50 protein-coding genes, 2 tRNA genes and 3 rRNA genes (2 of these 55 cut by a window edge) are annotated in these 57,468 nt (G+C 52.0%); 33 read left to right on the top strand and 22 right to left on the bottom strand.

The features are described 5' to 3' along the window. On the bottom strand, positions 1 to 1,003 hold the 5' portion of the coding sequence (locus ACU6TU_RS10430) for a permease (RefSeq protein WP_447141360.1). The gene continues 8 nt to the left of window position 1, outside the view; the window shows 1,003 of its 1,011 coding nt (coding positions 1-1,003); the start codon lies at positions 1,001 to 1,003; its stop codon lies beyond the left edge, outside the window. A 169-nt stretch (positions 1,004 to 1,172) separates the two neighbouring features. Here ACU6TU_RS10430 and ACU6TU_RS10425 point away from each other — a divergent pair, with 169 nt between their 5' ends. Both ACU6TU_RS10425 and arsB read left to right on the top strand, forming a co-directional pair. Next, entirely contained in the window at positions 1,173 to 1,565 is a 393-nt protein-coding gene (locus ACU6TU_RS10425) for an ArsR/SmtB family transcription factor (protein ID WP_447141359.1), read from the top strand. 127 nt (positions 1,566 to 1,692) lie between these two features. Next, positions 1,693 to 2,775, top strand: a complete 1,083-nt coding sequence (arsB, locus tag ACU6TU_RS10420) for an ACR3 family arsenite efflux transporter (RefSeq protein ID WP_447141358.1) — start codon at positions 1,693 to 1,695, stop codon at positions 2,773 to 2,775. 64 nt (positions 2,776 to 2,839) lie between these two features. Here the strand turns inward: arsB and ACU6TU_RS10415 are convergent, their stop codons facing one another. Both ACU6TU_RS10415 and ACU6TU_RS10410 read right to left on the bottom strand, forming a co-directional pair. Continuing rightward, on the bottom strand, positions 2,840 to 3,391 hold the full coding sequence (locus tag ACU6TU_RS10415; protein WP_447141357.1) for an RNA polymerase sigma factor: 552 nt from the start codon (positions 3,389 to 3,391) through the stop codon (positions 2,840 to 2,842). 21 nt (positions 3,392 to 3,412) lie between these two features. Further along, positions 3,413 to 4,078: an NADPH-dependent FMN reductase gene (locus ACU6TU_RS10410; RefSeq protein ID WP_447141356.1), complete on the bottom strand. Its 666-nt coding sequence runs from the start codon at positions 4,076 to 4,078 to the stop codon at positions 3,413 to 3,415. A 198-nt stretch (positions 4,079 to 4,276) separates the two neighbouring features. On the opposite strand from ACU6TU_RS10410, the gene ACU6TU_RS10405 reads away from it, so the two are divergent. Further along, a complete protein-coding gene (locus ACU6TU_RS10405) occupies positions 4,277 to 4,687 on the top strand; it encodes an arsenate reductase ArsC (protein WP_447141355.1) in 411 nt (136 codons plus the stop codon). Positions 4,688 to 4,754: 67 nt separating this feature from the next. Here the strand turns inward: ACU6TU_RS10405 and ACU6TU_RS10400 are convergent, their stop codons facing one another. Beyond that, positions 4,755 to 5,942: an acetyl-CoA C-acyltransferase gene (locus ACU6TU_RS10400; protein WP_447141354.1), complete on the bottom strand. Its 1,188-nt coding sequence runs from the start codon at positions 5,940 to 5,942 to the stop codon at positions 4,755 to 4,757. Between the two features lie 124 nt (positions 5,943 to 6,066). Between ACU6TU_RS10400 and ACU6TU_RS10395 the strand changes: the two genes are divergently transcribed. The 9 genes from ACU6TU_RS10395 (at position 6,067) to rrf (ending at position 17,223) form a co-directional block, all read left to right on the top strand. Then, the gene (locus ACU6TU_RS10395) at positions 6,067 to 6,636 is read left to right on the top strand and encodes a TetR/AcrR family transcriptional regulator (protein WP_447144227.1); all 570 of its coding nucleotides are present in this window, start codon (positions 6,067 to 6,069) and stop codon (positions 6,634 to 6,636) included. A 223-nt stretch (positions 6,637 to 6,859) separates the two neighbouring features. Further along, positions 6,860 to 8,527, top strand: coding sequence for an AMP-binding protein (locus ACU6TU_RS10390; RefSeq protein ID WP_447141353.1), 1,668 nt, complete (start codon positions 6,860 to 6,862; stop codon positions 8,525 to 8,527). A gap of 27 nt (positions 8,528 to 8,554) precedes the next feature. Next, the gene (locus ACU6TU_RS10385; protein WP_447141352.1) at positions 8,555 to 9,322 is read left to right on the top strand and encodes an SDR family NAD(P)-dependent oxidoreductase; all 768 of its coding nucleotides are present in this window, start codon (positions 8,555 to 8,557) and stop codon (positions 9,320 to 9,322) included. A 164-nt stretch (positions 9,323 to 9,486) separates the two neighbouring features. After that, complete coding sequence (locus tag ACU6TU_RS10380) at positions 9,487 to 11,292, top strand: acyl-CoA dehydrogenase C-terminal domain-containing protein (protein WP_447141351.1); 1,806 nt, start codon at positions 9,487 to 9,489, stop codon at positions 11,290 to 11,292. A gap of 598 nt (positions 11,293 to 11,890) precedes the next feature. Next, positions 11,891 to 13,423 (top strand): 16S ribosomal RNA (locus ACU6TU_RS10375). A gap of 86 nt (positions 13,424 to 13,509) precedes the next feature. Further along, a tRNA-Ile gene (locus ACU6TU_RS10370) sits at positions 13,510 to 13,586 on the top strand. A gap of 110 nt (positions 13,587 to 13,696) precedes the next feature. Further along, positions 13,697 to 13,772, top strand: a tRNA-Ala gene (locus ACU6TU_RS10365). Positions 13,773 to 14,051: 279 nt separating this feature from the next. After that, positions 14,052 to 16,942 (top strand): 23S ribosomal RNA (locus ACU6TU_RS10360). A gap of 165 nt (positions 16,943 to 17,107) precedes the next feature. Continuing rightward, positions 17,108 to 17,223, top strand: a 5S ribosomal RNA gene (gene rrf, locus ACU6TU_RS10355). Together the 16S, 23S and 5S rRNA genes with 2 tRNA genes alongside form the textbook arrangement of a ribosomal RNA operon. A gap of 114 nt (positions 17,224 to 17,337) precedes the next feature. Here the strand turns inward: rrf and rnk are convergent. Beyond that, on the bottom strand, positions 17,338 to 17,751 hold the full coding sequence (gene rnk / locus ACU6TU_RS10350) for a nucleoside diphosphate kinase regulator (RefSeq protein ID WP_447141350.1): 414 nt from the start codon (positions 17,749 to 17,751) through the stop codon (positions 17,338 to 17,340). 313 nt (positions 17,752 to 18,064) lie between these two features. On the opposite strand from rnk, the gene rlmM reads away from it, so the two are divergent. Continuing rightward, entirely contained in the window at positions 18,065 to 19,132 is a 1,068-nt protein-coding gene (rlmM, locus tag ACU6TU_RS10345) for a 23S rRNA (cytidine(2498)-2'-O)-methyltransferase RlmM (protein ID WP_447141349.1), read from the top strand. A gap of 15 nt (positions 19,133 to 19,147) precedes the next feature. Here rlmM and ACU6TU_RS10340 read toward each other — a convergent pair whose 3' ends face one another. Continuing rightward, a complete protein-coding gene (locus tag ACU6TU_RS10340) occupies positions 19,148 to 19,435 on the bottom strand; it encodes an antibiotic biosynthesis monooxygenase family protein (RefSeq protein WP_447141348.1) in 288 nt (95 codons plus the stop codon). A gap of 29 nt (positions 19,436 to 19,464) precedes the next feature. On the opposite strand from ACU6TU_RS10340, the gene tusA reads away from it, so the two are divergent. After that, on the top strand, positions 19,465 to 19,719 hold the full coding sequence (tusA, locus tag ACU6TU_RS10335) for a sulfurtransferase TusA (RefSeq protein ID WP_447141347.1): 255 nt from the start codon (positions 19,465 to 19,467) through the stop codon (positions 19,717 to 19,719). 59 nt (positions 19,720 to 19,778) lie between these two features. On the opposite strand, the gene ACU6TU_RS10330 is transcribed toward tusA, so the two are convergent. From ACU6TU_RS10330 to ACU6TU_RS10320, 3 genes are all read right to left on the bottom strand, one after another. After that, on the bottom strand, positions 19,779 to 20,477 hold the full coding sequence (locus ACU6TU_RS10330; RefSeq protein WP_447141346.1) for a hypothetical protein: 699 nt from the start codon (positions 20,475 to 20,477) through the stop codon (positions 19,779 to 19,781). Between the two features lie 149 nt (positions 20,478 to 20,626). Then, the gene (locus ACU6TU_RS10325) at positions 20,627 to 21,613 is read right to left on the bottom strand and encodes a DUF3080 family protein (RefSeq protein ID WP_447141345.1); all 987 of its coding nucleotides are present in this window, start codon (positions 21,611 to 21,613) and stop codon (positions 20,627 to 20,629) included. Between the two features lie 5 nt (positions 21,614 to 21,618). Further along, positions 21,619 to 23,034, bottom strand: coding sequence for an MATE family efflux transporter (locus tag ACU6TU_RS10320; RefSeq protein ID WP_447141344.1), 1,416 nt, complete (start codon positions 23,032 to 23,034; stop codon positions 21,619 to 21,621). 156 nt (positions 23,035 to 23,190) lie between these two features. Here ACU6TU_RS10320 and ACU6TU_RS10315 point away from each other — a divergent pair, with 156 nt between their 5' ends. Then, positions 23,191 to 23,757, top strand: a complete 567-nt coding sequence (locus ACU6TU_RS10315) for an elongation factor P hydroxylase (RefSeq protein ID WP_447141343.1) — start codon at positions 23,191 to 23,193, stop codon at positions 23,755 to 23,757. Positions 23,758 to 23,772: 15 nt separating this feature from the next. Here ACU6TU_RS10315 and ACU6TU_RS10310 read toward each other — a convergent pair whose 3' ends face one another. Both ACU6TU_RS10310 and ACU6TU_RS10305 read right to left on the bottom strand, forming a co-directional pair. Then, on the bottom strand, positions 23,773 to 24,258 hold the full coding sequence (locus ACU6TU_RS10310; RefSeq protein ID WP_447141342.1) for a hypothetical protein: 486 nt from the start codon (positions 24,256 to 24,258) through the stop codon (positions 23,773 to 23,775). A 9-nt stretch (positions 24,259 to 24,267) separates the two neighbouring features. Continuing rightward, positions 24,268 to 25,107, bottom strand: a complete 840-nt coding sequence (locus ACU6TU_RS10305) for a TatD family hydrolase (RefSeq protein WP_447144226.1) — start codon at positions 25,105 to 25,107, stop codon at positions 24,268 to 24,270. Positions 25,108 to 25,366: 259 nt separating this feature from the next. On the opposite strand from ACU6TU_RS10305, the gene ACU6TU_RS10300 reads away from it, so the two are divergent. The 5 genes from ACU6TU_RS10300 (at position 25,367) to ACU6TU_RS10280 (ending at position 32,316) form a co-directional block, all read left to right on the top strand. Then, positions 25,367 to 26,596, top strand: a complete 1,230-nt coding sequence (locus ACU6TU_RS10300) for an ABC transporter substrate-binding protein (protein WP_447141341.1) — start codon at positions 25,367 to 25,369, stop codon at positions 26,594 to 26,596. Between the two features lie 47 nt (positions 26,597 to 26,643). Continuing rightward, a complete protein-coding gene (locus ACU6TU_RS10295) occupies positions 26,644 to 28,200 on the top strand; it encodes a fatty acyl-CoA synthetase (RefSeq protein WP_447141340.1) in 1,557 nt (518 codons plus the stop codon). Between the two features lie 2 nt (positions 28,201 to 28,202). Beyond that, positions 28,203 to 29,345 carry an acyl-CoA dehydrogenase family protein gene (locus tag ACU6TU_RS10290; protein WP_447141339.1) on the top strand — a complete coding sequence of 381 codons (1,143 nt, stop codon included), beginning with the start codon at positions 28,203 to 28,205 and terminating at the stop codon, positions 29,343 to 29,345. Between the two features lie 64 nt (positions 29,346 to 29,409). After that, entirely contained in the window at positions 29,410 to 30,597 is a 1,188-nt protein-coding gene (gene bktB, locus ACU6TU_RS10285; protein ID WP_447141338.1) for a beta-ketothiolase BktB, read from the top strand. A 36-nt stretch (positions 30,598 to 30,633) separates the two neighbouring features. Continuing rightward, complete coding sequence (locus ACU6TU_RS10280; protein ID WP_447141337.1) at positions 30,634 to 32,316, top strand: fatty acid--CoA ligase; 1,683 nt, start codon at positions 30,634 to 30,636, stop codon at positions 32,314 to 32,316. Between the two features lie 3 nt (positions 32,317 to 32,319). Here ACU6TU_RS10280 and ACU6TU_RS10275 read toward each other — a convergent pair whose 3' ends face one another. Continuing rightward, positions 32,320 to 33,333, bottom strand: a complete 1,014-nt coding sequence (locus tag ACU6TU_RS10275; RefSeq protein WP_447141336.1) for an AraC family transcriptional regulator — start codon at positions 33,331 to 33,333, stop codon at positions 32,320 to 32,322. Between the two features lie 153 nt (positions 33,334 to 33,486). Here ACU6TU_RS10275 and ACU6TU_RS10270 point away from each other — a divergent pair, with 153 nt between their 5' ends. Then, the gene (locus tag ACU6TU_RS10270; protein ID WP_447141335.1) at positions 33,487 to 35,406 is read left to right on the top strand and encodes an ATP-binding cassette domain-containing protein; all 1,920 of its coding nucleotides are present in this window, start codon (positions 33,487 to 33,489) and stop codon (positions 35,404 to 35,406) included. A 92-nt stretch (positions 35,407 to 35,498) separates the two neighbouring features. On the opposite strand, the gene ACU6TU_RS10265 is transcribed toward ACU6TU_RS10270, so the two are convergent. Then, positions 35,499 to 35,951 carry a universal stress protein gene (locus tag ACU6TU_RS10265; protein ID WP_447141334.1) on the bottom strand — a complete coding sequence of 151 codons (453 nt, stop codon included), beginning with the start codon at positions 35,949 to 35,951 and terminating at the stop codon, positions 35,499 to 35,501. Between the two features lie 164 nt (positions 35,952 to 36,115). Here ACU6TU_RS10265 and ACU6TU_RS10260 point away from each other — a divergent pair, with 164 nt between their 5' ends. After that, positions 36,116 to 36,661: a preprotein translocase subunit YajC gene (locus ACU6TU_RS10260; protein WP_447141333.1), complete on the top strand. Its 546-nt coding sequence runs from the start codon at positions 36,116 to 36,118 to the stop codon at positions 36,659 to 36,661. Here ACU6TU_RS10260 and slyA read toward each other — a convergent pair. Next, entirely contained in the window at positions 36,656 to 37,117 is a 462-nt protein-coding gene (slyA, locus tag ACU6TU_RS10255) for a transcriptional regulator SlyA (protein WP_447141332.1), read from the bottom strand. The genes ACU6TU_RS10260 and slyA overlap by 6 nt on opposite strands. 188 nt (positions 37,118 to 37,305) lie before the next feature. Between slyA and fadB the strand changes: the two genes are divergently transcribed. Together fadB and fadA are read left to right on the top strand one after the other, a co-directional pair. Further along, positions 37,306 to 39,468 (top strand): fatty acid oxidation complex subunit alpha FadB, encoded by a 2,163-nt coding sequence (gene fadB, locus ACU6TU_RS10250; protein WP_447141331.1) that lies wholly within the window; start codon positions 37,306 to 37,308, stop codon positions 39,466 to 39,468. Between the two features lie 24 nt (positions 39,469 to 39,492). After that, complete coding sequence (gene fadA / locus ACU6TU_RS10245; RefSeq protein WP_447144225.1) at positions 39,493 to 40,671, top strand: acetyl-CoA C-acyltransferase FadA; 1,179 nt, start codon at positions 39,493 to 39,495, stop codon at positions 40,669 to 40,671. Positions 40,672 to 40,729: 58 nt separating this feature from the next. Here fadA and ACU6TU_RS10240 read toward each other — a convergent pair whose 3' ends face one another. After that, positions 40,730 to 41,818 carry a histone deacetylase family protein gene (locus ACU6TU_RS10240; protein WP_447141330.1) on the bottom strand — a complete coding sequence of 363 codons (1,089 nt, stop codon included), beginning with the start codon at positions 41,816 to 41,818 and terminating at the stop codon, positions 40,730 to 40,732. 120 nt (positions 41,819 to 41,938) lie between these two features. Beyond that, complete coding sequence (locus tag ACU6TU_RS10235) at positions 41,939 to 42,400, bottom strand: flavodoxin family protein (RefSeq protein WP_447144224.1); 462 nt, start codon at positions 42,398 to 42,400, stop codon at positions 41,939 to 41,941. 306 nt (positions 42,401 to 42,706) lie between these two features. On the opposite strand from ACU6TU_RS10235, the gene ACU6TU_RS10230 reads away from it, so the two are divergent. The 8 genes from ACU6TU_RS10230 to ACU6TU_RS10195 all read left to right on the top strand — a co-directional run bounded on the left by ACU6TU_RS10230 (position 42,707) and on the right by ACU6TU_RS10195 (position 50,428). Beyond that, a complete protein-coding gene (locus ACU6TU_RS10230; protein WP_447141329.1) occupies positions 42,707 to 43,183 on the top strand; it encodes a YbhB/YbcL family Raf kinase inhibitor-like protein in 477 nt (158 codons plus the stop codon). Between the two features lie 349 nt (positions 43,184 to 43,532). Further along, positions 43,533 to 43,997, top strand: a complete 465-nt coding sequence (locus ACU6TU_RS10225) for an SUF system Fe-S cluster assembly regulator (protein WP_447141328.1) — start codon at positions 43,533 to 43,535, stop codon at positions 43,995 to 43,997. Positions 43,998 to 44,063: 66 nt separating this feature from the next. Next, positions 44,064 to 45,506, top strand: coding sequence for a Fe-S cluster assembly protein SufB (gene sufB / locus ACU6TU_RS10220; protein WP_447141327.1), 1,443 nt, complete (start codon positions 44,064 to 44,066; stop codon positions 45,504 to 45,506). A 102-nt stretch (positions 45,507 to 45,608) separates the two neighbouring features. Then, the gene (gene sufC, locus ACU6TU_RS10215) at positions 45,609 to 46,361 is read left to right on the top strand and encodes a Fe-S cluster assembly ATPase SufC (protein WP_447141326.1); all 753 of its coding nucleotides are present in this window, start codon (positions 45,609 to 45,611) and stop codon (positions 46,359 to 46,361) included. Next, positions 46,358 to 47,707, top strand: coding sequence for a Fe-S cluster assembly protein SufD (gene sufD, locus ACU6TU_RS10210; protein WP_447141325.1), 1,350 nt, complete (start codon positions 46,358 to 46,360; stop codon positions 47,705 to 47,707). The genes sufC and sufD overlap by 4 nt, the downstream gene beginning before the upstream one ends. 83 nt (positions 47,708 to 47,790) lie before the next feature. After that, entirely contained in the window at positions 47,791 to 49,053 is a 1,263-nt protein-coding gene (locus tag ACU6TU_RS10205; RefSeq protein ID WP_447141324.1) for a SufS family cysteine desulfurase, read from the top strand. 46 nt (positions 49,054 to 49,099) lie between these two features. Next, positions 49,100 to 49,669, top strand: a complete 570-nt coding sequence (gene sufT, locus ACU6TU_RS10200) for a putative Fe-S cluster assembly protein SufT (RefSeq protein WP_447141323.1) — start codon at positions 49,100 to 49,102, stop codon at positions 49,667 to 49,669. A gap of 48 nt (positions 49,670 to 49,717) precedes the next feature. After that, positions 49,718 to 50,428 (top strand): SanA/YdcF family protein, encoded by a 711-nt coding sequence (locus ACU6TU_RS10195; RefSeq protein WP_447141322.1) that lies wholly within the window; start codon positions 49,718 to 49,720, stop codon positions 50,426 to 50,428. Between the two features lie 10 nt (positions 50,429 to 50,438). Here ACU6TU_RS10195 and ACU6TU_RS10190 read toward each other — a convergent pair whose 3' ends face one another. The 4 genes from ACU6TU_RS10190 to ACU6TU_RS10175 all read right to left on the bottom strand — a co-directional run bounded on the left by ACU6TU_RS10190 (position 50,439) and on the right by ACU6TU_RS10175 (position 53,421). Next, the gene (locus ACU6TU_RS10190; RefSeq protein ID WP_100820287.1) at positions 50,439 to 50,885 is read right to left on the bottom strand and encodes a hypothetical protein; all 447 of its coding nucleotides are present in this window, start codon (positions 50,883 to 50,885) and stop codon (positions 50,439 to 50,441) included. Between the two features lie 88 nt (positions 50,886 to 50,973). Next, on the bottom strand, positions 50,974 to 51,882 hold the full coding sequence (rimK, locus tag ACU6TU_RS10185) for a 30S ribosomal protein S6--L-glutamate ligase (protein WP_447141321.1): 909 nt from the start codon (positions 51,880 to 51,882) through the stop codon (positions 50,974 to 50,976). 41 nt (positions 51,883 to 51,923) lie between these two features. Further along, entirely contained in the window at positions 51,924 to 52,364 is a 441-nt protein-coding gene (locus ACU6TU_RS10180; RefSeq protein ID WP_447141320.1) for an ATP-dependent zinc protease family protein, read from the bottom strand. Positions 52,365 to 52,374: 10 nt separating this feature from the next. Continuing rightward, positions 52,375 to 53,421 (bottom strand): DUF3549 family protein, encoded by a 1,047-nt coding sequence (locus tag ACU6TU_RS10175; RefSeq protein ID WP_447141319.1) that lies wholly within the window; start codon positions 53,419 to 53,421, stop codon positions 52,375 to 52,377. A gap of 373 nt (positions 53,422 to 53,794) precedes the next feature. Between ACU6TU_RS10175 and ACU6TU_RS10170 the strand changes: the two genes are divergently transcribed. After that, the gene (locus ACU6TU_RS10170) at positions 53,795 to 54,127 is read left to right on the top strand and encodes a YqcC family protein (RefSeq protein WP_447141318.1); all 333 of its coding nucleotides are present in this window, start codon (positions 53,795 to 53,797) and stop codon (positions 54,125 to 54,127) included. A 71-nt stretch (positions 54,128 to 54,198) separates the two neighbouring features. On the opposite strand, the gene ACU6TU_RS10165 is transcribed toward ACU6TU_RS10170, so the two are convergent. Further along, positions 54,199 to 54,837, bottom strand: coding sequence for an OmpW/AlkL family protein (locus ACU6TU_RS10165; protein ID WP_447141317.1), 639 nt, complete (start codon positions 54,835 to 54,837; stop codon positions 54,199 to 54,201). A gap of 221 nt (positions 54,838 to 55,058) precedes the next feature. Further along, positions 55,059 to 57,468 carry the 3' portion of a bifunctional proline dehydrogenase/L-glutamate gamma-semialdehyde dehydrogenase PutA gene (putA, locus tag ACU6TU_RS10160; RefSeq protein WP_447141316.1) on the bottom strand. Its footprint extends 782 nt past the window's final position, so only the last 2,410 of its 3,192 coding nucleotides appear in the window; its start codon lies off the right edge, out of view — the gene reads right to left on this strand; its stop codon occupies positions 55,059 to 55,061.

Genomic DNA, 57,468 nt, shown 5'->3' with positions numbered 1-57,468 from the left:
CTCCACTGAACAGCCAAGGGCTCAGCAGGTTGATCAGCCAGCCAACCACCATAAAGTTGGCCAGCAGAATGACAAAGATAGTCGCCAGTAAACGCCACTGCATGACCTGCTTGAGCATGATAAATTCAGGGAAACTGGCCGCCACAGTGCTCATGCAAAAAGCCAACGTCGTGCCGATAGGCAAGCCTTTTAGAATCAGGCTTTCCATCACAGGAATGACAGCAGTGGCATTTGAATACAATGGTAAACCCGCTAACACGGCAACCGGTACGTTCCACCACTGACCACTGCCCAAGTGCTCAGCAAACCAGCCATCGGGTACAAAGCCGTGCAGTGCAGCGCCAAGGCCCACACCAATGATGACCCATTTCCAGATACGCCCGACAATTTCCTTGAGCTCATCACGGGCGAATTCGTGGCGGTCTTTAAGAGTTAGTTTGGGTTGTTCTGGTAAAGGCTGGTCGTTGGCCGGGTTTTCTGCAGCCTGTTGGTAGGCCTTGGCGGCGAAATCCTTCAGCCAGCGCTCACCGCGCAGGGCATCAAGTATCATGCCGCCACCAATGCCCACTGCCATGCCAATGACGACATACACCAGCGTAAACTCCCAGCCGAGAAGGCTCCATAGCATGATCACCGCCACTTCATTAATGATCGGTGAGGTAAACAGAAACGCCATGGTGATACCCAGAGGAATCCCTGCACTGGTAAAGCCCAGAAACAGCGGAATGCTGGAGCAGGAACAAAACGGCGTAATAGCGCCGAAACCCGAGCCTAATCCGTAGCCTATAAAGCGGTTTTTCTGCTGAATATAATGACGAACTCTCTCTAAATTGAGGGAGGCGCGAACCAGTGCTATCGCGTAAATCATCACAATCAGTAGTGCAAAGATCTTGGTGGTGTCTTCAATAAAAAAATGGACGGACGTTCCCAGCTTGCTGGCAGGGTCGAGTCCACCAAGATCATAGACCAGCCAATTGGCCAGCCAGGTAAACACGTCCAGCATGATATTTCTCCTGTGTATTTTATGGGGGTTATCTAGAAGACGTATCAGGCGGCAAAAGGATGCTGACACTGTGCAGATTTTTTTCCGGGTAACGGGATTCAATATTGACCGGGCAGCAATACTGGCCAGATGCATAATGAGGATCAGGTGCGTAACACAGTCAGCGCGAATGCCATTGACAGACAGTTCATATGTCCATAATATTGGACATATGGACACGAAAAACGCAATTGACAGCTTTTCAGCTCTGTCTCAGGAAACTCGCCTCAAGGCATTCCGGCTGCTGGTGAAAAACGAGCCTGACGGGCTTGCTGCGGGTGATATTGCAAAACAGCTCGATGTTCCACATAACACCATGTCAGCGCATTTGTCGGTGCTTTCTCAGGCTGGATTGGTGACTTTCAGGCGCCAGAGCCGCTCAATCATTTACCGGGCAAACATGCGTCACATGCAGGCAATGATCCAGTTTCTGGTGCATGACTGCTGTTCGGGTCACCCTGATGTTTGCGAGCCGATCATCTCATCTCTGAGCGATTTTCCGTCTTTGCATCACGATGAATGAGGTCGGTCCATCCATCACAACCCAGAGTCCGGATCCTCACGAAATAGCGTAAGGAAGACGAAGTGACCTTTCGTTATGCAACGCTGGCTCGTCAGCCAAAGGCTAATCACTTTATTGGAGACGTAAGATGAACACGCAACAGGAATCACAGACCCCAAGTGCCTCTGAAGGTATGGGGTTGTTCGAACGTTTTCTGTCACTCTGGGTGGCGTTGGCGATTGTAGCGGGAATATTGGTGGGGCAGTTCGCGCCGGTGGTTCCGGAAACGCTATCGCGCTTCGAGTATGCGCAGGTCTCGATTCCGGTGGCAGTGCTTATCTGGGCGATGATTTTCCCCATGATGGTACAGATTGACTTCACCTCAATCCTTGGCGTGCGCCGCGAGCCTAAGGGCTTGGTTATCACCACCGCAGTCAACTGGTTGATCAAGCCTTTCACCATGTTCGCTATCGCCTGGTTCTTCCTGATGGTGGTGTTTGCGCCTTTGATTCCTGCCGAGAAGGCCAGCGAGTATCTGGCTGGCGCGATTTTGCTGGGGGCAGCTCCCTGTACGGCCATGGTCTTCGTATGGAGCTATCTGACCCGTGGTGATGCGGCCTATACGCTGGTACAGGTCGCCCTGAACGATCTGATCATGCTGTTTGCATTTGCGCCGATTGTGGTCTTTCTTCTGGGTGTCTCGAACATTACGATTCCCTGGGAAACCATTATTCTGTCTGTGGTGCTGTATATCGTGATTCCGTTGGGGGCGGGTTATCTGACGCGCAAAACGGTTATCAAGCGGCGCGGCATCGAGTGGTTTGATAACGTCTTTATGAAGCGTTTGGCACCGATCACTCCTGTGGGGCTGATCATTACGCTGGTGCTACTGTTTGCCTTCCAGGGCGATGTCATTATTGCCAATCCGCTACATATCGTGCTGATCGCGATTCCGTTGATCATTCAGACGTTCCTGATTTTTTTCATTGCGTATGGCTGGGCAAAAGCCTGGAAGGTGCCGCATAACGTCGCAGCACCGGCCGGTATGATTGGTGCCAGCAATTTCTTCGAACTGGCGGTCGCCGTCGCGATTTCCCTGTTCGGCCTGCAGTCTGGGGCGGCCCTGGCAACGGTCGTCGGTGTGCTGGTGGAAGTGCCTTTGATGCTGGCGCTGGTACGCATTGCTAACAAGACACGCCACCATTTTCCGGTGGCCAGTGATCCGGCGTAATCTTTTTCACGCGCTGGTTTTCCAAGCGCATTGTACTGCATTGCGTTAAGCCGGGCTCTTGCGGTTATTCAGCAAGAGCCCGGTGACAACAAATGTTCCCGTTTTCGTCAAATGTAATCTGGCATTGTTCAATCAGGCGCTCGCGCAGGCGCAGCCTGGCACGGCGTAAGCGGGCTTTGGTGGCCGGCAGTGTCAAACAGCGTTGTTGAGCATAATCGGCTTGTTTGACGCCGTTCAAATCACATTCCCTGAGAATGTCAGCATCTTCAGGTGCGCAGTAAGGCAGCGCTCTAGCGATACAGGCGGCGAGGCTATCAACCGGGGAGTGCAAGGGGGCTTCTTCAGCCATGTCCCATGCCTCTATATTGCCTTGGGGTTTGACACGACGCTGCTCATCAATCCATTGGTGTTTGGCAACCTTGTAAAGCCATGCTCTGGGCGTTGCCAATTTGCAAAATTCAGATTGATGCGTCAATGCCTGGGTATAGACACGCTGCAGCAATTCATCTGCCGCGTCATGATCTCCGCAATGTTTCAGCAAGAAACGGCGCAGTTCAAGATGATGCGTTCGCCAGGCCGTTTCGATACAAGGAGATGGTGTCGTCGATTTTGTCACTATTATCCCCGGTTTATTTGGCTAGGTTTCATCGCCAGGCGAGTTTCTTTGTGATGGAGACGAGCCAAACGCTGGGGAAACCTTGTGCGGATCAAGCACTTTTTTGTGTTCTCTGGCAGCATCAGCCCACCAGCAAAGCTGCTGGAAGGTGCGCCCAATGTAGCCTTCCCAGCGTGGAGCGTCCTGACAAAAATTGCCCTCGGCATCAATGACCTCCTGAGCCTTGGGGATGTGGACCATGGCAGAGACTGGCAAGCACCCAAGCTCAGAAAGAAAGGTACGCATGGATACAGCCGCTCTTGCTCCACCCCATTGGCCCATCGAATAGGTCACTATTGCACTGGGTTTGAACGCAAATAAAGAGCTGCCAAAGTGGTTAAGTAAATGACTCAATGCTGGACTCATGGAGTGATTGTACTCAGGGCTTACCATCACGAAACCATCTGCTTGAGAAATCTTGTTGGCCAGTTCATCCAATGCTTCGGGCATATCAGCACGCTTGTAAGCAAAGTGTGGCTTAAAAACCTGACCCAGATCTATATCCAGCGGGTCAATAATTTCTGCTGAAATATTTTGCTGAGCATTCAGTAAACTGGCGCAGATAAGTGCCACGCGCTCACCCAGGCGAGCCGGTGAAGGTGGCGACGTGTTGCGTGTCGAACCGAGGAAAACAAGGAAATGAGACATGCGTAAATCAACCTCGCAAGAATTCAAAATAGAAAACAGCTAATGGCGGAAGGGGACGTGAGTCCATGCCTGTCATTGTGTCGCTAAAAGTCCATCTCATAATATACGAATTTTCATATATTATCTAAGTATTGCCACAGGATTGTCATGTTTGCGGCGTAGTGTTGAAGCGAAATAACCGTTAAGAGTGTAACTATTATGGCAAAACGTCGCGTTCTGTTTCTGTGTAATGCCAATTCTGCCCGCTCACTGATGGGGGAAGTATTGCTGAGCAGCATGGCAGGTGACCATTTTGAAGCCTTTAGTGCTGGCTCTGAACCTGATGAACCGCATGCTTTTACAATACAGGCACTTGAAAAACAAAGGCTTCCTGTTGCGAATCTGGAAAGTAAGTCGTTGGCGCGTTTCGATGGGCAGTCGTTTGATTACGTCATCATTCTCTGCGATAAAGCCAGGCAGGTATGCCGGGATTGGGAGGGCGATGTGGGCGAAGTGCTCTATTGGGATATTCGTGACCCACGCTTGATTGGTAAGCCTGATGCTTACGAGCAGGCATTGCAGGAAATTCGCCGCCGTCTGCAGCTATGGATTCCACTGCACTCAAGGTAAACACTAAACGCGCCTTGCTACATGGGAAAGCAAGGCGCGCAAAGTCTTAATCGCTCAGTTCAACGTCTCAATCGATCAGTTCAACCGCCACAGCGGTCGCCTCACCGCCGCCAATGCACAGGCTGGCAATGCCACGTTTGCCGCCTTGAGTGCGCAGGGCATGAATTAGAGTGGCAATAATGCGCGATCCGGTAGAGCCAATCGGATGGCCCTGCGCGCAAGCGCCGCCGTAAATATTGACTTTTTCATGGGGTAAGCCAAGATCATCCATTGCCATTAGGGTGACGACGGCAAAGGCTTCGTTGATTTCAAAAAGATCCACGTCATCGACTGTCCAGCCGACTTTTTTCAGCAGGTTTTCGATAGCCCCCACCGGCGCAATGGTGAATTCACTTGGATGCAGGGAATTGGTGCTGTGGCCAACCATGCGAGCCAGCGGTTTCAAACCTCTCTGTTCCGCCGCTGCCTGGCTGGCCAGAATCAGTGCGGAAGCACCATCGGAAATCGAGCTGGCGTTAGCTGCCGTGATGGTGCCGTCTTTGGCAAAGGCTGGGCGCAATTCGCGGATTTTATCCAGCTTGGCCTGAAAAGGCTGTTCATCGTGGGAAACCACGCTCTCGCCTTTGCGGCTTTTTACCGTGACAGGTGCCATTTCTGCATCCAGATGACCCGCATTGGTGGCCGCCATCGCTCGCTCTAAGGACGCAATGGCAAAATCATCCAGGCGTTCACGCGTATAGCCACGCTGCGAGGCAATTTCCTGAGCGAATACCCCCATCAGTTTGCCGGTTTCAGCGTCTTCCAGTCCATCCAGAAACATGTGGTCCTTGAGTTCGCCATGTCCCAGACGATATCCGCCACGCGCCTTGGTGAGTAGGTGAGGGGCATTTGACATCGACTCCATCCCCCCCGCGAGGACAATTTCACCACTGCCGGCCTTGATAATGTCATGGGCAAGCATGGCGGCTTTCATACCCGAGCCACATAGCTTGTTGATGGTGGTGGCGCCGTTGGCATCGGGAATTCCCGCCTGGCGCATGGCCTGGCGAGCAGGGCCCTGCTTGACACCGGCAGGCAGTACACAGCCCATGATACCTTCATTGATTTCCTTGCCATCAATCCCGGCCCGTTCAATGGCCGCCTGAATGGCAGTCGCCGCCAGTTCAGGTGCCGTCATGCTTGAAAGACTGCCCATCAAGCCGCCCATTGGCGTGCGTGTGGCGGAAAGAAAGACGACGTCGTCGCGTTGGCTCATGCGTTTCTCCTGCAATAAATTGATTGGCTTGTTGTGATTATCCTTGAGTCGTTGACCCCAGGACGGTGCTATGGTTTTCTGCATACTAACCAAGCAAGCGCTAGTGTGAACAACCATGAATGTAATGAATGCATCGCCTCGTCGCAAGGAATTAACCCGTCTGGCTGCACAGGTGTTTGTCCAGGAAGGTTTCGACCGAACCACCGTCAGGATGCTGGCACAGGAAATGGGCATCAAATCGGGCAGTCTGTTTCACCACTTTAAGGATAAGCAGGAAATTCTGGCTGCGGTGATAGAAGAAGGGACCCACAATGCGTTGGCGATTGCCCGCCGAGCTATTGATGAAAGCCCGCCATCGCCTGAGGCGCGCCTGCGGGCGATGGCCAGAGCGCATCTGGAAACACTGTTTACTGACCGCAACGCTCACGTGGTGGCCTTGTTTGAATGGCGTCGTCTGGATGACTCTGCCAAGGCACATTTAAGCCATTTGCGTGATGCCTATGAAGCCCTTTGGGTGCAGGTGATAGATGAATCCCTGGCGGCAGGTTTGATTCACGGTGACCGTTTTTTGATTTCGCGTTTTGTGCTGGGAGCACTGAACTGGACGGTGCGCTGGTACGATCCCGATGGGCCAAGAACGCCAGATGAACTGGCTGACGAATTGATTGGCATGATTTTGCCGTTCAATCACTAAACGCTCTTTGACTATTGTCTAGTTAATCCTCTCCTGTGAAAACTTGCGCTTACGCAAGAATCCTTTTAGCTTGTCACTAAGTTTCCGTTAACGTAAACGGCGAAATGCTTTCGTGTATTCAGTCCGTATTCCAGGCAGGTTAACTCTGTTCGGGCAGAATCACCGCTAGCGACTTGTTATGCCTTACTGCTCACCATCATAATCACAACAGAAGAGAGCCATCATGACTGCAAAAGCATTGCCAGACTATAACGACTATCTTGCAGATTTCTCTGTTGATCATGTCATCAAGCGTTTGGATGATCACGAAGACGGGCACTTTAATGCCTATGAGGCCTGCTGTGGCCGACATGTGCGCGCAGGGCGAGGCGATGTGCTTGCTCTGGTGCAAGAGGATACCCATGGGAATACCCATAAGTTGACGTATACGGAACTTGATCAGGCAAGTGCGCAGCTTGCTGGCTGGTTTCAGTCGCGCGGCCTTGGGGCAGGGGATCGTATTGCCTGCATGCTGCCACGTACGCCTCAACTGTTGATAGCCGTGGTTGCCACCTGGCGGATCGGTGCGGTGTATCAGCCCCTGTTTACCGCTTTCGGGCCGGATGCCGTGGATTATCGTCTTGGCCGTGCCGATACCAAGCTGGTGATTACCGATCATGCCAACCGCTATAAGTTTGATGGTTTGAGCCAGTGTCCGCCTGTATTGGCGCTAGGCGGCGCAACCAGCGAACATGGCGATGACCTTGATTGGCATGTGGCTACTGCACATGCAGCCATGACGGATCAGCCGCCGCGTTTAACGCCAGATCAACCGTTTCTGCAAATGTTTACCTCGGGTACCGTTGGTAAGCCGAAGGGCGTTGCTGTCCCGCTTGCCGGGATGACGGCGTTTGCGTTGTATATGGAGCTTGCTGTCGATCTGCGTGACGATGACCGCTTCTGGAACATGGCGGATCCAGGTTGGGCCTATGGTCTCTACTACGCGATTGCAGGTCCACTTCTATTGGGTGTGACGACCCACTTCTGTGAAGCAGGTTTCAGTGCCGAAGGTGCGCTGGCTTTTATGAAGCGCCACCATATTACCAATTTTGCGGCAGCGCCTACGGCCTATCGCCTGATGAAGGCTTCAGGACTTTTCGATGATGCCCATCAGACATTGGAGCTGCGTGCCGCCAGTTCTGCCGGGGAGCCTTTAAATACGGAAGTTGTCACCTGGGTTGAGAAGTCGTTGGGTTGCTCCGTGATGGATCATTATGGGCAGACAGAAACCGGAATGACCTGTAATAACCATCATGCGCTGGATCATCCCAAGCATGTAGGTGCTATGGGAGTGCCAATGCCGGGCTATAAGCTGGCGATTCTGGATGCTGAATATAAAGAACTGCCACCTGGAACGCCGGGCGTGCTGGCCGTGGATATTAAAAACTCACCGGCACACTTCTTTCAGGGATACACCTGGCAGGAAAAACACCCATTTGCTGAAGGCTATTACCTGACTGGAGACGTGGTCATCCGCAACGAAGATGGCTCCTTCCAGTTTGCCGGTCGTGATGACGACATCATTACCACCGCCGGTTACCGTGTCGGTCCTACTGATGTGGAAAATAGTGTAATGACACACCCGGCTGTCGCGGAATCTGCAGCGGTGGGGCAGCCAGACGATATTCGCGGTGAGATCATTAAATCCTACATCGTTCTGCGTGATGGTTTTGAAGCCAGCGATGATCTGGCAGAGGAAATTCGCCAGCAGGTCCGTGAGCGTCTTTCAACGCACGCGTTTCCGCGCGTCATTGAGTTTGTTGATGAGTTGCCGAAAACGCCTAGTGGCAAGATTCAGCGCTTTAAACTCCGTGCCCAGGCAGCAGAGCAGGTTCATCCAGATGCCAAGTAAGGCATTGCGTCAAACGAGGATATATTAATGCAACTTACTGATAACACCTTTCTGATTACCGGTGCGGCGTCGGGTCTTGGTGCTGCGTCTGCCCGCCGTATTGTAGAGGGAGGTGGGCGAGTGGTTTTATGTGATCTGCAGGACAGTATTGCAGACCAGGCAAAAGCTTTAGGCGACGCTGCCACCTTTTGTCGGGGGGATATCACCTCTGAAGCTGATATGCAGAAAGCGATAGATGCCTGTGTTGCTCACAGTAATGGGCAAGGTCTGGCGGGTGTTGTGCATTGCGCGGGTATTGTCAGTGTTGGAAAACTGGTTGATAGAGAAGGGAATCCAGCAAGTCTTGAAGCCTATAGCAAAACCATCAATATCAATCTGGTGGGAACGTTTAATATCATGCGGCTGGCCGCCGCAGCGATGGCCGGTAATACGCCTAAAGAAGATGGTGAGCGCGGCATTATCATCAACACCGCCTCAGTGGCGGCCTTTGATGGCCAGGTTGGGCAGTGTGCTTACAGTGCCTCTAAAGCGGGCGTTGTTGGTATGAGTTTGCCGGCGGCCAGAGAGCTTTCGCGTCATGGCATTCGTGTCATGGCTATTGCCCCCGGCGTTTTTGAAACGCCCATGATGAGTGATATCCCTGACGATGCCGTCAAGGCACTTTCAGCGGCGGTGCCATTTCCCAAACGCTTGGGTAAGCCCGAGGAATTCGCCTTGATGGTTGAGCAGATTATTATCAACACCATGCTCAACGGTGAAGTGATTCGTCTTGATGGCGGGATTCGAATGCAATAGCCCTGACGCCTGCTTTTTTTAGTTTTTAGTTTTTAAACCCGCTTTTATGCGGGTTTTTGTATTTACGCACTATCGTCTACTTGACGGAGTGAAGAATGGGATATAAATTCAAACATACGTTTGAAAGATAAAATCTTTTACATTCCCGGTTCAGGAGTTCTGCCATGCCTACTTATCAAGCGCCACTGCGTGACCTGCGTTTCGTTATGGAGGAAATGCTGGATTACCCCTCTCATTATGCGCGTTTACCGTCCGGAGAAGATGCCTCCATTGACGTTGTTAACGCCATTCTTGAAGAGGGCGCGCGTTTTAGTCGTGACGTGCTCCTGCCTCTCAACCAGAGCGGTGATGAAGAAGGCTGTTCTTTGCAAAATGGTGAGGTAGTGGCTCCCAAGGGGTTTAAAGACGCTTATCAGCAGTATGTTGATGGTGGATGGCCAAGTCTTGCAGCAGAGCCTGAGTTTGGTGGTCAGGGATTGCCGCATTCCTTATCGATGGTCTTGTCGGAAATGATCAGCTCCGCCAACCTGGCCTGGGGGATGTATCCGGGGCTTTCTAATGGCGCTGCGGATGCTTTGCGTCATCATGGTACTGATGAGCAGAAAGCAACGTACTTGACCAAGCTGGTAGAAGGGCGTTGGACAGGCACCATGTGTCTGACTGAGCCACATTGTGGTACCGACCTGGGATTGATCAAAACACGCGCAATGCCCGTTGAAAAAGACGCCTATCGGATTACCGGTACCAAGATCTTTATTTCTGCAGGTGATCATGATCTGGCAGAGAATATTGTCCATCTGGTATTGGCAAAGTTGCCTGATGCACCTGAAGGGTCCAAAGGAATTTCCCTGTTTGTCGTGCCTAAGTTTCTGCCCGATGCTGAAGGGCATCCTGGTGAGTCGAATAATGTCACCTGTGGGTCGCTCGAACACAAGATGGGTATTCATGGTAACGCCACCTGCGTCATGAACTTTGATGATGCCACCGGTTACCTGGTAGGGGCGCCTAATAAGGGGCTGGCCTGCATGTTTACCATGATGAATGCGGCGCGTCTGGGTGTCGGGATACAGGGGCTTGGGCTGATTGAAGCAAGTTTTCAGAATTCATTGAGTTACGCTCGCGACCGATTACAGATGCGTGCGCTATCAGGTGTTAAAGCGCCGGATAAGCCAGCTGATCCCATTATTGTTCACCCAGATGTTCGGCGGATGTTGATGATGCAAAAAGCGTTCGCCGAAGGTGGGCGAATGCTGGTGCTTTATACAGCGCAGATGCTGGATATTGTTGAGCAGGGTGCGGCGGATGAAGAGTTTGAGCGTGCGAATACCCTGTTAAGTCTACTGACGCCTATCGTGAAAGCGTTTCTCACTGAAGTGGGCTTCGAAAGTACCAATGAAGGGCTGCAGATTTTTGGCGGGCATGGCTTCATTAAAGAGTGGGGGATGGAGCAGTTAGTGCGTGATGCACGTATCACGCGTCTTTATGAAGGCACCACCGGCATTCAGGCGCTGGACTTGCTTGGGCGTAAAGTATTAATGACGAAGGGAGCTTCGCTAAAATCATTTACTAAAGAAATTCAGGCTTTCTGTCAGGCGGAAGCGGATAATCCTGCATTGACAGACTTTATTGAGCCGTTAGCGAAGCTGATTGCTCAGTGGGGAGAGCTTACCGCTGAAATAGGACAGAAAAACCAGCATGATCGTGATGAAGTCGGTGCCGCCAGCGTCGATTATCTGATGTATTCTGGTTATATCACATTAGCTTACATGTTTGCCTTGGCTGCCAAACGGGCATCCGAATCGTTAAATTATGACGATAAGGCGTTCTACACTGCCAAGCTTGATACCGCACGTTTCTACTATCAGCGCATTCTTCCGCGCACCAGGGCGCATGCTGCAATGATCAAGGCCGGTGCAGAGAGTATGATGGCGACCTCCAGCGAAGATATGGGGCTGGGGTTTGAGATCTGACTTGAGTAGTAGCCGACAGTAGATGATTGGTTTTGGGTGACTGGTCATGATTGGCTGTTTTAATTGATTGGATTTAAAAGCGGTGGTCGGTGAGGTCACCGCTTTTTTGAATATTTTTTACAAAACCCCTTGCATCCTCTGCGGCGAAACCGTAAAGTACGCATCCGCTGCAGGGGACGCACAGCGTTGTCCGCGGTGTAAAAAAGAAAGTTGAAGGTAAAAACCTTCGGTTTGTCAGGAAGTTAGCGAATAGTCATTGCGTTTTCTTCTCCCGCTGAAATCGGAATCAACATCGAAATCAGTGGTTGACAAACACACAGGAATGCGTAGAATATGCCTTCCTCGCTGAGGCAAGTCATTCAGGTCATCGAATGGCAGGGTTGTTAAAAGACAATGGTTTAACCGCCACCTCGCGAATGCTCTTTAATAATTTGATCAGGTAATTCATGTGGGCGCTTGCCGATGAGGGTGATAAATCACCAAATATCAAGGCAAGCGGTCATGACAATGTAAATTGAAATGAATTCGTTTGAACCTTGAGCCAAGTTTGATTCGCTTTTGTTGCTCTAGAGTGACAAGTAAGAATCACAATGATTTTAAACTGAAGAGTTTGATCATGGCTCAGATTGAACGCTGGCGGCAGGCCTAACACATGCAAGTCGAGCGGTAACAGATCTAGCTTGCTAGATGCTGACGAGCGGCGGACGGGTGAGTAATGCATAGGAATCTACCCGGTAGTGGGGGATAACCTGGGGAAACTCAGGCTAATACCGCATACGTCCTACGGGAGAAAGGGGGCTTTGGCTCCCGCTATCGGATGAGCCTATGCCGGATTAGCTGGTTGGTGAGGTAATGGCTCACCAAGGCGACGATCCGTAGCTGGTCTGAGAGGATGATCAGCCACATCGGGACTGAGACACGGCCCGAACTCCTACGGGAGGCAGCAGTGGGGAATATTGGACAATGGGGGCAACCCTGATCCAGCCATGCCGCGTGTGTGAAGAAGGCCCTCGGGTTGTAAAGCACTTTCAGCGAGGAAGAACGCCTGTCGGTTAATACCCGGCAGGAAAGACATCACTCGCAGAAGAAGCACCGGCTAACTCCGTGCCAGCAGCCGCGGTAATACGGAGGGTGCAAGCGTTAATCGGAATTACTGGGCGTAAAGCGCGCGTAGGTGGCTTGATAAGCCGGTTGTGAAAGCCCCGGGCTCAACCTGGGAACGGCATCCGGAACTGTCAAGCTAGAGTGCAGGAGAGGAAGGTAGAATTCCCGGTGTAGCGGTGAAATGCGTAGAGATCGGGAGGAATACCAGTGGCGAAGGCGGCCTTCTGGACTGACACTGACACTGAGGTGCGAAAGCGTGGGTAGCAAACAGGATTAGATACCCTGGTAGTCCACGCCGTAAACGATGTCGACCAGCCGTTGGGTGCCTAGCGCACTTTGTGGCGAAGTTAACGCGATAAGTCGACCGCCTGGGGAGTACGGCCGCAAGGTTAAAACTCAAATGAATTGACGGGGGCCCGCACAAGCGGTGGAGCATGTGGTTTAATTCGATGCAACGCGAAGAACCTTACCTACTCTTGACATCTACAGAAGCCGGAAGAGATTCTGGTGTGCCTTCGGGAACTGTAAGACAGGTGCTGCATGGCTGTCGTCAGCTCGTGTTGTGAAATGTTGGGTTAAGTCCCGTAACGAGCGCAACCCTTGTCCTTATTTGCCAGCACGTAAAGGTGGGAACTCTAAGGAGACTGCCGGTGACAAACCGGAGGAAGGTGGGGACGACGTCAAGTCATCATGGCCCTTACGAGTAGGGCTACACACGTGCTACAATGGCCGGTACAAAGGGTTGCCAACTCGCGAGAGTGAGCGAATCCCTTAAAGCCGGTCTCAGTCCGGATCGGAGTCTGCAACTCGACTCCGTGAAGTCGGAATCGCTAGTAATCGTGAATCAGAATGTCACGGTGAATACGTTCCCGGGCCTTGTACACACCGCCCGTCACACCATGGGAGTGGACTGCACCAGAAGTGGTTAGCCTAACGCAAGAGGGCGATCACCACGGTGTGGTTCATGACTGGGGTGAAGTCGTAACAAGGTAGCCGTAGGGGAACCTGCGGCTGGATCACCTCCTTAAACGATGCATCATCCTCGCGGTAAGCGCTCACAATGAATTACCTGATCAAGTAATAGAGCAAACGGAAAAGTAAGATTCCCCTCTTGGGTCTGTAGCTCAGTTGGTTAGAGCGCACCCCTGATAAGGGTGAGGTCGGCAGTTCAAGTCTGCCCAGACCCACCAAATTCCCGTGATACTGCGTTAAAATGTTCCTCGTATAGCAGGCTATACGTCGTCGCATTTTGCCTTGTCTCACAGAAATTGATGGCAAGAGGTGATGTCTGCGAAATAATGGGGCCATAGCTCAGCTGGGAGAGCGCCTGCCTTGCACGCAGGAGGTCAGCGGTTCGATCCCGCTTGGCTCCACCATCTTTTGTAGCATTAATCACCGTTTGTTGTTTTGTGACCATTGATAAGCCGAAGCATCCAGGATGCGTTGTCTTATCACTGTTCATCGAACAGTCGCTCTTTAACAATATATCAAGCTGATAAGGTTCTTTTAAGAACGCGATCCATCACCGTCTTTATGACGCTGTTGTGGATCACGAACGTGAAAGAACCATGTACGTAATAAATTGTTATGTGATACGTCTCAAGCGTATCCGGCAATCGTTGTCATTGCGAACCCCAGACTCCTTCGGGTTATAGGGTCAAGCAATGAAGCGCACACGGTGGATGCCTAGGCAGCCAGAGGCGATGAAAGACGTGGAAGCCTGCGATAAGGCTCGGCGAGGTGGCAAACAACCTGTGACCCGGGCATTTCTGAATGGGGAAACCCACTCATCACAAGATGAGTATCCTGCACTGAATCCATAGGTGACAGGAGGCGAACCAGGGGAACTGAAACATCTAAGTACCCTGAGGAAAAGAAATCAACCGAGATTCCCCTAGTAGCGGCGAGCGAACGGGGACCAGCCCTTAAGCATGTGACTGATTAGGCGAATGCGCTGGGAAGCGCGGCCATAGCGGGTGATAGCCCCGTAGTCGAAAATCTGATCATGTGAAATCGAGTAGGTCGGGGCACGAGAAACCTTGACTGAAGACGGGGGGACCATCCTCCAAGGCTAAATACTCCTGGCTGACCGATAGTGAACCAGTACCGTGAGGGAAAGGCGAAAAGAACCCCGGAGAGGGGAGTGAAATAGACCCTGAAACCGTGTGCGTACAAGCAGTCGGAGCGGACTTGTTCCGTGACGGCGTACCTTTTGTATAATGGGTCAGCGACTTATATTCTGTGGCGAGGTTAACCGTATAGGGGAGCCGTAGCGAAAGCGAGTCTTAACTGGGCGCACCAGTCGCAGGGTATAGACCCGAAACCGAGCGATCTATCCATGAGCAGGGTGAAGATTGAGTAACATCAATTGGAGGCCCGAACCAGGATCTGTTGAAAAAGATTTGGATGACTTGTGGATCGGAGTGAAAGGCTAATCAAGCTCGGAGATAGCTGGTTCTCCTCGAAAGCTATTTAGGTAGCGCCTCATGTAGCACCACCGGGGGTAGAGCACTGTTTCGGCTAGGGGGTCATCCCGACTTACCAACCCGAGGCAAACTCCGAATACCGGTGAGTGACGCGTGGGAGACACACAGCGGGTGCTAACGTCCGTTGTGAAAAGGGAAACAACCCAGACCGTCAGCTAAGGTCCCGAAATCCTGATTAAGTGGGAAACGATGTGGGAAGGCTCAGACAGCTAGGAGGTTGGCTTAGAAGCAGCCATCCTTTAAAGAAAGCGTAATAGCTCACTAGTCGAGTCGGCCTGCGCGGAAGATGTAACGGGGCTAAATCAGGTACCGAAGCTACGGGTTCATCCTCTGGATGAGCGGTAGAGGAGCGTCGTGTAAGCCAATGAAGGTGGATTGAGAAGTCTGCTGGAGGTATCACGAGTGCGAATGCTGACATGAGTAACGATAAAGGGCGTGAAAAACGCCCTCGCCGGAAGACCAAGGGTTTCTGTTCGACGCTAATCGGAGCAGAGTGAGTCGGCCCCTAAGGCGAGGCCGAAAGGCGTAGTCGATGGGAAACGGGTCAATATTCCCGTACCGGACATGATTGCGATGGGGGGACGGAGAAGGCTAGGTGAGCCAGGCGTTGGTTGTCCTGGTGAAAGTGAGTAGGCTTGTGTCCCAGGTAAATCCGGGAGACTTCAAGGCCGAGACACGAAACGAACTGACCACGGTCAGGAAGTCATTGATGCCACGCTTCCAGGAAAAGCCTCTAAGCTTCAGATCATGTGCGACCGTACCCCAAACCGACACAGGTGGTCAGGGAGAGAATCCCAAGGCGCTTGAGAGAACTCGGGTGAAGGAACTAGGCAAAATGGTGCCGTAACTTCGGGAGAAGGCACGCCGGCGTAGGGTGAAGAGACTTGCTCTCCTAGCCCGAACCGGTCGAAGATACCAGGTGGCTGCAACTGTTTAGTAAAAACACAGCACTCTGCTAACGCGCAAGCGGACGTATAGGGTGTGACGCCTGCCCGGTGCCGGAAGGTTAAGTGATGGTGTTATCTTCGGAGAAGCTCTTGATCGAAGCCCCGGTAAACGGCGGCCGTAACTATAACGGTCCTAAGGTAGCGAAATTCCTTGTCGGGTAAGTTCCGACCTGCACGAATGGCGTAATGATGGCCACGCTGTCTCCACCCGAGACTCAGTGAAATTGAAATCGCCGTGAAGATGCGGTGTACCCGCGGCTAGACGGAAAGACCCCGTGAACCTTTACTATAGCTTCACACTGGACGCTGATGTTGCCTGTGTAGGATAGCTGGGAGGCTTGGAAACCCGGACGCCAGTTCGGGCGGAGCCAACCTTGAAATACCAGCCTGGCATCATTGGCGTTCTCACTCAGGTCCGTTATCCGGATCGAGGACAGTGTGTGGTGGGTAGTTTGACTGGGGCGGTCTCCTCCCAAAGAGTAACGGAGGAGCACGAAGGTACCCTCAGCACGGTCGGACATCGTGCAATGAGTGCAAGAGCATAAGGGTGCTTGACTGCGAGACAGACACGTCGAGCAGGTGCGAAAGCAGGTTCTAGTGATCCGGTGGTTCTGTATGGAAGGGCCATCGCTCAACGGATAAAAGGTACTCCGGGGATAACAGGCTGATACCGCCCAAGAGTTCACATCGACGGCGGTGTTTGGCACCTCGATGTCGGCTCATCACATCCTGGGGCTGAAGTCGGTCCCAAGGGTATGGCTGTTCGCCATTTAAAGTGGTACGCGAGCTGGGTTTAGAACGTCGTGAGACAGTTCGGTCCCTATCTGCCGTGGGCGTTGGATGTTTGAGAAGGGCTGCTCCTAGTACGAGAGGACCGGAGTGGACGCACCTCTGGTGTTCCGGTTGTCACGCCAGTGGCATTGCCGGGTAGCTAAGTGCGGACGGGATAACCGCTGAAAGCATCTAAGCGGGAAGCCCCCTTCAAGATGAGACATCCCTGAGGCCTAGAGCCTCCTGAAGGGCCCAGCGAGACCAGCTGGTTGATAGGCACGGTGTGGAAGCGCTGCAAGGCGTTGAGCTAACGTGTACTAATGGCCCGTGAGGCTTGACCCTATAACACCCAAGGGGTCTGGTCGCAGTGACAACGATGGCTCAGTGAGCCAGCCGGATACGCAAGAGACGATCACACGCGCATAAGTAAAAGCGCGGACAATTTAAGAACACGTACAGCGCAGGTCATCAATCGCCTGCGCATCAGCTTGATATAGACCAGTTACGCCTGACGACCATAGCGAGCGGGAACCACCTGATCCCTTGCCGAACTCAGCAGTGAAACCGCTTAGCGCCGATGGTAGTGTGGGGTCTCCCCATGCGAGAGTAGGTCATCGTCAGGCACTTATACCGCAAAAAACCCAGCCACCCGGCTGGGTTTTTTGTTTTTGGGAAAATTGTTTTTGAAGACAGCTTTTGAAATGGAGATAAGAATTTGGAGAGTGGTATGTCAAACGTTAACGATGAAACTGCTTTTCTCTTTCAGGTTGCCAGATAATAGCGTCAATACGTAGTCGCACGTTTTCATCATTAGAGATTGGCCAATCTATAATATCGCCTACTTTCAAGCCGATGAGACCCGCGCCTATAGGAGCTGTAATAGACAGGGCGTCTTCAACGCTACCGATTGAATGCGGATAAACCAATGTACGAATCATTTGTTTGTCACGGGATAAGTCCGTAAATTGAACTTGGCTGTTCATGCTAACAACATCATCAGGTATGTCTTCAGGGTCTACGACTTCGCCACGAGCCAGTTCTATTTCTAATAGGTCGGCAACGGCTCTGTCCTTGTTATCGGCATTGTCTATCAGGCGTTGAAGGCGTTCAGCATCCAAGCGATTTATCAGGATAGTTGGGCGGTAACCCATCTTTTTCCCCTTTTCTGAGCCATTAAGTTAATTTCGTATTTATAAAGAAGCTTATTATATCCAATAAAAAAAGCCTTCCCATAAGAATAAGGAAAGACTGAAGATTTCTTAAGTGTACGCTAACCAAGGGATAAAAACGATCCTGTTAATGACATATCGTTGCTTTAGGCATGGATAATGTTTGACTGTCGGTTAGTCGTTATCGTGCTATGATAGATAAGCTTTGCGTCATGCTGGATTTCTGACAGCAATTGACGGCATTTCATATCTTTAGATGTTAATTGATAATCCACTGAGTCAAAAGGTGAGCTAAGTGCCACAGATTTTTCCGGCTACCTGGCTGGTTTATTGCCGTCCCGGCTTTGAAAGGGACGCATTGGCAGAGTTATTACATCATGCTCAAGAGCATGATGTAATCTGTGAAGGGGCAAGCGGTGAAGGGTGGGCAAGTGTCACTCGTAGCGATAACGAGCCTATCAATGACCTCCATCGTCAAGTTCATTTTCATTCGTTAATTTTTGCTCGCCAAACACTGATAGCATTGCCGGCACTGGAACTTGACCGGCAGGATCGTTTGACAACTCTGGTGGCTCAGGTGATGGAAGCTCGCTGGAGTTTTGAAGAAATCTGGCATGAAACGCCGGATACCAATGAAGGCAAAGCGCTTTCGCGACTTATTAAAACGTTGTCGCGCCCATTAGAAAGCCTGTTAAAGAAAAAAGCGGCATTGCGACGTAAAGCTGGCGGGCGCAGGTTGCATCTTTTCTGGACCAGCGGCTCTACTCTGCAAGTATGCTTGTCATTTCCGGGCAACCGTAGCGATGTGCCAGGTGGAATACGCAGACTTCGTGTTCCTTCTCGGGCACCAAGCCGTTCGACGCTTAAATTGGAAGAGGCCTGGCACGAGTTTATACCGCGTGACGCGTGGGATGAGCGTATTGCAAGACACATGACCGCCGCGGATTTGGGAGCCGCTCCAGGTGGCTGGACCTGGCAGCTGGTTCAAAGAGGTATGTATGTATACGCGATTGACAATGGTCCGATGGATGCTGATTTAATGGCTTCAGGACAAGTGGAGCATCTGAAAGAAGATGGCTTTATCTGGGAACCGCCACATCGGTTAGACTGGTTGGTATGTGATATCGTGGATAAGCCCGTTCGCGTCATCGCCATGGTAGAGCGTTGGTTGGTGGGACGATGGTGTCGGGAAGCTGTTTTTAATTTGAAATTGCCAATGAAAAAGCGCTGGGAAGAAGTAACAAAATGTCTTTCACATCTTCAGGATGTATTGCAGACAGCAGGTGTGAGGCACACAATCCGTTGCCGTCACCTCTACCATGATAGAGAAGAAGTGACGGTGCATATCACGTTACATCAATAAAGCGACGTTGGTAATTTAAAAACTGGGCTCGTAAAGGCGAATGGTTTCTTCCTCTGTCAGCAAAGGTAATATCTGCTGCATGACATTTGCGCGAGCCTCGCTGGTGTACCATTCTTTCCAGGCTCGTAGATCCCGCCATTTGGTTATCATCAGACGCCTGTCGGAGTGCTCCATTTCCACCAGAGTTTCACCTCCAACAAAGCCTCTTGCTCCCAGGGATACACGCATGGCTTGACGAGCAGCTTGTTCATACTCTTCTTCTAAACCAGGCATAATACGTCGTTCAATAATGATTTTGATCATACCTTACATTTCCTGAATCGAGGACCTAAATGGCTGACACTGTTGGAACTTTACCTGAGTATGACGCAGAATTGGATACCCGCGGCCTATTTTGCCCTGAACCGATTATGATGCTGCACAATCAGGTTGCGGCATTAAGTCCAGGACAGATATTGCACGTGATCGCAACGGATCCAGCAACCAAGCGAGATGTACCCAAATTCTGCCAGTTTCTAGACCACGAACTGGTTAGCCAGACCGCAACAGACGATGAGTTTCATTATTTTATCCGAATCAATGTATGAAAACGCATGGTTAGCAAATCAGTAATATGCCAACAGTATTTTACTGTTGGCATATGCGTTTAATTCGTTGAGGGAACGACCATCAGAGCCAAGGCTTCCAGGGTGGCAGGGTCTTCATCCATTATCTGGCAAGCAATATGACGCTGGAAAAAATAAACTTTGGGATGACGCGAACCTGCGTTGTAAAGGCAATCATCCTTCAGTAGCACCGGTGTCATCTTGATTTTACTTTCATCTGCTATCAGTGCGTCAGTACTGCCATCACTGTAAAGATTCCAGCCGTGTACAAGCTTCATTTGCCAAGGTTGGCGATGACTTTCCATGCATAGCGCATAGGTGCCTTGATGATCCGGGATTTGTTGAAGGAGTGTCACTTCATGAGATGCTTCATAGTCGAAGTATTCGGCTGAAGACGTCAGTTCATGCCATTTGTGTTCGGGAGGTTCTGAAAAAATCTCTTCCGTTTCCGGGTCACGATAACCAATAAAACAGCCATGCTCTTTACTGTTCAGTCGGTGGCAGGGAGTCAGCTGTTCCATCCACGGGATCAGGCCAACGACATGCCCGTCCTCACGCAACCCCCATGCTAACACTGGCATGCTATACAGGCTTTCCGAGTCAGCATCCAGCTGATATACCATTTCCAGCCCGTCCAGTTCAGGGGCTAGACGCACCAGACTTTTTCTTGCTTCTTGGCGCTGACGTGCGGTTTCCAGGTCGATAACCTGGGCAGAACGGGGTGACAAGGTGGCGCCCATGGTGTCCCTCCTGGTGCTGCATGGTTTCGACGTTGGCAAAGCAGGATACAACGTTTGCCGCATGTATCATCAATAGCACAGCTTTAGCTGAAGGTTAAGCTTGATTGATAATTTTTTATCTTAAACGATCATCGCACTTAATTAACGCTTTAAGAGGCGCACACTGAAAAGTTGTCACGAACAGCCTGGTGACGCGCTAATGCTGCCTGAAACCTATGCCAAGGTGCCTCTGTTGTTGTGGTCGATAACCATTGTTGTTGGTAGGACTGCCAGACATAGGGTGGCGTAATAGGGTGACTGCTGACTAATTCGTTTACGCTTTCAAGCCATTGCTTGGCGATAGACGCCAGATGTTGCAATTCGGCCGTTTCCCAGGGGGGAAGGCATTGCGTCGAACGGCTCTGTTGTAATGCTTGAGTGGCTTCATCAAGACGATGAGAGGCAAGTAGCAGCGCACGCAGTACTTCAGCGGTAAGAGGTCGCTGCCTGAGTGCATTGAGATGATTTTCTAAAATGCTTGAGTCCTGTTCCCACTGCCGATCAAACTGATGCAGAGTCATGCGCTGTAAATAATCGAGAGCAGCAAGGGAGTCATCGATATCCTGAGGTGTTGTACCGTAAAGAGGCGAGCTTGCCCTTGAGAAGCTATTTTGCCATTCGGTAGACTCAAACAACGCATTCCAACTGACATAGGGGAGCTGCGCTGTTTTTATCGTTGTCAATTCTAGCAGTTGTTGGCGATTTTCTTCAGAAAGCTGATCGGGGGTTTGTGTGTTCCAACAACCACTAAGGCGCTGCCAAAGCTCGCGTTCGTAAAGCCACTGCTGGCTTGGCGGCGCGACTTTGCCTAGCTGGTTGTTGCGCGCGGCTACCAGAGAGGTGATTTGGCATTCGCGCAACGCATAAACGTTCAGCATGCCAGTGCGAAACTCTTCAATGTCAAAAATCAGGCGTTGCGTATCAGGTAAAGCCCCAATGTTGTTCGGCTGAGTGTTTTCAATCAGCGGAATATCCAGCGCATTACTCAACTGCTGGTGATACTGCAGCCAGTGATCATCCAGGTCGCTATTATTGCAGCCTGGCAGTATCAGAAATGAAGCAATGGCCGTACAACGCAAAATTGACAATAACGGCATGAAGGTTACTCCGAACGGCTAATCAGGTGTAAACGCCATCCTAATAGTAGTGCGGCAGTGCTTAGCCCTGCAATCAGACCGATCCAATAACCATGTATTCCCAGTGCCTCTGAACTTCCGAACCCGGTACTACCCAACCAATGTCCGCCACCAAGGCCAACGGTCCAATAGGAAAGTACAGTGATGACCATGACCACTCGAGTGTCTTTGTAACCCCGTAAAGCGCCTGCCAGATTGGCTTGCAACGAATCTGACACCTGAAAGAAGACGGCGAGGGTTAGCAGCGATGCCGCCAGTGCCTGAACATCCGGATTCGGCGTATAAAGCGAAATGACCCAACGACCGGTTAACCAGATGAGAGAGCTGTTGATAGCGGCGGTGAACAAACTGATCGCAATGCCATTCCAGGCGACCTGACGCGCTCGCTCACGGCGCTGTTGACCAAGCGTGTTGCCTACTCTGACCGTTAACGCCATGCTTAGGGACATGGGGAGCATAAATAGGATGGTTGTGTAGCTCAGTGCTATCTGATGAGCCGCGACAGTGATTTCTCCAAAACTGGCGATAAATAAGGCGATCAAGGTAAAGAGGGTCACTTCAACAAAAATAGCCACGCCAATCGGAATACCGACGAAAAGCAGCTCTCTAATACCACTCCACTGTGGAAAAGCGATGTGTTGCCACAGGGATACGCTACGGTATGTTCGCCCGTGTTTTGTATAAACCATCATGGCCAGCGCCATGGTCCACATGGATATGGCGGTGGCGATTCCGCAACCCAGCGCCCCCAGAGCGGGAAGCTGCTGCAACGGCAATGGTATCCATAACCCGAGTAGTTCGACCAATCCATCGCCCCCATAAATCAACACATAATTGGCCGGTATATTGACACTCAAGCCGACCAGGCTGATCCACAGCGCTGGGCGAGTGTGATTCATGCCGTCGGAAAAAGCGCGTAATGCCTGAAATAACGCTATGCCTGGCATACCAAAGGCAACCGCCGCCAAATAAGCTGCCGAACTGTTAGCCACTTCGTCAGGCACATTCATCACCTGGAAAATCGGCGTCACCAGAAACCAGAGTAAACCTGCCGACAGGATGCCAAGTAGAAGCGCTATCCATAATGCTTGATGGACCGCCGGACGAATGGCATGTTGCCGTTGCCCGCCAAGCATATGCGCCACAATGGGCGTTAGCCCCATCAGAGTGCCGGTCATGAAAAGCATCAATGGCATCCATAAGCTTGACCCAACAGAAACGGCTGCCAGTGCGGTGGGGCTTTGACGGCCGGTCATCATGACGTCGACCACGCTCATCCCCGCCTGCGCTAACTGGGCTCCGCAAATCGGTAGTGCCAAACGAACCAGTAAGCGCGTTTCTGGCCAGTACAGCGTTTTTAGTTGCTTGGTCAGGCTGCCCAACACTTATCTCCTTGATAGTTAATCGTCCTGCCTGGAAAATTTATTTCAGCAGGTATCACTGTTTTTTTCTCACAATACATGACGGACTCTAAGGCCGGTCATTATACTGGCTTGCCGATTTGATGCTTAGTGATTACACCCAATTGGATAAATCCCATGCAAGACGACACTCGCTGGACACTCGTTGATATTATTGCGCTCTTTGATGGCGTATTTGCCGAGCGCTATCGAACACGGCTGACCCGAGGTGATGACGAACCGTTGTACCAACCCGCCAGTGTTGAAATTCCCTATCACCAAGTGATCTTTGCCCATGGCTATTATGCCAGTGCACTACATGAAATCAGCCATTGGTGTATTGCCGGCGAGAAACGTCGTCAGCTTGAAGATTATGGTTACTGGTATTTGCCTGATGGGCGTGACGCTAGCCAGCAAAGCGCATTTGAAGCGGCTGAAATAGCTCCTCAAGCGCTCGAATCGCTGTTTTGTGAAGCTTGCCAGCGTCCTTTCCATGTCAGTGTCGATAATCTGGGTGGGGAGGTAGACGTCGATCGAGAAAGCTTTGCCTCTCGAGTGGCATTGCGGGCGCAGCGCTACCTGAACGAGGGAGTGCCGCGCCGCGCACAAGCCTTTCATACTGCGTTAAAACGTTATTATCAATGTGGTGCTTCTCTTGAACAGGCCTGTGAGTCAGGGCGTAGAGAGCTGGATGTTGATCGTTAAATGTTGCGGGTTAGATCATGCTGAAGGGTCATCGGTAAGTCTTTGATGTAACGCCAGCATGGCACTGACTTCATCTTCGGGGCGCATCGGTTCAAGCCCAAGTTGATCGAATACCTCTCGACGTTGTAGCTGCCACTGTGCGTCATGCAGGTCGGGGTAGAGGCTTTCTGCAGGCGCCAGTTCAACAAAAGGGTCGATGCCATAAGTGTCAAATAAGCGAGCCAGGGCGAGTTCATCTTCGCCGCTGCCACCGGTGTATAGCGTTTCGTTGAAATAATCGGTTTCAAGCTCACGAATCACATCCAGTGGGCTAACGCCAAAGCTTTCCAGTTCTTCAGCGCTATATTCGTAGGTAACGCTATCAGATTCTGCAATCCAGCTATCATCCGGCTGAATCAAGGTATGCTTGATACGTCCATCCGGTAAGGACCAGGCAACAGATAGCGGCAGGCCTTCTTCGTCACCTGTTTCAATGGCAATAAAACCGGGCATTTCACTCATTGTATTTCCTTAACTCTTCATTACGGGTAAACGAAAAAAAGCCGTTGCTGTGTCGCTGGTCGCCTGTGCCAATTCCATCTCGGTGACACCGTGCCAGTGGGCAATTTCCCGCACAATCCAAGGCAGCAGTGCGGGTTCATTCCGTCGCCCTTTAAGTTTGGCGGGGAGGTTGCGTGGCAAAAGATAAGGACAGTCGGTCTCGACCATTAATCGATCAAGGGGAATATCTTTCACCAGCGAGTGAAGGTGGCGACCGCGCCGCTCATCGCAAATCCAGCCAGTGAGTCCTATGTGCAAGTCTAGGTCCAGATAGCCATAAAGGGTATATTTGTCGGCGGTAAAACAATGGATAACGGCATCGCTGATATCGCTGCGCCAATGTTGCAGCATCTCACGCATGCGTGGGCCTGCATCACGTTCATGCAAAAAAAGCGGTAAGCCATTTTCCGCGGCGAGCGCCAGCTGCGCTTCGAATGCGTGTTCCTGCTCTTGGGGTGTCGAGAAGTTGCGATTAAAGTCCAGTCCGCACTCGCCAACAGCAACCACTTCGGGTGTCTCGTGAAGCGCCTTTAACTGGCGCGCCACCTCATTATTCCATCCGCTCGCATCGTGAGGGTGAACCCCCGCAGTGGCATAGACTCCTGGATATTGGCGTGCCATCTCAACGGCTTGCTTAGCATGCTCAATATCCGTGCCCGTCACAATCAGCGTGGATACATTGGCGGCCTGCGACCTGGCAATAACATCACTTAAGTCACGCTGAAAACTCTCATGAGTCAGGTTTGCGCCGATGTCTACTAAAGGCGTAGAAGAGCGAAATTGCAGCGCCTCAGGTAGAACATTATCCATTGCACTTATTGCCAAACGTCACACTCCTTACATTTGTCAAAAAAATCGGTAACAGCGAAAAAACGCCATTGTAACGCTGCTGAGTAACAACGACTAATGATCTATTCCACACCAGCTTATTGACCGAATGGCACGAATTGCAAAAAAACTGGCCCGATAGGTAAACAGTAAACTGATTTTTACTTTTAACATGAAGGTGAAGCATGAAATAAATCGGGCTTAACGCTCTTTAAATAACAACAATAGACAGGTGAAAAACATGCAGCTATCACGTCATTTCGCTATTTCTGCGTTATCAGCAGCCGTCATTGCAGCTGGCTATGCTCCCAGCGTGGCGGCCAATGAAGGCGTTTCTGATAATGAAATTCGTATTGGGTATCTGGCTGATATGTCAGGTGTTTATCGTGATCCGATAGGCCCATTGGGACAAGACGCCATTGAAATGGCGATTGAAGATATTGGCGGCAGCGTAAACGGTTCCCAAGTTGTCGTCTTTAGTGCTGATGATCGCAATAGCCCTGATGTTGGTTCAAGCGTCGTGCGCGAATGGATTGACGAACGTAATGTCGATATGGTCACCGGCCTGGTGGCTTCATCGGTTACATTGGCAGCAGTAGGCCTGCTGGAAGATGCGGATAAACTTGGCTTAGTGAATGGCGCTGTTTCTTCTAGTGTTACTAACGAACACTGTTCTCCCAATCATATCCACTGGGTTTACGATACCTGGGCGATGTCTAACGGAACGGCAAAAGCCATTACGCAGGAAGGGTATAAAAACTGGTACCTGTTAAGTGCCGACTATTCGTTTGGTCATGCACTTGAAGCGGATGTCGAGCGGGTGGTCACCGAAAATGGTGGAACGATAGTCGGTAGCGCGCGCCATCCTTTTCCGAACAATGACTTTTCCTCCTTTATGCTGCAAGCCCAGGCATCAGGTGCTGATGTTATTGCACTCAATAATGCCGGTGGAGACACCATCAATGCCGTTCAAACAGCAGGTGAATTTGGCATTACTCAAGCAGGACAGATTCTCGCGGGTATGGTGTTGTTCAGTACTGATATACGCAGCATCGGGTTAGAAAACGCCCAAGGGCTGCAGTTCACAAAGGCGTGGTATTACGATTTAAATGACGAAACCCGTGCCTGGGCAGAGCGCTTTCGTGAGCGCACCGGCAGCATGCCAACCATGGTGCACGCAGGACTCTATTCCAGCACCCGCCACTATTTGGAAGCCATTGAGGCAACGGGAACAGACGATACGCAAACGGTTCGTCAGCAGATGATCGATACCCCCATTAACGATGTGTTTGCAACCGATGGTTATATCCGTGAGGACGGCCGCATGGTGCATGACATGTATCTCGTTGAAGTGAAAACGCCGGAAGAATCTGCCGATGAAGATGATCTTTTCAGGGTTGTGCGCACTATCCCTGCCGAGGAGGCGTTCCGGCCACTGTCTGAAAGCGTCTGCCCACTCGTCAAGAACTAGGGAAGCGCTGAAGCCTTATCAACAAATCATAAAAATAAGGACTTGGCATGGAACACACAGATTTAATCCATCGTAATACGATTGGTGCTGCGTTAAACCGTAGCGCCCGTAAATACTCTCAGCAGCTCGCGCTGACGTTTGGTGAACGAACGTGGAGCTATCAGGCGCTTAACGAAGCCGCTAATAACGTGGCCAATGGCTTGTTAGCCGCCGGTCTTTCTTCGGGAGACCGGTTGGCGGTTTATGGTAAAAACTCAGATGCTTATGTCATTGCCTGGCTTGCTGCCACTAAAGCAGGCCTAGTGCATGTGCCCATTAATTTTGCGCTAAGTAGTGACGAACTGCGCTATATCCTGGAGCAGTCAGGGGCGAAGGGGTTGCTAAGCGATATTGCGTTAGCCGACAAAGTTCAGGAAGCAACCCAGGATTTAGCATTAACGATCAGCGGAACACTTCATGCTGATCAACACCTTCGTCAGTCAGGCAGTTTTGATGTCCTGGATTGTGCACGCTCCTCTTCATCATCTGGCGAGCCAGCGGTCGCCTTAGAGGGAAGCAGTCTTGCGCAGCTTCTCTATACCTCTGGCACCACGGCAGCGCCTAAAGCGGCAATGATGACCCATCAAGCGCTGATGGCGGAATATATGGCCTGCATGGTTGAGTTGGATATCAAGGGGAGCGACGCTATGTTGGCCGCGCTTCCACTTTACCATTCCGCACAGATGCATGTTTTTTTAATGCCTGCGCTGTTACTGGGTGCCCCAGTTTACCTGCTTGAAGCGCCGCTAGCGGATAACTGCCTGGCGGCCATTGCCGAACAAAACATCGTATCGTTCTTTGCACCGCCAACGGTGTGGATCAGCTTGCTGCGTCATGCAGATTTTGATCAATTCGATCTAACCACGCTTAAAAAAGCCTACTACGGCGCCTCCATCATGCCAGTGCCTGTGTTGGAGGAGATGCAGCGGCGTTTCTCCGGCGTTGGTTTATATAACTGCTATGGGCAGAGTGAGATTGCTCCCCTGGCAACGGTATTACGCCCAGAAGAGCATGCCGAGCGTCCTGCATCGGCGGGGCGCCCCATCCTGACGGTAGAAACGCGCATTGTTGATTTGCAAATGAACGACGTTGCCCCTGGTGAGCATGGGGAGATTGTCCATCGTTCGCCGCAGTTAATGACGGGCTACTGGGATAAGCCTGAGATGACCGAAGAGTCTTTCCAGGGCGGCTGGTTCCATTCCGGTGATGTGGGCTACATCGATGAAGCCGGCTACCTATATGTCGTGGATCGGATTAAAGACGTGATTAATACGGGGGGTGTGCTAGTCGCCAGTCGTGAAGTTGAAGAGGCGCTGTTTAAGCACTCGGCCATTTCGGAAGTAGCGGTAGTGGGGCTACCTGATGAAAAGTGGATTGAAGCGATAACCGCCGTTGTGGTGGTGAAAGAGGGGCAAACGGTTAGCGAAGATGAGCTTATTCATCATGCAAAAAGCTTAGTAGCTCCCTACAAGGTTCCTAAACGTGTGGTGTTTGCCGAGACACTGCCTAAAAGCACCGCCGGTAAAATTCTCAAACGTCACCTGCGCCAGGATCTAAAGGAGTGAGCATGGACGAGCAAACACAGGCGCTATTTCATGACATGATCACACGCTGTCTAGCGCAGGAAGTGGCACCTTTTTATGAGCACTGGGAAGCGGCGGGTGAAATACCGCGCTCGTTATGGTTAGCACTGGGCGCAGCGGGTCTGTTGGGGATTGATCTTGATGAGACCTATGGCGGCTCAGGTGCTGATATTGCCATTACCCAGCTGGCCCTGGAGGAGATGTCTCGGCAAGGGTTTGGTGGGCTAGCCAGCGCTTACAATATTCACGCCAACATCGTGATGCCTTACCTACAGAATTTAGGTACTGATGAACAGCGCGAAGCGTGGCTGCCCCGCATGGCAAGCGGGGAATGGTTGGGGGCAATTGCCATGAGCGAGCCTCATGCCGGCAGTGACCTGGCAGCGATGAAAACCCGCGCCACCAAAACAGCCGATGGGTGGATGCTCAACGGTAGCAAGCTGTTTATTACCAACGGCCAAGTGGCCGATCTCGTTATTGTCTGTGCAAAAACAGACCCAAGTGCCGGTGCAAAAGGGGTCTCACTGTTTTTGGTCGACACGTCACTACCGGGCTTTTCCCGTGGCAAACCGATTAAAAAGATTGGCCAGCATGCCAGCGATACGGCAGAACTGGCGTTCGACCAGCTACGCCTACCCGAAAACGCATTATTAGGGGAAGAAGGCGCTGGTTTCCGGTATCTGATGCAAGAGCTTCCCCGCGAACGGTTAGGTGTAGGTGCCCAGGCGCTTGGAGCGGTAGAGGGCGCTTTGGCGTTAACGCTTGATTACGTCACTCAGCGTCATGCCTTTGGCCAGCGCGTGGCCGATTTTCAAAACACCCGCTTCACGCTGGCTGAAATCAAGGCACAGCTGGATGTTGCTCGGGCTTACTTTGACCAGTGCCTTGATAAATACCGCCAGGGCACGATGACAGGTACCGATGCCGCCATCCTTAAATTACAGCTTAGCGAGTTGCAGTGTCGAGCGGTTGATCGGTGCCTTCAGCTTTTTGGTGGTTATGGTTATACCCATGAATATCCGATTTCACGGTTCTATTTAGATGCGCGTGTGCAAACGATTTACGCCGGTAGCTCTGAGATTATGAAAGAAGTGGTTGCACGTTCGCTGCTAGGCAAAGTGGCTTAAATCCATCATTTAAAGCCCTGACCTTAAGTCCTTTGCCACTGTGGGCCATCACTACGGAGAGATTATGCAACTGGATAGCGTTGTTATTGTAAGCGGTGCTCGCACTGCAATTGGCGGGTTTGGTGGGTCGCTCTCATCGTTCGCGCCTCATGAGTTAGGCACTATCACTGCACAGGAAGCACTGCGCCGTGCGGGCATTGATGGCGCTGATATCGACCATTCTGTGTATGGCCATATTATTACCACCGGGCCTGAAGACGCCTACCTTGCTCGTCATATCGCATTGAGTGCGGGTGTACCGAAAGACGCCGGTGCTTTTAATGTTAATCGGCTGTGTGGTTCTGGCGTGCAGGCGGTGATATCCGCAGCACAGCAAATCGCGCTTGGCGACAGCCGCTTGGCATTGGCAGGAGGGGCTGAATCCATGTCGCGAGGTGCCTATCTACTGCCACCTCAAGCACGCAATGGAATTCGCTTGGGCGATGCCAATATCCAGGATCTTACCCTTGGTATACTGAGTGATCCATTTGGCAGTGGGCATATGGGGATCACCGCTGAAAATATCGCCAAGCAGTATGGCTTAAGTCGCGAGCAGTTGGATCAGTTCGCCGTGGAGAGCCATCACAAGGCGGCAAACGCCATTGCGCAAGGGCGTTTTGACGAGCAAATCGTGCCTGTTGACGTGACGAAAGGTAAACAGACAGTTTCCTTTGTTCGTGATGAGCATGTGCGTGAAGGGGTCGAGTTAAGTGATTTAACACGGCTTAAACCGGCTTTTAAAAAAGACGGAATGGTGACCGCAGGGAATGCCTCCGGGATCAACGATGGCGCAGCCACCCTGGTGCTGGCGCACGCCGATGAAGCACAGCAGCGAAATCTAACCGTTAGAGCACGCCTTCGCGTAGCGACCACTGCCGGTGTGGAGCCTTCGCTAATGGGGCTTGGGCCAATCCCCGCGGTGAAACGCTGTCTTCAACAGGCAGGGCTGACGATCAATGATATTGATGTGATTGAGTCCAATGAAGCCTTTGCAGCACAGGCGATGGCAGTTGCCGATACGCTGGGTTTTCCATTGGAGAAGCTGAACCCGAATGGTGGGGCGGTGGCCCTCGGGCATCCGGTAGGCGCGACGGGTGCCATCTTGATCCTGAAAGCCTTACACGAACTGGAGAGACGCCAGGGGCGCTATGCTTTGATCACGCTGTGTATCGGCGGTGGGCAGGGCATCGCGCTGTTAATAGAACGCGAGTAATGAACGTTTTTCCAATAACAATCGACAGGTGTGTTTATGTCTACGATAACGCCAAAAATACTTCCTTCTACGCCATCTGCGACTAGCTCGCCTCTGTTAATCAGAGAGCTGCTGGAGTCAGGTGTTCGAATGGCGGGTAACAATCAGATTGTTTATCGAGACCAGAGCCGTCATGACTATCGACGCTTTCGTGAGCGGGTACACCAGCTTGCCCATACGCTAACCGCACAGGGCGTTCAGGCAGGCGATGTAGTAGCCGTCTTGGACTGGGACAGTCATCGTTATTTAGAGTGTTTTTTTGCCATTCCGATGATTGGCGCCGTTCTGCATACCGTCAATGTACGTTTGGCGCCCGAGCAAATTCACTACACGATGGAGCACGCTGAAGACGTCTTTGTGCTGGTCCACGAGGATTTCGTACCGCTACTGGAACCGCTCGCTGATAAGCTACCTGACATCCGCGGTTATCTGCTTTGTCAAGAAACGGCGAGTCAAGAAACGGAGAGCCAAGAAACGGCGAGAACCGTCAGCACGTCACTGCCGTTAGTCGGTGAGTTTGAAGCGTTGTTAAGCGAGCAACCAACGCATTACGATTTCCCGTTTTTTGATGAAAATGCAGTGGCCACACTGTTCTACACCACGGGCACGACCGGCAATCCAAAAGGGGTGTTTTTTACCCATCGCCAACTGGTACTGCACACACTAGGCGAAGCCAGTACTTTCCAGGCACCGGGCTTTGAGCTGCTCAATCGCGACAAGGTGTACATGCCGATTACGCCGATGTTCCATGTGCATGCATGGGGCGTGCCTTACACCGCCACATTGATGGGGGCGACCCAGGTGTACCCTGGCCGCTACGAACCTGAAATGCTGGTCAAGCTGCTGGTCAATGAAAAAGTCGATTTCTCCCACTGCGTGCCAACGCTGTTAAATATGGTGGTGAGCGCTGATGCCATTGCATCGAAAAAAATTGATTTAAGCGGTTGGAAGGTCCTCGTGGGCGGCAGTGCGCTTACCCAAGCCTTAGCTAGCCGTGCCTGGTCACTGGGAATTGATACGCGCAGCGCTTACGGCATGTCAGAAACCTGCCCGCTGCTGACGGCTGATATTTTACCTCGGGAGGTCACGGAGGCCGATTTTGACGTGCAGCTTCCTTGGCGGTGTAAAGCTGGCTTGCCCGTGCCTTTGGTGAAATTGCAGGTGGTGGATACCAACGGAGAGCCGTTACCCCACGATGGCGTCAGTGTGGGCGAAGTGCGAGCTCAGGCTCCCTGGTTAACCCAGGCGTACTATAAGGAAGAGAAGCGCAGTGAAGAACTTTGGCGGGATGGATGGCTACATACCGGCGACGTTGGTTCGATTGACGAGCATGGTTTCCTGGCTATTAGCGACCGCATTAAAGATGTCATCAAAACCGGTGGCGAATGGATCTCTTCACTTGAGCTGGAAAGCTATATCAGTCAGTGCCCAGGCGTCGCTGAAGTGGCGGTGATAGGCGTTACCGATGATAAGTGGGGCGAGCGCCCAGCGGCACTCGTCGTACCCAGCGACTTAAATAATCCGCCTACCGAAGATGACGTTCAAACGTTCATGGAGCGGTTTGTCGAGCAGGGCAGCATCAACCGCTGGGGTATTCCATCGCTGATTCGCTTCGTCGATGAAATACCTAAAACCAGTGTGGGCAAACTGGATAAAAAGCGCATTCGTACCGAGATATAAACGCTAGCGTTTAAACCCCGCCGTTTGTGCCTTTCGGTAGGCGGCGGGGGAGTCTCCTGTCCATTGTTTAAATGCTCGACTAAGGCAAGCCAAGTCTTCGAAGCCTAGTTTTTCAGCAATTGCTGTCAGTGGTTGTGCGCTTCGCGTGAGCGCTTGAATGGCATAATCGCGACGGTATTCGTCTTTAACCGCCTGGAAATGCGTACCTTCAAGCTTCAAGTGTCTTGAGAGCGTTCGGACTGACATGTGTAAAGCATCTGCGACATGCTGCACGGTGCATGACGCGGGTAAGTGGCGGCTAAGGTATTCGCGAACGCGATGCGTGACTAAACGGTCTTCAAAAGAGACATAGAACCAGTCAGCTGGCGCGCGTTGTAGAAATGCACCCAGGTGCTGTTTGGTTTGGCGAATAGGGTGGTTTAGAAGCGCTTTATCAAAGTAAACAGCGGTTTGGGCTTGATCGAATTTTACTTTTCCTGGATAGAAGTAGAGATAGTCAGCGCTGTGAGCGGGTTGCGCGTAGCCGCACTCCATCAATATAGGTGGAATTTTGCGAGCGATCATCCAGGAGGAAATGCCGTGAAACAGTTTTAACATCAGTTCATGGATCAATATACGACTGCCCTGAAGCGGGGCGCGTTCTTTCAGTGCCATTCGGGCAAAGTCACCTTCAAGCGTAAAATCGTAACTGAAATCATCGAGCAGAATACGAAAAAACTGCGTGTAGCGGTGAAGGGCAACATGCAGCGTGGGCGCATCCAGTAAACTCAAGCAGAGGATTTTCAACGATCCACAGCGTAGCGGCCTGGAGAAAAAACATGGTGTTTCATCATCTAGCTCAAGGACAAGTAGACGGTATAGCTCGGCAAACTGCTCAACAGTGACTCGTCCATTCGGCGCGCTTAGAAGAAAGGGGGAAATTCCAGCAAGTTCCAGGTATCGAGCAGGGGAGCGTTCGGTGGCGGGTAAGCCACATAAAAGCTCGTTTACAAAGTGCATTGAGACGGTAACAGTCACGATGTCAGCCTTAAATGGGGCGCTTGATGCTGCCTTGTTATTATCACGTGATGATGCGACGTTAGCACGATGTGTCGTTTGGCTCTATAAGGGGTCTTCTTAACGTGAGCGCATGCGTTACACTGTGCGCCTCATGATTAAGGAGGACACTGCGTGACCTTGTTACGACTCGAACAGCTGCAACTCGCCTACGGCACCCAAGTACTGCTTAACCGCGCCGACCTGACGGTAGAAAGAGGCGAGCGGCTGGCGCTGGTCGGGCGCAACGGTACCGGAAAGTCAACGCTATTAAAACTGGTGGCGGGTGACATTCATGCCGACGATGGCTCTATCTGGCGTGCTCCAGGGTTGAAAATCGGCGTACTCTCTCAAGAGTTGCCGGAATCCTCAGGCATGACGATTTTTGATATGGTCGCTCAGGGGTTGCCGGAAGCCGGAGAGCTGCTTTCTGAATATCAGCATTTAATCCATGATCCTGACCCCGATATGGATCGCATGGCCAAACTGCAAACCCGCATTGAGGCCATCGATGGCTGGTCGTTTCATCAGAGTATTGATGTCGTGCTTACGCGCCTGGGATTACCCCCTGAAGCCGAAATGAGCGCGCTTTCGGGTGGCTGGCGTCGCCGTGTAGCCTTGGCACGTGCACTGGTGTCTGACCCCGATCTGCTGCTGCTGGATGAGCCTACCAACCACCTTGATCTGGATACGATTGCCTGGCTGGAAGAACAACTGCTGGCATTTAATGGCGCGGTATTACTGATTACCCATGACCGTGCCTTCTTATCCAAACTGGCCACCAATATTCTTGAACTGGATCGTGGCAAGTTAGGCCGCTACCCCGGCAAATACGTCGAGTACCAGGAACGCAAGCAGCACGAGCTGGAAGTTGAAGCGCGCGAAAATGCGCTTTTCGACAAAAAGCTGGCCCAGGAAGAAGTCTGGATTCGTCAAGGTGTTAAAGCACGGCGTACCCGTAATGAAGGGCGTGTCAGAGAGCTCGAACAGATGCGCGTCGAGCGCAGTCAGCGCCGAGAGCGCCAGGGTTCTGCCAACCTGAACGTTGATAGCGGGGAACGCACTGGCAAGCGGGTCGTTGAGCTGAAGGGTGTGACACACCGCTTTGGTGATGAAGCCATTCTTCGCGACATCAATCTTGAAGTGATGCGCGGTGATCGTATTGGGTTCCTGGGCCGCAATGGGGCCGGTAAAACCACACTGCTGAAAATTCTGCTGGGTGAACTGACCCCGACAGAAGGCAGCGTACAGTTGGGTACCAACCTTCAGGTCGCCTACTTTGACCAACTTCGTGCCGGGCTTGAGTTGGATAAAACTGTCTACGACAACGTCGCCCAAGGCAGCGATCGGGTCACCGTTGGCGGAAAAGATCGCCACGTGATGAGCTACCTTCAGGACTTTCTGTTCACACCTGACCGTGTTCGGCAGCCGGTGAAAGCGCTTTCCGGCGGTGAATCCAATCGCCTGTTGTTAGCCAAGCTGTTTACCCAGCCTGCCAACGTATTGGTATTGGATGAGCCCACCAACGACTTGGATATGGAAACCCTGGAGCTGCTTGAAGAGCTGCTGTTGGACTTTGATGGCACGCTGCTACTGGTCTCTCACGACAGGACGTTTATGGATAACGTCGTGACCAGCATGCTGGCGTTTGAAGGCGAGGGCTGTGTACGTGAATACGTCGGTGGCTACACGGACTGGATTCGCCAGGGCGGTAAATTGCCGCCTGCGCCGTGGGAAGGCGCCGCTCGTCAGAACACTGAGCCTACCAGTGTTGCAGTTGATAAAGCGCCAGAGAAGCCGGTTGCAGAACCTGCCAGGAAAACCGTCAAACTTTCCTATAAGTTGCAGCGAGAGCTGGACGCCTTGCCCGCCGACATTGAGCGGTTGGAAGGCGAAGTAGAAACCTTGGAAAAAGAGGTGGGCGATCCGGCTTTCTATCAGCAGGACTCAGGGGCTGTGACGGCGAAGTTGCAAGCGTTGGAAAACGTCCAGCAGTCGCTTGAAAAAGCGATGGAACGTTGGATGGAGTTGGAGGCGATGACCAACGGCGATTAATGCCATGTTGCCTACAATGACGTTTTATCGTGGAAAAAGGCACCCCATCGGGGTGCCTTCAGTGACTAGATTAACGCTAAGTAGTGGTGTTTCTACTCGTCACTTTCTTCGCCTTTTTTACCGACTCTAACGGCCAGAACGTCGCACTGGGCCCCGTGCAGCACGCCTGTGGAGGTAGAGCCCAGTAGCAGGGCAAAGCCATGACGACCATGAGATCCGACCACGATCAGGTCCACTTCGTTTTCCTGGGCAAAGCGGTGAATTTCGGTATCTGGCATGCCAACCAGTACATGCTGGTCCTCAGCAGGTATATGTGGGCTGGCAATTTCTGCCAGACGCTTTTTGGCATGGTCATCCAGTTGGTCCTGAATGCTGGTGAGGTCCATGGGAATATCGCCCCCATAGGCAAATCCCAGCGGCTCCAGAGTATGCATAATGGAAATCTTGGCAGCGTTATTGCGCTCAGAGATCGCAATGGCACGTTCGAGGACCTTGTGTGAATCCTTGGTCAAGTCGACGGCAACCAGAATGTGATGATAGCTCATAGCGGCTCCTTGGTATGGGACAAACAAGCGATAAGTCTAAGGTTGATGCCTATCACTTTAGGCCGAGTTCTGTTGATTAACAACGACCTGGATCATCGTTTTGGATACTGTTGTCGTTGTCAGGCACTCATCTGACGTCTTAATTCTTCAAGAAGGTGCAAGTGATGGAATGGTTGCTAATTATTATTGTGGTGATGTTTGTTGTGGCACCGGTGATGTGGCTAAAGCCATCCCCGCGCCAACAACGACAGGCAGCGTTGCGCAGCAGTGCACGCAAACAGAATGTCGAGGTGAAATTGGCAGTGCCACCGCTACACTATGTCAATCAGGTGATGCCCGGTTATCAATGGCGTTACCCCCAGGAAGCGCCGGGGCCTGACTTTCTGCTGGTCCGCGATAGCAATGCCAGCGACGCGTTAGCGCCTTACCACGCTGGCTGGCGGTGGCGAGTTGCTCCGTTGCGGGCATGGCCTGAGCAGGCAGATACCATCCTCAAAACGCTGCTGGAACGATTGCCCCAGGATGCCCTGGTGCTGGAATCCAGCGAATCTGCATTAACCCTGTGGTGGTGGGAATCCCAGGATGCCGAACGTTTTTCCACTTACATCAATGACTTCATCATGTTGCGTAACTGTCTGAAAGGCCATTCAGACCACGCGAATAAAACACCTCCGCTTTCAGTACCTGCTCATCGAAAAGACGTGTCATGACAGAGACGAGGCATCTATCCCCTGATCTTTGGCCTGAATAGCCAGGCCATTCGCCTCGATGTGTGCAAGCCAACTTTCCAGTTTCTCGATTTCGCTGTCCTCAAGGCCAGCGAGCATTTCTGCGCGTGCCTTTGAGGCAACGGCATCAATCTGTTCCAAAAGTGGTAAGGCCTCATCGGTCAGGTATATGCGTTTCGCGCGCCGATCACTTCCGCAGGCATGCCGTGCAATCAGCCCCTGTGACTCCAGCTGGCTCAGGGTGCGAACTAACGACGGTGCTTCAACGCCAATATTGCGGGCAAGCTCAGATTGGGTCTGTCCATCTCCCACTCGCCATAATTGATACAGTGTTACCCATCGGGTCTGTGTTAACCCCAGTGGAGCGAGACGGCGATCAAGGATAGAGCGCCACAAGTGAGGCAGCCGGGCGATACGTAAACCAATAGTTGAAGCCATAAAAATCCTAGATGGGGTGTCCTCATTAAGAGTGAATTGTCGATAGGCGGTTGGTTGAATGCAAGCCTCCTCTTGGAACGGTATGCCTTTAAATCAGGACTTGACGTATGAAATGTTCTCGACCAAGCTAAGAGAATCAAACGGCCGTATGAAAGTGGTTTCTGTTACCGGTTTATGGAGCAAGACGGATGATCTATCAAGGTAATGCCATTTCGGTGGTGCGCAGCGATGAAGACATCGCAACTCTCACTTTTGATTTGCAGGGTGAGTCGGTCAATAAACTCTCCGGCGCTGTGATCAAGGAACTGGGCGAAGCAGTTCAGACCCTCAGTGCCGAGCAAGGGCTTAATGGCCTGATTATTGCCAGCGCGAAAGACGCCTTTATTGTGGGGGCAGATATTACTGAGTTTCATCAATTCTTCGATAAAGGGGAGGACTATCTTGTCGAGATGAATCTCAAGGTCCACGAGATTTTTAATGCGATTGAAGATTTGCCATTTCCTACTGTTACGGCAATCAATGGCTTGGCGCTCGGCGGGGGCTGTGAAGTCCTGCTAACGACAGATTTCCGCATCATGAGCGACAACGCCAAAATTGGCTTGCCAGAAACCAAACTGGGGATTATCCCGGGATGGGGCGGCTGTGTTCGCCTGCCGCGTATGATTGGCGCAGATAATGCCATTGAGTGGATCGCTGGCGGCACCGAAAATCGTGCTGATGCTGCGTTGAAGGTAGGGGCTGTTGATGCGGTTGTGCCTCAATCTGATCTGCTGGAAGCGGCGGCTGATATCCTTCATCGTGCCAATGCCGGTGAGCTGGACATTGAAGCACGCCGTAATGAAAAGAAGTCGCCGCTTAATTTAAACGCCATTGAACAGATGATGGTGTTTGAAACGGCCAAGGGTTATGTCGCTGGAAAAGCTGGCCCACACTACCCAGCACCGATTGAAGCGATCAAAGTGATCCAGAAAGGCGCAGGTGAAGGGCGTGAACGGGCGCAGCAGATTGAGGCCAACACCTTTGCGCGCATGGCGTTAACCGATGTTGCCTTCAACCTTGTTGGGTTGTTCATGAGTGACCAGCTGGTCAAGAAGAAGGGCAGCGGTTACGAAAAGCAGTCTCAACCGGTCAAGCAGACCGCTGTACTGGGCGCCGGCATCATGGGCGGCGGCATTGCCTACCAGAGTGCGTCAAAAGGCACGCCCATCCTGATGAAAGATATCAAGGATGATGCTATCGAGCTGGGCCTCAAGGAAGCACGCAAGCTATTTTCCAAACAGGTTGAACGCAAGAAACTTAGCGTTGAACAAATGGCAACGAAGCTCTCCAATATTCGCCCGACATTGTCTTACGGTGATTTTGGCAATGTCGATCTGGTTGTTGAAGCGGTCGTTGAAAACCCCAAAGTGAAGGGGGTGGTGCTTGCCGAAGTGGAAGACATGGTGAGCGAAAACACCATTCTTACCTCGAACACGTCGACGATTTCGATCAATCGATTGGCTGCTAACCTCAAGCGTCCCGAAAACTTCTGCGGTATGCACTTTTTCAATCCGGTGCATCGCATGCCCCTGGTTGAAGTTATTCGCGGTGAAAAAACGTCCGATGCCGCTGTTGCTGCAACGGTTGCTTATGCACGTTCCATGGGTAAAACCCCGATTGTGGTCAACGATTGCCCAGGTTTTCTGGTCAACCGGGTGCTGTTCCCCTACTTTGGCGGCTTCAGTTTCCTGATGGAGCAGGGTGCCGACTTCCAGCGCGTTGACAAGGTTATGGAAAAATTCGGATGGCCAATGGGGCCTGCCTATCTGCTGGATGTTGTGGGCCTGGATACCGCTGTGCATGCCAATGAAGTCATGGCCGAAGGCTTCCCGGATCGCATGGCCCGTGATGCCAAAACGGCGATTCAGGTAATGTTCGAGAATGACCGGTTAGGTCAGAAAAATGCCAAAGGTTTTTACGCTTACGAAGAAGATAAAAAAGGCAAGCCCGTCAAGGTAAGCGACGAGCAGGCCCATAAGCTTGTGAGCAGTGTCGTTAAAGAGAAAAAAGACGTTTCTGACGAGGATATCATCGCGCATTTGATGGTGCCGCTGTGTCTGGAAACGGTTCGCTGCCTGGAAGATGGAATTGTCGATTCAGCTGCTGAGGCAGATATGGCGCTGATTTACGGCATTGGTTTCCCGCCGTTCCGTGGTGGGGCGCTACGTTACATTGATGCCATGGGCGTGGCTGAGTTTGTTGCTCTGGCGGACCGCCTGGCAGAAGAGTTAGGAGCGCTTTACGCGCCGACTGAGAAGTTGCGTCAGATGGCGAAGAATAACCAGCGCTTCTATTCAGGTACTCAGGCCTAAGTCACCACGTAAAGGAGAAATATGATGAGTTTGAATCCGAGAGATATCGTGGTGGTAGACGGTGTACGTACCGCCATGGCAAAAGCAAAAAACGGTGCATTTCGTAACGTGCGCGCCGAGAACCTATCGGCGGCAGTGATGCAGTCGCTGTTTGACCGTAACGCCAACCTTGATCCATCAGAAGTCGATGACGTGATCTGGGGCTGTGTCAATCAGACCCTTGAGCAGGCCATGAACATCGCACGTAACGCAGCGATTATGACCGGAATTCCCCGTTCGGTTCCTGCGCAAACGGTCAACCGGCTATGTGGCTCGTCAATGACGGCCTTACATATTGCAGCGGCCAATATTAAAGCCGGCATGGGTGACTTTTACGTTATTGGTGGGGTTGAGCACATGGAACATGTGCCGATGGCCCACGGCGTTGATGTGAATCCTGCTGCCAGTAAATATGCGGCAAAAGCGGCCATGATGATGGGGCTTACTGCTGAACTTCTGGGCAAAATGCATGGCATTTCCCGAGAAGATCAGGATAAGTTTGGCGTGCGTTCTCACCAGCGTGCCCAGGCAGCCATGGAGAATGGCCGCTTCGATAACGAAATTATCGGTATGGAAGGTCATGACCAGCGTGGCTTTAAAGTGCTGTTTAAAAATGACGAAGTGATTCGCCCTGAAGCGAGCATGGAATCGATGGCCAGCCTGAAACCAGTGTTTGACCCGCGTAATGGGTCGGTTACTGCCGGTACGTCATCTGCGCTGTCGGTAGGGGCTTCCGCGATGGCGGTAATGAGCTATGAACGTGCTCAGGCGTTAGGACTGGAGCCAATTGCGAAGGTGCTTTCGACCGGCGTGGCAGGTTGTGATGCCTCAATCATGGGTTATGGCCCGGTACCTGCGTCCAAAAAAGCACTCAAGGCGGCTGGCCTGTCGGCGGCGGATATCCAGACAGTTGAGCTGAATGAAGCCTTTGCAGCCCAGGGGTTACCGGTCCTGAAAGATCTTGGTTTCCTTGATGCCATGGATGAAAAAGTGAATCTGAATGGCGGTGCCATTGCGCTGGGTCACCCGCTGGGTTGTTCGGGTTCACGTATCTGCACCACGCTGCTGAATGTCATGCAGCAGCAGGATACCTCACTGGGGCTTGCCACCATGTGTATCGGTATGGGGCAGGGCGTTGCGACCGTGTTTGAACGACTCAAATAAGCACATCGCTTAGCGACAAAAACGGCACCCATGCGGTGCCGTTTTTTATTGCATGCTGCTAGGTAGTTTGAAACGCAGTACGATGAAAGTCAGCTGCCGCTTGGACTTCCGCGATGCCACAGCTATCGGGTGCCGGGACGGTATTGCCTGCTAGAACAGCCAGCACCGCTCGGGTGCCGTTGGCCAGCGATTCCAGGTTATAGCCGCCTTCTAAAACGAAGACTAAGCGATCCTGGCAGTGCTGTTCCGCCAACTGTTGCAAGAAACCGGTCAGTGCACCAAAGCCATCGTAAGAAACATTGAGCGCTAAATCATGCCAGTGTGGGTCAAAGCCAGCTGAGACTAAAATGATATCCGGCTTAAACCATGCAGCAGCTGGCGCTAGAATATCGCGAAAGGCTTTCAAAAACGCTTCATCGCCGGCACCGGCGGGTAGTGGGACATTAATTGTGGTGCCTTCTGCCAGGCCCGCACCGACCTCTTCGAGATGACCTGAGCCAGGATAGAAAGGCGCAGCGCGATGAATATCAAAAAACATGACATCGGGTTCTGCCCAAAAAATATCCTGGGTGCCGTTGCCATGATGGGCGTCCCAGTCGACGATGAGAACACGCTCACAGCCCAGTGCACTGCGCGCATGAGCCGCTGCAACCGCGACATTATTGAATAAGCAAAAACCCCTGGCGCGGACGGGTTCGGCGTGGTGGCCAGGTGGGCGTACCAGCGCAAATGCGCTTTTTGCACGTTTTTCCATCACTGCTTCAACTGCCGCAATCGCCGTGCCTGCAGCGACTTCTGCCGCCTCAATGCTGCCTGGTGAGACTGCCGTCGTATCCACGTCCAGCCAGGCATTTTTTCCGCGCAGGCTAAAAATATCGTTGAGATAAGAGGTGGTGTGTACCCTGGCTAATTGTTCAAACGTAGCCGCTTTGCCCCCTTCAGTGTGAAGGTCTGCAATCGGTGCTTTTTTAAGCAGCTGTTGAATAGCTTGTAAACGGCCAGGATGTTCAGGGTATTTCCATGGCACCGGGAGTCCTGATAGAAGCTGACGAATGCGTTTATCGATTCGATCGGGTAAAAAATCAGCCTCGATATTGGGTTCATGAGCGAGAACACGATCATCGTAGAAGGCAATGACGTTATGCATAAAGGTCACCTAAATACGTGCGTTAAGTAACTGCAATAGAGATGAGTAGTGGCTTTCCGTGACTTTCCATTGCGCTGTGGGCACGAAATGCTTACTGATAGTAAGGCAGGCCAGGCGGATTTATACAATGCCGTATTCAATACTAAGCGCTAAGGTTAAGCTGAGTTCTTCTACCTGATCGGCAAATGCGTCCTGCCACTCGCCGCGTAAGGTAAGAGGTTCCTGCACCCAGCGCCAGCGTAACCCTGTAACAATGCTTTCTACTGCGCGCCGTGTGCCGGTGCCATCTTTGCCCGCACGAATATAAAGTGCGCATGGAAGCCCTTGTTTTTCTTCCAGTATGCTGTAGTAACTGCGATCAAAAAAATCCTTAAGTGCGCCGCTCATGTAGCCCAGGTTTTCTGTCGTGCCTAACAAGATGCCATCGCAGGCGCGAATGTCATCAGGTCCGGCCTCAAAAGGCGTTTTTACTGTACAGGTAACCTGCTCGATAATGTCTTGGGTCGCACCACGCTGCGCGGCATCACGCAGAGTACAGGTATTAATTGATGGCGCATGGGCAACGATTAAGAGGTGTTTCACTGTTGAGCCCTCGTTAGATGGAAGTTTGCGTGGTAAACGCAAAGTGTCGCACTGCCAAGTACGATCATGATGAGAGCCTATATGTCTGATAATACCTCTATCAATGTTTTCTATGACGCTGTCTGCCCCGGCTGTCGCAAAGATCGTCGTCTTTTTGAGCGCTTGGCTGGCAAGCATGGTAATGGGATTAATAGTAATCGGATTAACTGGCAGTGGCATTCCGCTAAGCTGAATTAGTGTTGACATCTTGCCGCTATTCAACAAGGCTGGAGCTGCTTTTTTGTTTTGTCCTTTTAGGAGAGCAGCATGGCATTTGCACTATCTGATTTGCAGGTTTCCAGCACTGCGTTTGAATCGCATCAAAAGATACCTTCCAAACACACTGGAGAAGGTGAAGACGTATCACCGCAATTGGCCTGGCAAGATGCTCCTGAGGGTACGCAAGGATATGCCGTCATCTGCCATGATCCAGATGCTCCGCTTGTTCAGAATGGTCAGTACGGATTTGTGCACTGGGTATTGTATAACCTGCCAGCCACAGTGACGTCCCTGGACGAAAGTGACCCGCAAGGTACTCAGGGAAAAAATGACATGGGTAACCTTGGCTACAATGGGCCAATGCCACCGGAAGGTCATGGTGTTCATCATTATTACTTCTGGGTGTTAGCACTGGATAGCCAGACGTCATTGCCTGAAGGATTGACATTGCCTGAGTTACTGGAGGCTCTTGAACCTCACCTGATTGGCATGAACCGCTTGATTGGTACATATCTTCGCCAATAAGCATCACGTGCAAGACATTGGGTGTTACTTGGTCTTGTAACGCTTTTGTCGATTTTAACTTTTGTCGATTTTAATAAGCCGCCACATCATTTGATGGAGGCGGTTTTTTTTGTGCACTGATGACGCAATGAAAGATAGGCATCGGGCGGAGTATAAGCTGTAATAGTTTCTTTGAATGATAATGATTGTCGTTTTTGATGGTAAATGCGTCGAACTTGCACGTAAAACGCGAGATAATTGTTGAGTAATTTGGTCAGGGTCTTCACAATTTTTTTATACAGGACTAAAATGGTACGCAATTAAATCATCATGACGCCGGCCCGCTGACCCAACGCAGGGAGAAGACGAAATGCTTAAGCTTTCACGGCTAACTGACTACGCGGCAGTGGTGATGGCGCAGATTGCCAGGCACCCTGATACACCGCATGCGGCGGCAGAGCTTGCCGAAGCCGTGCAGCTTCCGCACCCAACTGTCAGTAAAACGCTGAAAATGTTGGTGAAAGCAGGGCTGTTGGTTTCTCAACGCGGTGCACAGGGTGGTTATCAGCTGGCGCGTTCGGCGTCTTCAATTACGGCTGCCGATATTATTACCGCCATGGAGGGGCCGGTGGCGGTCACTACCTGTAGCCAGGCGGAGGGTGAGTGCGAGCTTGCCAGCACCTGTGGAGTGGCCGATAACTGGCAGCGCGTATCGATGGCTATCCGCACTCTTCTTGAAAGTGTAACGCTGGCGCATCTGGCCGCCACCACACCGATCAAGCTTCCTGTGCAACTTCCTATTCAAAGTATTAGCGTTGAGGCGGTTTCAGCCTGACGCGGTAACTATTCAAATGATCACGGCGAGCAGGCCTCGCCACCCAACTGCCCGGAGGGTAACACCATGGCAACTGAAGAAATGGAACAGTTGGTGCGTCGCGAGTACAAAGACGGCTTTGTAACGGATATCGAAAGCGACACGCTGCCACCTGGTCTAAATGAAGACACCATTGCCTTTATTTCCAATAAAAAAGGTGAGCCCGAATGGATGCTGGAGTGGCGTCTGGATGCTTATCGCCAGTGGCTGAAAATGAAGGAGCCTTCCTGGGCACACCTTGATTATCCACCGATTGATTATCAGTCAATTTCATATTTCAGTGCGCCAAAGCGTCCTGAAGACGGTCCTCAAAGCCTGGATGAGGTCGATCCCAAGCTTTTGGAAACCTATGAAAAACTGGGTATTCCGCTGCACGAACGTGCCGCCCTGGCCGGTGTTGCGGTGGACGCGGTGTTCGATTCGGTATCGGTGACTACCACCTTCAAAGAAACCTTATCTGAGGCGGGCGTGATCTTCTGCTCGATCTCTGAAGCCGTGCGCGAACATCCGGAATTGATCAAACAGTACCTGGGCACAGTGGTTCCCAAAAACGATAACTATTTTGCGGCATTGAATTCCGCCGTATTTACCGATGGCTCCTTTGTCTTTGTTCCCAAGGGTGTGAAATGCCCGATGGAGCTGTCGACGTATTTCCGCATCAATGCGGCGAATACCGGCCAGTTTGAGCGCACCCTGATTATCTGCGAAAGCGGTGCCGAGGTGTCATACCTAGAAGGCTGTACTGCTCCGATGCGCGATGAGAACCAGCTGCACGCAGCGGTTGTCGAGCTGGTAGCGCTGGACGATGCCTATATCAAATACTCGACCGTGCAGAACTGGTATCCAGGCGATGAGAATGGCGTTGGTGGTATCTATAACTTTGTGACCAAACGCGGTGATTGTCGTGGCGATCGTTCGCGCATCAGCTGGACACAGGTTGAGACCGGTTCGGCAATTACCTGGAAATATCCTTCCTGCATGTTACGCGGCAAAGACAGTGTGGGTGAGTTCTATTCCGTTGCGGTGACCAATGGTCGTCAGCAGGCCGATACGGGCACCAAGATGGTCCACATTGGTGAAGGCACTCGCTCGTATATCGTGGCGAAAGGTATTTCAGCGGGCAGAAGTGATCAGTCATACCGTGGTCTGGTGAAAATTGGCCCGCGAGCCAAAGGCGCGCGCAACTTTACTCAGTGCGACTCGTTGTTGATTGGCGATACCTGTGGCGCACATACCTTCCCGTATCAGGAAATCAGTAACAGCACGGCGACCGTTGAGCATGAAGCAACGACCTCCAAAATTGGCGAGGATCAGCTGTTTTATTGCCGTAGCCGAGGCATTTCGGAAGAAGATGCTGTCAGCATGATCGTTAATGGCTTCTGCAAAGATGTGTTTCAGGAATTGCCGATGGAATTCGCAGTAGAAGCGGAAGCATTGCTCAGCGTTACCCTCGAAGGCGCCGTAGGCTGATTTGGCTTTTGCCACATTTTGGCTGTTTATTTTTACTGTTTATCCGTTATGAGCCACGCCACAACAGGCGCCATCAAATATTTAATGTAAAAGGGTTTTATCATGCTTGAAGTCAACGATTTACACGTCAGCGTAGAAGGTTCCGAAATTCTGAAAGGCTTGACCCTGTCGATTCGTAAAGGTGAAGTCCACGCCATCATGGGGCCTAACGGTGCAGGTAAGTCGACGCTTTCTGCCGTTATCGCCGGTAAGGATGGCTACGAGGTCACTCAAGGGTCAATTACCTTTGAAGGCAAGGACGTGCTTGAGATGGAAATTGAAGAGCGCGCTCAGGCAGGCTTGCTGCTGGGTTTCCAGTACCCGGTTGAAATCCCTGGGGTTAAAAACGTTTATCTGCTGAAATCGGCACTCAACGCTCAGCGTGCAGCGCGCGGTGAGGGGGAAGTGCCAGCGCCTGAGTTTCTGAAGCTGGTCAAGGAAAAGCTGGGCTTTATGAAAATGGACCCAAGCTTCCTGCAGCGTGCGGTAAACGAAGGCTTTTCCGGCGGTGAAAAGAAGCGCAACGAAATCCTCCAGATGCTGGTACTGCAGCCGAAACTGGCGATGCTGGATGAAATTGACTCAGGCCTGGACATTGATGCCATGAAAGTCGTGGCTGATGGTGTCAACAGCCTTCGTGATGCTGAGCGTTCTATCCTGCTGGTGACTCACTATCAGCGCCTGCTTGATTACATCACGCCTGATAAAGTCCACGTGTTGGTTGATGGTCGCATCGTCAAAACCGGTGATGCTGAGCTTGCAAAAGAGCTCGAAGCGAATGGCTATGAAGGTATTGCGGAGGAGTCTGCGGCATGAGCGACACGTTAACGTTTCTTGAAACGCTAAATCAGCATCGCCAAGCGCTCGGCGCGGAGCCCACCTGGATTGCGGCGCGTCGTCAGGCGGGTGCTGCACGCTTTGAGGCGATGGGATTTCCTACACGCCGTGATGAAGAGTGGAAATACACCGATGTACGTGGGATTGCGCAAGGTAATTTTGCGCTGGCAGATAATGCTGATTTCTCTCAGGCAACCGCAGCCGCATTAACCTTGCCGATTGAGGCGCATCGTTTGACGTTTGTCGATGGTGTTTTTTCCGCACCATTGTCAGACCTTGAAAACCTGCCAGAAGGCTTGCAGGTTCTGCCTCTTTCAAAAGCCTTGGACGTTAACCATGAGGCGGTAGGTGGCCCGCTCGGGCGTCTGACCGGAGTGGATTTTTCACCGTTTGCCGCGCTGAACACAGCATTTATGGAAGAAGGGGCAGTCATTCGTATTGGTGCTGGCTGCGTGGTTGACAAGCCGATCATCGTGCAGTTCTTATCGCGTGCCAATGCGTCACCGACCATGTGCCACCCGCGGGTACTGGTCGAGGCAGCAGGGCGCAGCGAAGCCACCTTGATCGAGCATTATATTGGCGAAACCGACGCGCAGAATTTTACCAATGTGGTTGGTGAGTTCATGCTGGATCGTGGCGCCATTCTTCAGCATTACAAGCTGCAGGAAGCTCCGTTAGGCGACTATCACGTCGCTAGCATGCATGTAGAGCAGAATCGAGACAGCCGCTATACCTCCTATAACCTGAATCTGGGTGGCGCGCTGGTGCGCAATGACCTGATCAGTGATCTTAACGGGCAGGGCGCTGAAACCAATTTCCTCGGGCTGTTCTTTGGGCAGGGTCGTCAACATGTTGATAACCATACCAAAGTGAACCACAATGCAGCGCTGACGTTCTCCAACGAGAACTACAAAGGCATTCTGGATGATCGTGCGCATGGCGTGTTTAACGGCAAGGTGTTTGTTAAGCGTGATAGTCAGAAAATCGAAGGTTTCCAAAGCAACCAGAACCTGCTGCTGTCTGATCGTGCGCGTATTGACGCCAAGCCCGAGCTGGAAATCTACGCAGATGACGTCAAGTGCTCTCACGGCACTACAACCGGCCAGCTGGATGAAAATGCCGTTTTTGCGTTGCGCACACGTGGCATTGATGAAGCGACGGCACGTGCACTGTTAACGCTGGCATTTGCCGGTGAAGTGCTTGAAGAAGTCCGGCTTGATGCGGTGTCCGAGCGGGTTGAGCTAGCAGTGGCGGGTAGATTGCCTGAGCGCTTTAACCTGACAGGACTGGTGGAAGCTGCCGCCGCACTTAACGAGTCAGATTAAGTCGTCAGCACGGTCTCTATGATCGCAAAAGCGGTCATAGGGTTAGGTAACAGGTTTGTTTACAGGTGCCGCAGGAGTTCTTAATGCCCAATACCGCTGTTGTCACGCCAGATTTATCTCATCAGCCAGCGTTTGACGTTGCCCGGATTCGCGAGGAATTTCCAGTACTTCAGCGGGAGGTGCATGGAAAACCCCTGATCTACCTTGATAATGCGGCGACCAGCCAGGTGCCTCGTGAGGTTATTGATGTATTCGCGGATTATTATGGTCGTTATAACGCGAATATTCATCGGGGTCTGCATACCCTGGCAGATGAAGCGACGGCCGCTTTTGAAGGTGCCCGGGAGACGGTGAAGGCATTTATCAATGCAGAAACGTCACGCCAGGTTATCTTTACACGCGGCACAACCGAGGCGATCAATCTGGTTGCCAACAGTTGGGGACGCGCCAATCTCGCAGCTGGAGATGAGGTGCTTATCTCCATGCTGGAGCACCACTCCAATATCGTGCCCTGGCAACTGTTGGCTCAACAGCTGGGCTTTACGATCAAGGTTATTCCCGTCCATGCGGATGGTTCACTGGACATGGATGCCTATCGTGCTCTGCTCGGTGAGCGCACCAAACTGGTAGCGGTTAATTATGTGTCCAATGCTTTGGGGACAATTAACCCGGTACAGGAAATGGCGGCGTTAGCGCATCAGGCCGGAGCGATCATCCTGGTGGACGGTGCTCAGGCAACCCCCCATCAGCGTGTTGACGTACAGGCGATTGGCGCTGATTTTTATGCCTTCTCAGGACATAAAGTGTATGGGCCAACCGGGGTGGGTGTGCTTTATGGCAAGCAAGCGCTGCTCGAAGCCATGCCTCCCTGGCAAGGCGGTGGCGAGATGATTGATACGGTGTCTTTTTCAGGCACTACCTTTGCTGATATCCCGCACAAATTCGAGGCGGGTACTCCGGCTATCGCGGAAGTTATTGCCCTGGGCAAAGCGCTTGACTGGACAACCCGCATCGGGCTGGATGCGATCAGTGGATGGGAGCAACAGCTTTTAACCTATGCGACCCAGCAGGTGCAGTCCATTGATGGCCTGCGTATTCTTGGTACAGCGCCTCACAAAGCGGGTGTTTTATCATTTGTGGTGGACGGGGCGCATTCTCAGGATATTGGGCTGCTGATTGATCAGTTAGGTGTGGCGATTCGTACGGGACATCATTGTGCTCAGCCGTTATTACACCATTTTGGTGTGGACGCGACATGTCGCGCTTCATTTGCGGCGTATAATACCCATGACGAAATTGATATTTTTGTCGCGTCGCTCAAGCGCGTCATCGATATGGTTCGCTAGGTATCGTTTGCTAGGTACTAGTCGCTAGGTACCACCAAGGAGCACTATGGACATTGAACAGATTGCTCGGTTAGAGAAAGGCCAGTCAATCCCGCTCCAGCGGGATGTTGAGGCAATTGCGATACCTTTTGGTAAAAGTGATACTCTTCCAGAAGATAGTGTTGTCAGTATCATGCAGGCAAAAGGCAGCTCGGTGAGCGTCGGCTATGAAGGCCGTCTTTATCTGATTGAAGGCAGCAATCTTGATGCATTGGGTCTGGAGGCGCTGCCTCGTCCGACATTGCATGAAGACGCAGACGATGAGGAAATCGAGCAGTTTGTGTGGGATCAGCTGCGCACCTGTTTTGATCCTGAAATTCCTGTCAATATTGTGGATCTTGGACTTGTTTACGGGTGCCGGATTGAGCGCCTGATCAGTGGCGGACGTATCGTCACTATCCGCATGACATTGACCGCACCTGGGTGTGGTATGGGCGACGTTATTGCTGCCGACGCGCGTAATAAAATTCTGGGCGCGCCGCAGGTTAATAAAGTACATACGGAAATTGTATTCAGCCCCCCATGGAATAGAGACATGATGAGTGAAGAGGCCAAGCTTGAGCTGGGTATGTTCTGATCGAGGGTTGTTTGAAAGCTTGCCCCTTACCGCACTGATGTTGTGTTCATGCGTATGAAGTTTGTGGCAGGCTTTAAATGGTCTTTGATGACGCTGGGAGCGGCACTTTTATTGGTGTTGCTCTTTTTTGTTGCCAGTAATCTGTGGATTCTGTCGCGGACTCACTCAGTGATAGAGTCCACCGTTACCCAATGCGGGCCTGAACGTGTCGGTATTGTTTTCGGTACATCGCACTGGACGCGCAGTGGTGTACAAAATCCGCATTTCTATGCGCGTATGAGCACCGCTGCACGTCTAGTGCATGCGAATCGGGTTGAGCATCTGTTGTTATCCGGTGATAACCGCACGCGGTCTTATAATGAACCGCGGGCCATGTGGCGTACGCTAACCCGTTTTGGTGTCCAGCCCGAGAAGATCACGCTGGATTACGCAGGGTTCAGTACCTTCGATACCATGGTACGAGCACAGCAGGTGTTTGAGGTTGATCGTGCAGTGCTGGTGACGCAACGTTGGCATTTGCCGCGGGCACTTTATATCGGTCAGGCGCTGGGAATGGACGTGGTTGGCTGTGCAGCCAGCAATCACAGCGTCAATGGCGAATGGCGTCTCAGGTTACGAGAGTGGGTGGCGCGAGTTGCCACCCTGGGGGATCTTTATCTCTGGCGGCGGGAACCCTATTTTCTGGGGCCTGCTGAACCTATCAATATCATTGAGCATCCAAGCAAGGGTGTCGATGACGCAGACTCCAGCGAAAAATGATAATAGCCGTTCAGCGTCGCGTTTTGCGTTTCTGCAACTGATAAAGCTCTCGGATAAGCTGCCGACATCCTTTCATACATTCTTCTACCACCGGTTCCACGGGGTCCGGGAGAGGGTGGGTGAATAACGTTGACAGGGCCTGCATCAGAACACGTTCCTGCTCAAGCAGCTCATTGATCAATACCTGACTGTCATTGCCAACAAAGCTTTTGAGTCGACTCCATAGCCACAGAAAGTCGTCACGTTCTACATCTGCATCACGTGGCAGCATTTTCAGATGCGTACGGGCGAGCTGCTGAAGCTCGCCCATTTTTTGCAGGCGATTTTCGTAATAGGGTTTTAGCGTATCACGCAGCGATGGACGCAGGCGTTCTATATTATCCTGAAAATAATCAATGCTATCTGCCAGCGCTTCCAGAACGCTGTCCATCGCCACTTGGCGATTATCGAGAAACATGAGCGTCTACCTCCTTCGGTGACGCAGATTGTCGCCGTGGTAGCCTTTTTTTGCCACCCCTTTCATGGATTAATTTTGTTTTCAGGCCTTAACCTTTTGGCTTGGGTGGTGTTTTGCGCGGTGTAATGGCGTTTTTCTCGATATGCTCAATAATTAATCCGGCAATATCTTTTCCTGTCGCTGTCTCGATCCCCTGCAAACCAGGTGACGAGTTAACTTCCATAATCACAGGACCATGATTTGAGCGAAGCAGGTCAACCCCTGCCACACGGAGCCCCATGGCTTTTGCCGCACGGATAGCTGTCGAGCGTTCTTCCGGTGTGATACGGATCACGCTTGCGCTACCACCACGGTGAAGGTTGGAACGAAATTCGCCTTCAGCCGCCTGACGCTTCATTGAAGCAACGACCTTATCGCCAATCACCAAACAGCGAATATCCGCGCCTTTGGCTTCCTTGATGTATTCCTGGGCCATGATGTTGGCTTTCATGCCCATAAAGGCCTGGATCACTGATTCAGCGGCCTGGTTGGTCTCTGCCAGTACCACACCGATCCCCTGAGTCCCTTCGAGAAGTTTGATGACCAGAGGAGCGCCTTTCACCATGGTAATCAGGTCAGGGATGTCATCCGGCGAATGGGCAAACCCGGTAATAGGTAACCCAAGCCCTTTACGTGAAAGCAACTGCAGTGAGCGAAGCTTATCGCGTGAACGTGTAATCGCGACCGAATCGTTGAGTACATAGGTATTCATCATTTCGAACTGGCGAAGTACCGCGCAGCCATAAAACGTCACTGAAGAGCCAATACGTGGAATCACCGCATCAAAAGACTCAATCTCTTCACCTTTATAGTGAATAGACGGGTGATGTGAGGCAATGCTCATGTAACAGCGCAAGGTGTCAACGACGCGAGCCGAGTGCCCACGTGCTTCAGCGGCTTCAACAAGACGACGGGTTGAGTACAGGTTGCGATTACGCGATAACAGGGCAATATGCATTGAAAGCTCCCTTGCGGATAAGTGTAGGGTTGCGCAGTAAGTTAAGGTTCACCATGCAGGAAGGCGGCACCGGGGGCTATCAGTAAACGCCGCATCGCCCGTCGCCCTAACAGCATCGGATGGCGCATATTGCTACGATCAGTCAAGGTAAGCTCAATAGGAAAATTGAGATCGCCCAACTGAATGGGAGTACGGATGACATACCGCCATTCGCTATGACCATTCGAGCTGGTGACACGGCGACGATCATGTAAATGTGCCTTGAGCTTGTGAGGAGGAGAATCTGGCCCACCGCTGTGCGTGATAAAGCTAACCCACAGCTGGCCGTGCTCATCTTCAGAGGTTTCTATGTCTTCGGCATGCAAGGCCGATGTACGTGCACCTGTATCGGCTTTACAACACAAGTGCAGATCCAAATCGGGCAGAGTGACCATTTCGCGACGGCCAATTACTGCTTTTGCCTGGTAAGGTAATTCTTTCATATTTCCCTCTTCAGTCATCGGCCTTTGCTGTTGACGAGGTTAATGCGGCTAAACGTTGTTGCAATGTTGAGCCATCCTGAGCCTCTTTAAGCGACATTATGATGGGTAGCCGCAAACGGGGAATTAACGCTAAGTCACGGATTACCGCTGTAAAGTCGGTGCGTGGATCTTCTGCCAGACGGTTAAGAAAAAGTGGTAACCGCTCACTGTGTTCCAGATGCTTCCAGCCGCGCCCGGCAATGGCCGCCAGTGTATCAGGCCCGCAAGTAGCCGTATCGCTCAATCGCTGTTGATACCACTGTCCTACTTGCTCTTCAGAGGTACTGCCTACCGCACGGATACAGGCGCAAAGTGTTTCCAGGTCACCTTGTTGTGAGGCTTGCTCGCCTCGCTCAATCAAGGCTTGTGCCAAAGCATGATCAAGCGCCAGATGCTCCAGGCAATAGGCAACGGCATGCAGCATTTCGGCAGGCATGTCGGGTAGTATCGCGGTTAACTGAGCCGACTGGTCAGTGTCCATGCGAACGACGAAATCTGCAATTCCCTGAAGGCCTAGCGCCTGCCAGTCAATCGTTATCTGTTGGCTGACGTACGCCTCAACCGGCTCAAAATGCTGGCTGGCCGACAAGCCCAGATGCCGGGTTGCCATAGCGTTAAACATTGCCTGGAAGGGTGTGGGTGGCGTGAAGGAGAGGGGATTGTCCTGCATCAGATGCTCAATGTCTTCAGTGTTCCCGGTGTCGACGTTGCGCGCATTTTGCCCTAGCGTTTCCAGTAAGCGTTGCAAAAATGCATCGCGTTGTCCGGCCGACAGGTAACCCTGTTCGTCAAGTGGGAACGCCAGAAACCAGATGGCAGGTTCGGGCATGTTGCCCAAGCGAAAGAGGATGCCTAGGCGAGCTTGTCCCTGCCAGGGTTCTGGCCAGGGAGCCTGCTGCTTCTCGAAGGCGACAAGTGTTTCTTGCTGGCACGCTGTGACATGGCGCCCCATATGAAAAAGACACACCTCGGCACCACTGCGTTCAAAAAAATCGTTAAGCGTTGTAATCGGTTGCATAACATCCTTCCGCATTTCAGGCGAGCACTTTACCTTGCCATGAGCTGCGTGTCAGCTAACGAGTTAAAAAGTGTGGCGAGGGCATTCAATCGGTATGGTTAAAATTTAAACAGTGTCAGCATTGGCCCATGGTGAAAGCCTTTGCGCCACCTTTCCATAGGTTATCCACAGTCTCTTGCAAGGTTTCTGTGTACGCGTTCACAGCGCGGCGGTTGATAGAAAACTGTCCATACAGATCGGCTATAAAAACCGGTCAACACAAAGGCATTGGTAAGTGACATTGATACATGACGTTGTTGCATGACGGTGGAACATAAAGAAAGACATAGGGATAATGCCCTGCAACACGTTACAGATTAAATGAGGTAAACAGATGACAGTCCATCAGCCATTATCCGAGGCGCTCGACGAACTCGAATCAACGTTAAAAATGTCGCATTTATGGCAGGTTGAAACCCCAACAGAAGAGGCTTTCAATAGTCAGCAGCCGTTTTGTGTCGACACCATGTCAATGCCACAGTGGCTGCGCTTTGTGTTTATTGGCCGCCTGCAGGCATTAGTGGATGCGCGTGGCGCAATGCCTGCCAAGTGCGACGTTGCGCCTGCTGTTGAGGTTTATCTGCAGCAGGCGCAGGTTTCCTCCAGCGATCAGCGGCGGATTATGCAAGCCGTTGAGCGGATCGATGATCTGGTAACGCGTAATTAAGCCGGAATCCATACGGAAAAAAGCCCGCCATGGACGGATCCAGGCGGGCTTATACAATCAATGCGGCTCAATCAGAAGCGGTAGCTAAGGCCACCCATGACCACAAGCGGGTCAATGGAGACGGAACCGGCACTTGCGCCGGCAACTGTGGCGTCGGTATCGATATCGATGTACCAGGCAGCAGCGTTCAGCGCCCAGTTTTCATCAATAATCAGGTCAAGTCCCACTTGACCCGCCGCGCCCCAGGAATCGTCCAGGTCGAGGCTGACGCCTTCGATATCGACGGATTCATCATCGAAAATAGTGTAGTTCAGACCGGCGCCCACGTAAGGTTGAACGCGTGACTCAGTGCCGCCCAGGGGGTAATACTGAACCGTCAGGGTCGGCGGTAAATGCTTGGTCGACGCAATGTTGCTGCCATTGAGTGCAATATCATGTTCAAACGGCAGGGCTGCCAGCAGTTCAACGCCGATGTTATCGTGGAACCGGTAGCCCAGAGTGAATGCAAACTGGCTTTCGTCATCGACATTGACATCCAGCGCACCAAGAGCGGTATCCAGCGTGCCGTTATCGTTTTTGGGGTCAACATTAGCGGCACCAAAGCGCGTAAAGAAATCTCCCTGACCATAAGCCATGACCTGAGTGCTGACAGTCATCGCGGTTGCCGCAATACCGACAGTGATAAGAGCGGACAGAGTAAGTTTGCGCATGGAAGTAACTCCTGGTGTGGGTCAATTAATTATCTTCGGGTAATCATTCTGTGTATGTCGATCAGTGTACTGGGCCTTTAGCGGTAGGTTATTGATCCAGCGCAATAGTTGCGCCGTTGTTGATAAGCTGCCAAGCAAAAAAAATGGCCACCCTTAAAGGTGGCCATAGGTCGTTAATGATGGTGACTGCCTGTCATAAAGAGCGGGTTATGATGGTGGGCTTATTCATCATCCAGTGCCAGTAGTGACGCATTCCCTCCAAGAGCAGCGGTATTATTGGTCACGGTTTTTTCGCTCGCAAACTGGTACAGGTAGTGAGGGCCGCCAGCTTTCGGGCCAGTCCCTGACAGCCCTTGACCGCCAAACGGCTGAACACCGACCACAGCACCAATGATGTTGCGGTTGATATAGACGTTGCCAACCCGCATACGACGGGCAATATCCGCTGCAAAGGACTCGTTGCGGCTATGAACACCAAAAGTCAGCCCGTAACCGCGTGCATTGATTTCATCAATCACCTTGTCGAGCTGGTTGGCCTTATAACGCACGATATGCAGAATGGGGCCAAACTGTTCACGGCTCAGGCTGTCAATGCTGTCGATGTTGAAAGCGACCGGCGCAATAAAGGTACCGTTCTGTGTCGGCTCGCTGGCCATTGGCGTCTCGGCGATCAGGCGTCCTTCGTTTTTAAGCGCATCGATATGCGCTTGCAGTCCCGCTCGCGCATCGTCGTCAATCACTGGGCCAACATCCGTTCCCAATTGACGCGGGTCGCCCACCTGCAGCTCATTCATGGCGCCTTTCAGGATGCTGATTACCCGGTCGGCGACATCTTCCTGCAGGTAAAGCACACGCAACGCCGAGCAGCGTTGGCCAGCACTCTGGAAAGCGGATTGAATGACATCAACGACGACCTGTTCTGGAAGTGCGGTGGAATCGACGATCATGGCGTTCATGCCGCCGGTTTCTGCAATCAGTGCCGGCAGAGGGGCGTTTTCACGTGCGGCAAGGGCGCGGTTGATGATTTGTGCGGTGTCCGTGCCGCCAGTGAAAACAACGCCGGTAATGCGCGGGTCGGATGTCAGAACGCTACCTACCGTAGGGCCATCGCCAGGCAGTAACTGGACGACATCACGGGGCATGCCTGCCTCGTAAAGCAGCTCAATCACCCGGTGAGCGACAATGGACGTCTGTTCGGCCGGTTTGGCCAGCACCGTGTTGCCAGCCACTGCCGCAGCAACGACCTGCCCACAGAAAATGGCGACCGGGAAGTTCCACGGGCTGATGGCAGCAAATACGCCACGTCCACTCATGACCAGGTGGTTCGACTCACCGGTCGGGCCTGGCAGCTCAGTCGCTTTACCAAAGCCTTCCTCAGCACGCATGGCGTAGTAGTAGCAGAAGTCCACGGCTTCGCGGATTTCATCCACGCCGTCGGTTAGCAGTTTGCCGCCTTCCCGTGAACATAGCGTCATCAGCTCAGCCATGTTGTCTTCCATCAACTCACCCAGGCGACGCAGAATGGCAGCGCGTTTCTCAACAGGCGTCGTATCCCAGCGGGGGAAGGCTGCCCAGGCAGCATCCAGTGCTTTGGTGGTCTGCTCTTTGGTTGACCATTGCACCTTGCCTAACGTTTTCGTGCGGTCAAACGGGCTGGTGACGGTATGTGTATTGGCGTTGTCATCCGCGACGTCAAAAGCTAACTGCGGTTTGGCGTGATAGGTTTTATCCATGAACGTATCCATCTTCTCCATCAACGGGAAGAAGTGGCTACGGATATTCAGGTTGACCCCACGCGAGTTGCGGCGTTTTTCGCCGTAAATATCGCTGGGGAGTGGGATGCGCTTATTCGCCAGTGAGTCATACTGACGTAATGTTTCGACAGGGTGCTGGCAGAGAGACTCAACCGGCACATCCGGATCAACAAGTTGATGCACAAATGATGAGTTAGCCCCGTTTTCCAGCAGGCGACGCACCAGGTAAGGAAGCAGGTCCTTGTGCGCGCCAACGGGTGCATAAATGCGGCAATAAGTGCCTTTGGGGGCTCTGGCTAACGCGGCATCATAGAGCGCTTCCCCCATGCCGTGCAGGCGCTGGAACTCAAAGGGGCGATCATTGGTGTTGGCCAGCTCAAGGATGGCAGAAACCGTGTGCGCATTGTGCGTGGCAAACTGCGGGAAAATGCGCCCCTTGGTGTCATTGGACAGCAGAAACTGACTACACGCCAGGTAAGCGACATCGGTCGCCGCCTTGCGGGTAAAGACAGGATATCCTTCAACGCCGAGCTGCTGGGATTCCTTGATTTCAGTATCCCAATAAGCGCCTTTTACCAGCCGCAATGGAATTTCATCGCCCTGTTGCTCTGCTAACCGGTTGATATAGTGCAGAACCGGCAGGGCGCGTTTTGCGTAAGCTTGCACGACCAGGCCAAAATGTCCCCAGCCTTTGACAGCATCGCTTTCGTAGATAGCACGAAAGACTTCCAGAGACAGTTCAAGACGGTCGACTTCTTCCGCATCAATGGTCACGGCGACACCCAAGGCCCGCGCTTTGGTGACCAGTTTGATAACGGTGTCTACCAGTTCGGTCAGTACCTGTTCACGACGACCGAATTCATAGCGTGGGTGTAAC

It is taken from the genome of Halomonas sp. LS-001 (genome assembly GCF_052983955.1).
The sequence above is the reverse complement of the archived record's forward strand: the minus strand, read 5'-3'. Positions and strand labels throughout refer to the sequence as shown.

Excerpts from the sequence above, each read along its gene's own strand:
- ACU6TU_RS10395 (WP_447144227.1), top strand. The coding sequence starts at position 6,067 with ATGAATGCATCGCCTCGTCGCAAGGAATTAACCCGTCTGGCTGCACAG.
- ACU6TU_RS10400 (WP_447141354.1), bottom strand. The coding sequence starts at position 5,942 with ATGAGCCAACGCGACGACGTCGTCTTTCTTTCCGCCACACGCACGCCA.
- ACU6TU_RS10280 (WP_447141337.1), top strand. The coding sequence starts at position 30,634 with ATGTCTACGATAACGCCAAAAATACTTCCTTCTACGCCATCTGCGACT.
- ACU6TU_RS10180 (WP_447141320.1), bottom strand. The coding sequence starts at position 52,364 with ATGAAAGAATTACCTTACCAGGCAAAAGCAGTAATTGGCCGTCGCGAA.
- ACU6TU_RS10300 (WP_447141341.1), top strand. The coding sequence starts at position 25,367 with ATGCAGCTATCACGTCATTTCGCTATTTCTGCGTTATCAGCAGCCGTC.
- ACU6TU_RS10330 (WP_447141346.1), bottom strand. The coding sequence starts at position 20,477 with ATGGGCGCCACCTTGTCACCCCGTTCTGCCCAGGTTATCGACCTGGAA.
- ACU6TU_RS10205 (WP_447141324.1), top strand. The coding sequence starts at position 47,791 with ATGCCCAATACCGCTGTTGTCACGCCAGATTTATCTCATCAGCCAGCG.
- ACU6TU_RS10230 (WP_447141329.1), top strand. The coding sequence starts at position 42,707 with ATGGCATTTGCACTATCTGATTTGCAGGTTTCCAGCACTGCGTTTGAA.
- ACU6TU_RS10295 (WP_447141340.1), top strand. The coding sequence starts at position 26,644 with ATGGAACACACAGATTTAATCCATCGTAATACGATTGGTGCTGCGTTA.
- bktB (WP_447141338.1), top strand. The coding sequence starts at position 29,410 with ATGCAACTGGATAGCGTTGTTATTGTAAGCGGTGCTCGCACTGCAATT.
- rimK (WP_447141321.1), bottom strand. The coding sequence starts at position 51,882 with ATGCATATTGCCCTGTTATCGCGTAATCGCAACCTGTACTCAACCCGT.
- ACU6TU_RS10390 (WP_447141353.1), top strand. The coding sequence starts at position 6,860 with ATGACTGCAAAAGCATTGCCAGACTATAACGACTATCTTGCAGATTTC.
- ACU6TU_RS10240 (WP_447141330.1), bottom strand. The coding sequence starts at position 41,818 with ATGCATAACGTCATTGCCTTCTACGATGATCGTGTTCTCGCTCATGAA.
- ACU6TU_RS10310 (WP_447141342.1), bottom strand. The coding sequence starts at position 24,258 with ATGAGTGAAATGCCCGGTTTTATTGCCATTGAAACAGGTGACGAAGAA.
- sufD (WP_447141325.1), top strand. The coding sequence starts at position 46,358 with ATGAGCGACACGTTAACGTTTCTTGAAACGCTAAATCAGCATCGCCAA.
- fadB (WP_447141331.1), top strand. The coding sequence starts at position 37,306 with ATGATCTATCAAGGTAATGCCATTTCGGTGGTGCGCAGCGATGAAGAC.
- ACU6TU_RS10175 (WP_447141319.1), bottom strand. The coding sequence starts at position 53,421 with ATGCAACCGATTACAACGCTTAACGATTTTTTTGAACGCAGTGGTGCC.
- ACU6TU_RS10165 (WP_447141317.1), bottom strand. The coding sequence starts at position 54,837 with ATGCGCAAACTTACTCTGTCCGCTCTTATCACTGTCGGTATTGCGGCA.
- ACU6TU_RS10290 (WP_447141339.1), top strand. The coding sequence starts at position 28,203 with ATGGACGAGCAAACACAGGCGCTATTTCATGACATGATCACACGCTGT.
- ACU6TU_RS10190 (WP_100820287.1), bottom strand. The coding sequence starts at position 50,885 with ATGTTTCTCGATAATCGCCAAGTGGCGATGGACAGCGTTCTGGAAGCG.
- sufB (WP_447141327.1), top strand. The coding sequence starts at position 44,064 with ATGGCAACTGAAGAAATGGAACAGTTGGTGCGTCGCGAGTACAAAGAC.
- tusA (WP_447141347.1), top strand. The coding sequence starts at position 19,465 with ATGGCTGACACTGTTGGAACTTTACCTGAGTATGACGCAGAATTGGAT.
- ACU6TU_RS10265 (WP_447141334.1), bottom strand. The coding sequence starts at position 35,951 with ATGAGCTATCATCACATTCTGGTTGCCGTCGACTTGACCAAGGATTCA.
- sufT (WP_447141323.1), top strand. The coding sequence starts at position 49,100 with ATGGACATTGAACAGATTGCTCGGTTAGAGAAAGGCCAGTCAATCCCG.
- ACU6TU_RS10225 (WP_447141328.1), top strand. The coding sequence starts at position 43,533 with ATGCTTAAGCTTTCACGGCTAACTGACTACGCGGCAGTGGTGATGGCG.
- ACU6TU_RS10410 (WP_447141356.1), bottom strand. The coding sequence starts at position 4,078 with ATGTCTCATTTCCTTGTTTTCCTCGGTTCGACACGCAACACGTCGCCA.
- fadA (WP_447144225.1), top strand. The coding sequence starts at position 39,493 with ATGAGTTTGAATCCGAGAGATATCGTGGTGGTAGACGGTGTACGTACC.
- ACU6TU_RS10425 (WP_447141359.1), top strand. The coding sequence starts at position 1,173 with ATGCCATTGACAGACAGTTCATATGTCCATAATATTGGACATATGGAC.
- arsB (WP_447141358.1), top strand. The coding sequence starts at position 1,693 with ATGAACACGCAACAGGAATCACAGACCCCAAGTGCCTCTGAAGGTATG.
- ACU6TU_RS10170 (WP_447141318.1), top strand. The coding sequence starts at position 53,795 with ATGACAGTCCATCAGCCATTATCCGAGGCGCTCGACGAACTCGAATCA.
- ACU6TU_RS10305 (WP_447144226.1), bottom strand. The coding sequence starts at position 25,107 with ATGGATAATGTTCTACCTGAGGCGCTGCAATTTCGCTCTTCTACGCCT.
- ACU6TU_RS10380 (WP_447141351.1), top strand. The coding sequence starts at position 9,487 with ATGCCTACTTATCAAGCGCCACTGCGTGACCTGCGTTTCGTTATGGAG.
- sufC (WP_447141326.1), top strand. The coding sequence starts at position 45,609 with ATGCTTGAAGTCAACGATTTACACGTCAGCGTAGAAGGTTCCGAAATT.
- slyA (WP_447141332.1), bottom strand. The coding sequence starts at position 37,117 with ATGGCTTCAACTATTGGTTTACGTATCGCCCGGCTGCCTCACTTGTGG.
- ACU6TU_RS10405 (WP_447141355.1), top strand. The coding sequence starts at position 4,277 with ATGGCAAAACGTCGCGTTCTGTTTCTGTGTAATGCCAATTCTGCCCGC.
- ACU6TU_RS10260 (WP_447141333.1), top strand. The coding sequence starts at position 36,116 with ATGGAATGGTTGCTAATTATTATTGTGGTGATGTTTGTTGTGGCACCG.
- ACU6TU_RS10315 (WP_447141343.1), top strand. The coding sequence starts at position 23,191 with ATGCAAGACGACACTCGCTGGACACTCGTTGATATTATTGCGCTCTTT.
- ACU6TU_RS10195 (WP_447141322.1), top strand. The coding sequence starts at position 49,718 with ATGCGTATGAAGTTTGTGGCAGGCTTTAAATGGTCTTTGATGACGCTG.
- ACU6TU_RS10385 (WP_447141352.1), top strand. The coding sequence starts at position 8,555 with ATGCAACTTACTGATAACACCTTTCTGATTACCGGTGCGGCGTCGGGT.
- ACU6TU_RS10325 (WP_447141345.1), bottom strand. The coding sequence starts at position 21,613 with ATGCCGTTATTGTCAATTTTGCGTTGTACGGCCATTGCTTCATTTCTG.
- ACU6TU_RS10340 (WP_447141348.1), bottom strand. The coding sequence starts at position 19,435 with ATGATCAAAATCATTATTGAACGACGTATTATGCCTGGTTTAGAAGAA.
- rnk (WP_447141350.1), bottom strand. The coding sequence starts at position 17,751 with ATGGGTTACCGCCCAACTATCCTGATAAATCGCTTGGATGCTGAACGC.